The following is a 57,671-nucleotide window of genomic DNA, read 5'->3' on the forward strand; positions in this document are numbered from 1 at the left end:
GCGCAGCGCTGACCAAACTTTCAACGACTTCATCAACTGGGCCATTGCCATCATCAAGCTCCCACCAGGTACCAATCACCAAGCCGGTGGTTTTTTCAACACCTGGCAAGGCCAAAAAATCAGCAAAGCGGTCGCTCCATGCTACCTTGCTATCGTAATCATCTTCGTAGCTCAGCCCAACCCGATGCACCACGCCGCTTGGTTGCAGCGTACCAGGGTGATCCCAATCGGCAATGTTCGATGGCGCAAGCTCCGCCATCCATGGCAATTGAGCCATTCTTGTGCTCCTTACTCGCTGACGGCGATATAGCGATATTCTTCGTCACCATCTTCGTCGGCGGTTTCTTGGCCGCTAACATCACTTTTAAGTTCAATCGTGGCCCAGCAATCGCGCATGCCATCGCTCATGTAGTGGTGATGCAAATCGAGAAATTCGAGCTTGCGAATGGCTTCGCTGGTAAACAGCACTTCTGCGCCAGCATCGCTCAGATTGCCCAGCGAAAGATCGAGCACTTTGATTCGGTCCAGAATTGGGGCTTTGGCCACTGCTTGGGCCAGCGCATCGGCATATTCACAATCGCGCAAACCCAAATTGATTAAGCTGGGAAAACGCTCGCCACTCAAAATCGGTTGCAGATCATCAACGGTCGAATTGCCACCATATTCATCGTTGCCGAGCCACAATTCCAAATGCTCAAGCGCTGGTAGATTAGCAGCAGCCACATCGCGCACCACTTGCACCGGCAAACCACCAGTCTGAATCACCAACCCTTTGAGCTGTTGATGTTGAATCGCGCCAAAGCTCAAGTTCGAGCCGCCACGAATTGCCAAATATTCAAGCTGTGGGTAGGCTGCCAAAATCGCTGCATAATCGCCCTGGATAATCCACGAAATTTCCCATTCTTCGTAGGTAAAATCGCCGACGAACAAGGCTTTGAGCAACGGCAAGCGTTCGCGGGCATTAACGATGCCTTCTAAAACAAGCTCAATATCGTTATCCTCGGGCGAGTCGTGCCACCAACGCCCAATCACCAAGCCCGTGGTTTGGGCTGGCTCATCGGTCGCCAACCACGCATTAAAATAATCTTGCCAGGTTGGGGCTGGCCCTTTTGCGCGATAGTCGTATTCCAAGTGCAGGCGCACAGGGTGGCCAATCGGCTCAAGGTTTTTTCGTCCGTCCCAATTAGTGATCGTCGAATCACCAAAGTAGCCCATCCATTCAACAATCATGCAAACCTCACAAACAACCAGCGTAGGCCGATTGAAGCCTACCAGTAGGATACCTGACGATGCGACAAAGACTGTCACACGCTATGCAAGCACTTATTCAGTAACCGCCGCATAGCGATATTCTTGGCCCTCGTGTTCTTCGGCGCTTTGTTGCTTGCTCGCATCGCACCATAACCCAATTGTATCCCAGCATTCAAACAGTTGATGCTTTATGATCTGCACAGCAGCTTAGGCAAGATAGCCGCTGATGGCGATTGGGTAGGCTTCTTCGTCGTCGTCTGGGACAAATTGTTGATAACTTACTTCGACCGCAAGCTCAATCGATGCCCAACAATCGAGCATTGCATCGCTCATGTAGTGGTGGTGCAGCACTAACGTATCAAGTTTGCGAATCGCTGGACTCGCGAATAAGGCTTCGGCTCCAACATCGCTCAAATTGCCCAGCGCAAGATCAAGCATCTTAATCCGCTCAAGAATGGGGGCATTGGCAAGGGCTTGGGCCAGCAGATCAGCATAATCACAATTGCGCAAGGCCAAGGTTGTTAACTGTGGCAAGCCTACGCCATGCAAAATTGGCTGCAAATCGGCAATCGTCGAATCGCCACCATGCTCAGCGCAGCCCAGCCACAGCTCCAAATGCTCAAGCGCTGGTAAATCGGCGGTAGCAAGCTCGCGCACCACTTGGGCTGATAAACCATTAGATTGAATCACCAAGGTTTTGAGCTGCTGATGCTGAAGCGAACCAAAGCTCAAACCAGGGCCACCGCGAATAACCAGCGATTCAAGCCGTGGATAGGCTGCTAAAACTGGTCCATAATTGCCTTGCCTAATCCACGAAAGGTCGAATTTCTTATCAGTAACTTCGCCAATAAACAGCGCTCTAAGCAATGGCATCCGTTCGCTGACGGTAGCAAGTTGGGCTAAAACATAATTAGCACTCATATGCTCAACTGGATCATTCCAAGTCCACCAGCGATCAAGCACAAGGCCCGTGACGCTGGCTGGCTCATCGCTCAATAGCCAATCATTGAAAAAAATCTCCCATGGCTCTGGGTCATCATCTTCGACATAAAAGCGCATCAGATTATCATTTGGCTTGAAGTGTTGCCAGCCAGTTGAATTGTGGACGGCCAATTCACCATAGTAATTTTTCCATTCAAAGATCATCCCAACCTCGCAAATATGAATGGCAGGCCGTGATTGACCTGCCATTAGCATATGTAGGTATGTGTCAACCGCTGTCATAGCAGTTGAATAAGCATCAGCTGGGCGAGAATAATTTTGATGATCAATGCCAATGGATAGACCGCTGCATAGCCTTGATTTGGCAGTTCGTTATTGCTTTGTTGTACGGCAAAACTGAGCAAGGCGGGCTGGGTCTGAAAACCAGCCAACATCCCCGTCAAAATGCCCATTGGAATTTTCAAGACTTTATAGCCAATCGTCAGAATCAGCATCGCGATTGTAAAGGTAATTGCAGCACCAACCCCAAATAGTAGCAAACCATTGCTGCTGAATAAGAATTTGACAAAATCATAGCCAGCGCGCGTGCCGACCCCAGCCAAAAACATCACAATCCCAATTTGGCGCAACGTCAGGTTGGTGCTATAGGGCATGTTCCAAACCAACGGGCCAGTCCGATCAAGCGCTCCCAAAATTAAGGAAACGACCAACGGCCCACCAGCAAAGCCAAGTTTGATGCTCACGCCGCCAGGCAATGGCAAGACCAACGAACCAATCACCAAGCCCATCACCAAGCCCAAGGTGAAGGTCAAAATATCAACTTCGCTCAAGGCGCGATATGAATCGCCAAAGAAACGACTCACTTGGGGAATGTCGGCACGGCGGGCAATCACCCGCACCCGATCGCCAAGCTCCAAGCGGGTATCTGCGGTTGGCAACATTTCCACGTCGCCACGGCGAATGCGAGTAATCGTTGCGCCCAGCACTTGCGGCAAATTCAGTTGCTCCAGCCGAATCCCCACAATTTTGGAGTTGGAGACAAACATGCGCCGATAATCAAGCTCGCGCCGATCGTTAGAAATATCTTCAGTTTCTTGGCCAAGCACCGCAATAACTTGCTCTAGAACATCGCTTGATCCAACAATGCTGACGTGATCGCCGAGCATAAATTGGGTTGCGCCAGTCGTCACCGCCACATGGCCATCGCGGCGATAGCGCCCAAAGACCATCGACCAATGATACTTAGCAATCAAGGCTTGAACCGAAAGCTGGGTTGCTTCAGGATTCGTAATTTCAACCGTGCGGCTGGTAATATCGTGGTGATTGCCTTCTAAATCGTGGCGCGAAGTCAATTCTTTGGCATAATCGACCCGCCACAGGCGTTGCACCAACACAATTGCCAACATCATTGCCACTACGCCCATTGGGTAGGCAATCGAATAGCCAACCACCGGATCATTGATCACAGCAGCTAATTGTTGCTCAGGCAAGGCCGATTTCAAATATTCAATTGCCGCTGCCAAAGCTGGCGTATTGGTGATCGTGCCAGTAAATAGGCCAACAGTTAACGTTGGTTTAATGCTCAAGAACGAGTGGGCTAGAATTGCAAACCCATAAGCGACGACGATCATCCCGCCAATAAACAGATTATCGCGTAAGCCTTTGCTGCGCCACGAGCGAAAAAACTGATGCCCGCTGCTCAACCCGACGGTGTAAACAAACATCACCAAGCCAAATTGATACAACACTTCGGGCAATTTCAGCCGCTCATCAAGCGAGCCAATTGCCAAGCCCACAAACAAAACGGCGGCAACGCCGAGGCGCACACCGCCGAGATTCAATTGCCCCAAAGGATAGCCGATTGCTGCAACCACAAACAACAGCAATAGAGGATTCGACGCTAGCAAGTCCAACATAACATTCCTTTCGCAGCGTACAGCCAGCAGGCTGTTTCTCTCGATGCCATCTTAGCATAGCCGAGCTATCCACTGCGCAGGGTTGCAGCCTCGCCACGATTATTGTGAATTTCGTAACAAGAAATTAGACATATTTATTGATTCAATTGAACCAAGCTTATTCCCAGATATACGGATGGGTAATTAATTCAAGCCCATGGCCTGCTGGATCGAAAAAGTAGAAGCCACGGCCATTATTTTCGTAGTTAATTTCGTTGGCCAATTGCTGGCGAGGGTCGGCCCAAAAGGGAATATTGCGCGCTTTGAGCCGTTCTAAACTGGCATCAAACACCGCATCGCTGACCAAAAAGGCATAGTGTTGGCTCAAAATGGGAATCTTCGGCTCGCCAAAATGCAAAATCACATTATTTTCCATTTCGACAGCCATGAAAAAACCAGCAGGAACAGGTTCGGGGAGACCAAGGATCGAGGCGAGGAACGAGGCCGATTCGTACTTGTCGTTGGCGAAAATTAACAGGTGATTGAATTGAACTGACAATGGGGTACACATCCTTTCTGCCTCAACGAGGCTAGTCCAAGCAAGCTTGTACCGAACAATCATAAGCGTAGATTGATCAAAGTCAAGCAGATCATCGCAGTGGCTATTGGCTATAGATTAATCCACAAAGGATCGCAACCGCGAAGAGCGCGAAGCACACGAAGAGCCATTTTTCGCCACGAATTCCACGAATTTCACGAATTTCACGAAGAAGTATTTTAGAGCCACAGATTACACAGATTATTCAGCTTGTTGTTGCGGCCCATAGCCATGAGTCAATAGCTGCATCCATCATTTTTGACTTTTGACTTCATCCCTGATCCTTCATCCTTCGCTTCCTCTGCGCCACTGCGTTAAAGATTGAAACCGCGAAGAGCGCAAAGCACGCGAAGGTTTGAATTAGGTAAACACTTGAATATTTATAACTGGCATAAAACGATAAACCTGAACTTCGTGCTCTTCGTGTCCTTCGTGGTTAAACAACGCCCAACCCTCAACTCCTATGCTCTATGTTCTTTATCTGCTTGCCAGCGTATGTATAATCGTGCTAGCTTTTCTCACAATGGGAAAACCAACCAAGCGACATGAAAGGATCGTGTGTGCCAGAGGATTTTGTTGGGCAAGTTGCCCTGATAACCGGAGCTTCGCGCGGCATTGGAGCCGAAATTAGCCGCCAACTGGCCCAACGGGGAGCCGATATTGTCATTAATTATCGCAGCAAGGCTGCCCGGGCCGAAGCGGTTGCTGCCGAAATAACCGCCATAGGAAGGCAAGCGTTACTAGCCCAAGCCGATTTAACCCAAATCAACGACCTGATAACAACCCAGACCCAAATTCAACAAGCTTTTGGCAAGCTTGATATCTTGGTGCTAAACGCCAGTGGCGGTCTTGAAAAAGACAAACCAGCAACCTATGCCATGGATCTGAATCTGACCGCCCAAGTGCAAACCGTCGAAACAATGCTGCCATTGATGCCCGCTGGCAGTTGTATTGTGTTCGTCACCAGCCACTGGGCGCATTTTTATGGCGAACGGCCAATTATTGCTGGCTACGAACCTGTTGCCAGCAGCAAAAAAGCTGGCGAAATGGCATTGCGCGAACGCATCGCCGAATTTAGTCAACGCGGCATTCACTTCTATGTCGTGAGCGGCGATATGATTGAAGGCACGATTACGCCCAAATTGCTTGATCGGGTTCAGCCTGGCTTTTTAGCCGCCCGCAAAGAACACAGTCCTGAGCCAATTCCCACCATCGAGGAATTTGCCCAAGCCATCGTCGATGCCGCCGCCGATCGCAGCCAAGCCAACGGCCATACGGTGTTTGTGGGGCCGATTATTTAGCCAAATCAAAAAAGCCCAGCGATCCAAGTTTGAAACTTGGATCGCTGGGCTTTGATTTTTAACCTTACAAGCCCAATAGCTCCAGCGAAACATCCCACAACCGCTGGGCATTTTGGCGATCAAGTGCATAGCCAGCAACCCCAAGCAACGGGTTGTCGATGGGACGACGAGTAACCACAGGCTGCTCATTACAATCGGCAAAATAGCGCCCGCCAACCTCGGCCAGCAACGGCGAAATTGCGAGCAGCACCGAGGTTGCCGCGCCTTGCGCAACAGTTTTTTGAATTTCCGGCGCAACCCGCATTGTGCCACCAACATGGCGTTGCAAGTTGGTCAAAATTGCGCCTGGCATTAAGGTATTAACTCGAATGCCTTGGGCGGCCCAGCGCGTATCAGCCTCAACCGCAAATAAAACATTGGCGGTTTTAGCTTGGCCATAAGCGAGCCATGGATCGTAGGGACGAAAGGCAAAATGCAAATCATCAAAAATCACTGGCGAACGCATATGCGCGCTCGAGCTGACCGAAACCACGCGTGCACCACCAGCCGCTACTAAAGCAGGCTGCAAACCAAGGCTTAGCGCAAAATGGCCAAGATGATTAACCGCAAACTGCGATTCCCAACCTTCGTTGGTATATTGCTCAGGCGAAGCCATCACCCCAGCATTATTAACCAGCACATGCAACGGCCCTTGCCATTGAGCCACAAAGTAGGCAATCGAAGCCCGATCAGCTAAATCAAGCTGACTAACCAGAATCGCAGCATTGCCAGTGCTGGCCCGCAGTTCAGCAGCAACCGCTTCACCTGCAGCAGTGTCGCGCACGGCCAAAGTAACTTCGGCTCCAGTACTAGCCAAGGCACGCGCAGTTTCAACCCCAATGCCCGACGAAGCGCCCGTTACAAGCATGCGCTGACCACGGCAATCAATTCCGGTGGCAACTTCGGCGGCGGTGCTGGCAAAGCCAAATGGCGTGGTTATCAAACTCATCACAAGCATCCTTCACACTAAATCACTAGCTTAGTCTAAACCTTCGTGCGCGCTCTAAGTCAAGCCCTGATTTTTGGCAAAATTGCTACTTGCTTTAGAGCGCACTCTAGGCTATACCATAGATCGTAGCTGATTATTATTGTGCAGGAGCTGAATCATGGTGATGCAACAAGGAGTGCCCGAAAACCTAACCATTCAACAGATGGCCCAAGTTACGGGCCTGAGCGCCCATACCTTGCGCTATTACGAACGCGCTGGCTTGCTCGATCTGGTTGATCGCAATCAGCAAAATGGTTATCGCTACTATAACGAACGCCATATCAATTGGATTCACTTTATCAAATGCCTGCGCGCTACTGGTATGCCAATTCGCGATATTCGACGCTATACCGAGTTATTGCATCAAGGCGAGGATACCGTGCGCGACCGCCTGAATCTCTTGAAAGCTCATCGCCAGCGGGTTGAGCAACAATTGCTTGAGGTAAAAGAACACCTTGAAGCAGTTACCCGCAAAATTGGCTATTATGAAACGCTTGATTAACGCTGATTAAAAATTCAAGCAATTGCCCCAAAATCGGCACTTAACCTGATGTTTCTGGCTCAAGCTATGGTATGATCGCGCTAGATTGGTCGATCAAGGGTTTGGGTGTGTTGAAATTACGCCAAATAACCAGCGTTCTCGGAATTTTATGGCAGCCATTGCTCTGTTGGGCAATGGTGTTGCACCTTGGCGTTGGCTGCCCAGTTGGCTGCGTCGTCAACGGGGTTGCCCAAGAACAGTTTGGCCAGCACATTCCACGCAGCGATCAATCAAGCGCCTTGGATTGTCCAAGTCAGCGCGAATTGCTACCGAGCCAATCGCTCGAGCCAAGTACGCCCAGCAACATGGTTGTGCAGTTGGTGGCTTGGTTTCCAATGGTGTTGATTGTGCCTCGGCTCAAGCAAAGCCTTGCAAGCCAGCGCCGCCAATGGCGCATCCCTCGGCAAAAGGCTTGCTCGTATATTATGCTGCCGATCACGCCACCTCCTCGCTCAAGCATTTGAATCCAAATTTATTCGCGATTCAAGTGTTGTTAATGCTGTAAAGCTACAGCGTTTATTGAGGATGTGAACTATGTCAAGCTCAACTCGTTCTGGCAAAGGCCAGCGCCGCAATCAACCAACCCGTTCATTCAAAACATTTTATCTTGGCTTGGGCTTAATCGCTGTTTTGGGAATTGGCTTTGTGCTATTTCAAGCCCTGAGCAAGCCCGCCAGTATCAGCAACACCGGCCCAATGCCCAATCAGGCTGGCCTGAATGCTCCAGTTGGCAAAACTGACGATAATTACTGGTACAAAGGCAAGCCCGATGCACCAGTTAAAGTCGAAATCTACGCCGATTATGAATGCCCCGCCTGCCGTAGCTTGGAAGTTGAATTGGCGCAAGCTAATTTCGATGGCTTGTATGTGGAAACTGGCAAGGTACAAGTGATTTTCCGTGAGTTTCCGCTGAAAACCATCCATAAATCGGCGCAACTCACTGCGGAAATTGCCCGCTGCGCTGGCGATCAAAATTTGTTCTGGCCAATTCACAATGCCTTATTCGATAGCCAAACCCAATGGGCCAAAAGCCTTGGGCCAAAAACCCAAATTATGGCCGCTGTCGAACAGGCTGGCGCTGATCGCCAACAAATCGAAAGCTGCATCGAAGCAGGAACCTATACTAGTGTGATTAACGATGCCTATGCTGCAGCCGTTGAACGTCAATTGCAACAAACGCCAACCGTCTTTGTTGATGGCCAGCAAGTCAATTTCGAAACCGATTTTGCCAAAACCTTGATGGCAGCTGTCGATGCCAAATTGCCAGCCAGCAGCAATAATTAATCATACGCAACGCGAGCGATCCAGTTTTATGGATCGCTCGCGCCAGATTTAGGCTTGTTTGAAGAAACGAATCAGCTCGCGGGCATGCTCCAAAAATTGGCCATCAGTCGAAATTTGGGCCACAGCATGCTCAATCTCGCGGCTAATTTGGCGATGCGAAGCTTCGTTGCTAGTGCTCAAGCTTTGCAGCTCAACTTTTAATTGCTCAATTTGGCGCTCCAATTGCTTGGCATGTTTGACCTGCTGGCTAGCCCATGAATCGGCTTCTTCAAGGTCTAATTGCTCAATTTTAGATTCCAAACTTGCTACTTGATGTTTCAGCAACTGAATATCATCACGCGGAAAGCGCACTTCCTCGTGAATGGTTGCCAAGCGTTGGGCCACATATTCGTAGCCGCGCAACGCAGGGCGCAAACCAGTCAGCAAAATCGCTGCGCCCGCCGCTACATAGCCCACGCTGCTAATATTGCTGGCAGCAATCGTATACAACACGCCTGCCGAAACCAAATGCAACAGAATCGCCCCAACCAATGAGCGTTTGGCAATGCTGGCGGCATAGTGCTGTTGGCTGGCTTGAACGGTAATTCCCCGTTGCTGCGAAATTTCAGCATCAGCTATCACCGTGCGCGCATCAAAATAAATATTCCAAGGAATGATGGTAATCGCCAGCAGCCACCACACGCTGATAATTCCCACCAACCAATCGGTCACATCGCCAGCAGGAATATCAAACCAACGGGTCATGGCAAATAGCAGAATTAAAAGCCCCGTCAAGAGACTACTCATCAGCAAAAAACGGCTAAAACTTGGGCGGCGAGCAGCTATCATGGTCAGACCTCCAGCGCAGTAATCAAGGGTGCTAGCGCTAGTCTAGCAGGCTGCTCGCTGCTCGTAATGCATCATTCGATACACCTGAGGGCGTAGAGGGATCAGGCACGTTGAAACCGCGAAGAACGCGAAGCGCACGAAGGGGCAATGGATAAGGGGTCAGGGGCCAGAAATCATGAAAGGCTTATGTTTACACAGATTCTATTTCTCAGCTGAATATTCCGATAACCCATAGCCCATAGCCATACTTCCTCTGCGTCAGCTATTCGATCCACCAAGGACACGAAGCGCACCAAATGAGGCTATAGACTATTGGCTTTTGGCTATTGATGTTTAGTTTCCAACTAATTTCCCATAGCCCATAGCTGTACTAGTTCATTAGGTTAACCACGGCTTGATCCCCTCACCCCAACCCCTCTCCCACGTGGCGGGCGAGGGACTTTAAACGCGAGGTTCTCCCACAATTGCTTGGCGAAACATGGTCGGCTCCCCCTCGCCCGCGTTCAGTGGGAGAGGGGGTTGGGGGTGAGGGGACATGGTTGCCAACCCAATGAGCTAGTACACATAGCCTATAGCCATGATTCCTCTGCGCCGCTACGTTAAACTTCATCCTTCATAATTTCGTAGCTCTGCGCCGCTGCGTTACACTTCATCCTTCATCCTTCATCCTTCATAATTTCGTGGCTCTGCGCCGCTGCGTTACACTTGGCCGTTTTGACTTTTGACTTTTGGATTCATCCTTAGGCAGCAGGTTTTAGGCGATTTAAGGCCTCGAAAATGAGTGCCATCGCCAATGCTACCACAAACAAATATGTTCCCAGCACTTCAATGCCCATCCAATCGGCAAACAAGCCGAAGCTACTTGCAATCGAAGCCCCGCCCAAGGTTGCGGCGGCAATTTGGAAGCCAATTGTATTGGCCGAGTGGCGTGGCCCCATGCGCACTGGGGTTAAGGCAATGAATGATGGGAACATTGGGGCAAGTGCCAGACCAAGCAAGGCAATCCCAATCACGGTGAGCCAAGGTGCGAGATTCAGCCAGAACAAAACGACCCCTAAAATTGCCACCAGCATACTCAAACGCAACAAACTAACGACGCTCATGCGGCCAACAATCACGCCTGAAAGCAAACGGCCAATGGTTAAGCTGCCCCAATAAATGCTCACCCAAATGCCAGCGATGCCTGCTTCCATGCCCCGCGAGGTTGTTAGCAACGTATACAACCATTGGCCAGCACAAAATTCTAAGCCCGTATACAGAAAGAACAACAGAATATTCAGCCATGTGACTGGTAAGCGCAGGGTTTGCAGCATCGTTGCGCTTGCAACCGGTTCCACCACAGTTTCAGGTTGATTGGTTTGCCACTGTTTGCGGGTGATAGCAAAGGCACTAGCGAGCAACAATTGAGCAATGCCAACCACCACATAGCCAATTCGCCACGATTGATTTGCACTGATAATGCTACTCATAATGACTGGGCCGCTGGCCGCACCCAAACCAAACGAGGCATGCATCCAATTGAGCATGCGTGGATTGAAATTGTCGGCAGCATAGGTGTTCAGGCCAGCATCAATCGCGCCCGCACCCAAACCTGCTAAAATACCCAAACTAGCCATAAATAGCCATGCTGGGGCATAGCCATAGCCCAGCAGGCTCACCGCAGTTGCCAAACAACTGAGCACCAACAGCCAACCAACGCCAATTTTGGCCAAAACTCGCCCGCTGCTGAAGCTCGAAATCAAATAGCCAATTGTGCCGCTGGTAATTAACGCTCCCAGTGCATCAAGCGGCAACCCAAATTCCGCCCGAACCGATGGCCATGCAACTCCTGTTAGGCCGTCAGGCAAGCCTAAACTAATAAATGCTGCATAGGCCAAGCCAACTAAAAGCGTCGAATGCCGCCGAAGCGAAGGTACAGAATATGACACAATTCAACCCCTTGCCTTTCTGAAACGTTTTTTCTGTAACGATTCAGAAGTATAGCATGTATAATACAGCCTGACAATCAGTCCAAAGGAGCAGATCTGTGGCAAACGAGCACGAATCCGCCAAACCGCACCGCATCACAATTAGCACCGTTGCCGCTGCTTTAGGTGTCGCCGTCTCAACTGTTTCCAACGCCTACAATCGGCCCGACCAACTTTCAGCAGAACTGCGCGAACGGGTGCTCGCGGTGGCCGCCGAGCTTGGCTACCCCGGCCCGAATCCTGTGGCCCGCAGTTTACGCCAACAACGGGCTGGCGCGGTCGGAGTTTTGTTCGCTGAACGCTTGCCCTATGCCTTTCGCGACCCAGCAGCCTTGATGGTGCTCGAAGGCATCGCTAGCACGCTTGAGCAAGCCAAACTTGGTTTATTGCTTGTGCCAGGCCGCGACGATGATACAACCACCGTTCAACAGGCCTTGGTCGATGGCTTTATCGTCTATTCGATGATGGACACTGATCCCTTAGTTGAAGCAGCTCTGAAGCGGCGCTTGCCAACGGTGTTGCTTGACCAACCGCCACGGCCCGATGTACCATCAATTATTGTTGATGATGAGGCTGGCGCACGCATGGCAACCGAACATTTATTAAACCTCGGCCATCGCCATTTTGCAATCATCACCGACCGCTTAATCGAGACCCACGTTCGGCCATCACATGCACCGATCAACGTGCAGACGCATAGCGAAGCGACCTTTTTTGTCACCCAATTACGCTTGCAAGGCTATCGCCAGCCACTCGAACAAGCAGGCATTGCCTGGAGCGATGTGCCAATTTACGATTGCAATGATAATAACGAAGCCGATGGCGCAGCCGCAATTCAAATTTTGCTGGCCCACACGCCTCGACCTACTGCAATTCTGTGTTTGACCGATCGCTTGGCCTTGGGCGCAATCACTGGGGCGCAACAAGCTGGCTACAATGTGCCCCAACAGCTTTCAATTGTTGGCTTTGATGATATTCCGCAAGCAACCAGAATCACGCCAGCGCTTACAACTATTCGCCAAGATCACCGCCAAAAGGGCTTATCGGCTGGCCAAGCTTTAATTGAATTGCTCGCAGGCCAAAGCCCAACCAGCTATCAACGGCTGGCAGTCGAGCTTGTGGTGCGCGATTCAACGGCAGCAATTTAACCAAAAAGCCCTGCTCCTTCGTTTCAAGGAGCAGGGCAAAACTTGGAATAGCACTCATTATTCGAGTGGCAAGCCCGTCATTGGATCAAACAAACCACGGCGTGCTTCAGGATTTGCAGGGCGAGCTTCGGCTGGCTTTTTACCACCCTCTGAATAGCTGTCATTATTCAAGCCGCTGTAGGCGCGGTCAATAAATGGGCGAATCAAGTCGATTGGCAATGGGAAGACCAATGTCGAGTTCTTTTCCACTGCAATTTCGGTCAAGGTTTGCAAATAGCGCAATTGCAAGGTGACTGGCTCGCGTGAAATCACATCGGCAGCTTCTGCCAAGCGTTTTGAAGCTTGGAACTCACCATCGGCGTGAATGATTTTGGCACGTTTTTCACGTTCGGCTTCAGCTTGTTTTGCCATTGCCCGTTGCATTGATTGAGGCAATTCAACGTCTTTGACTTCAACAATATTGACTTTGATGCCCCAAGGCTCCGTTTGTTCGTCGATAATTTGTTGCAAACGATGGTTAATTTGCTCACGTTGTGAAAGCATTTCATCAAGCTCAAATTGACCAACAACTGAACGCAAGGTTGTTTGGGCAATTTGCATGGTCGCGCGAATGTAATCCATCACGTTAACCACCGCCTTGCCTGGATCAATCACCAAGAAGTACAGTACCGCATTAACCCGAATGGTCACGTTATCGCGGGTAATAACTTCTTGGGCCGGCACGTCCATCGTAATCACCCGGGTGTCGATGCGGAACATGCGCTCAAGCATGGGAATCACGAAGAACAACCCAGGCCCGCGCACGCCAACCAAGCGACCCAAACGAAAAATGACCCCTTTTTCATATTCAGGAATAATTTTGATTGCCGAAATCAAAAAGAAAAATAAGATCACGGCAATGAAAATCAAGGCAATACCGCCAAACTCACCCATTGTACTTACCTCCGCGCATTAGCGCCCACTATGCGCCACACGACGCACAATCAAGGTTAATCCTTCTAAACCAACAATTTCAGCCTGATCACCAACGGTCAAGGCATCGTCCGAACGGGCTTGCCACAAGGCTCCATCAACAAAAACCATGCCTTCAGGTGCAACCGCTGAGCGAACTTTAGCAATCGTGCCAATCAGGCGTTCGCCACCAGCGCCCCGCCCAACGAGCTTGCTGCGCCGGATAATCCAAAGGCTTAGCCCAATGATCACTGCCAAACCAACGCTCAGCCCAGTGATTAAGGCCCGTGAGACGATAATCCCTGGGGCTTCTGCTGGATCAACCAGCAACAACGCGCCAATCACGAATGAAGCCAAACCGCCAACTGTCAAAGCTCCGTGCGCTGTTGCAAAAATATCAACTGCAAACAGCACAAAAGCTAAGATCAGCAGCACAACCCCAACCGTATTCAGCGGCAACACGCTCAGGCCATACAAGCCCAAACAGATCGAAATAACGCCCAAAAAGCCACCTACACCTAAACCTGGGTTGGCCGCCTCGAAATAAATTCCTAGGCTACCCAAACTAATCAGCATCGTGGCAATGGTTGGGTCGCCCAAGAAATGCAAGAGGCGTTCGAGCCATGTCATTTCGATTGCTTGAAAGGCACTGGCTTGGGTTTGCAAGGTAACTTGCGTACCATTAGCCAAATTAACTTGGCGACCATTCAGTTGACGCAATAAATCAGCATCATCTTGGGCAATCAGGTTGATCACGCCCCGTTCGAGCGCTTCGCTGCTGCCAATCGAAACACTTTGGCGCACCGCTTGTTCAGCCCACTCAGGGTCGCGGCCATTCGATTTGGCCCAAGTGGTGATGCGCGCAACAGCATCGTTGGTAATTTTATCGCGCAGATCACCATCAATATCCGAGCCACTACCGTCGACTGGATGAGCCGCCCCAATGTTGGTGTTGGGCGACATTGCTGCAATGTGGGCAGCGTAGGTAATGAAAACTCCTGCCGAGCCTGCATTCGCTCCCTGCGGCGTAACATACACAATCACTGGCAGTTTGGCATTGAGCAAGGTCTCGCCAATTTGCCAGGTTGAAGATGTCAGGCCACCTGGAGTATTGAGCTTGATAACTAAGCCTTGGCAAGCTTGCCGCTCTGCTTGAATCACGCTCCGTTGTAGATAATCGGCAACCGCAGGGTTGATAATGCCGCTGACGGAAGCCATACACAGCGCATTATCCGCTGCTGCATAACTAAAGCTTGGCAGTGTTACCAAACTAAGCCAAACAATTAACGCTACTATTCGAAGCTGTCTCATCGTACCTCCCTTGGCGATGCCATACAGCCTATACGAGGCAACCTGCAAAATGATGCAATGGTTCTGGCTGTATTGTAGCAGGCTTCGCAAGGGCTGCGTCAAATGGCAAGATTAAAGAGATTAAACATTCTCATACAATCTTCATTTTAAACAGCGAACTCTAGATACCCGCAAAGCCGCAACCTGCGGTATACTTAGGGGGTTCTCACTGTGCTGGTTAGCCGTATCGTACACAATTCTATTCACTTATTAAGCTACATGCATCAATGAAAAAAGCTTTTTTGCTCTTTTGGGTGACGATGCTCTCAATTCTGGCCTGTGGGATAGCAATTTACTATCTTCCTGCCACCGAAGCAGTCACTCCCTCGAATTCACATCCTGAACGCACTGCTGCAACTCCTGCCGAGTTTGATGCGCCACCGACGCTTTCGATGCTGACCTCAAGCGAATGGGTTTTTCCTGATCGCGCCAAAATTGGCAGCGTTGAGATTGGTGGCCTCAACGAAGATCAAGCCCTAACTGCACTCCAAGCTGCCTATCCCAATGCCACGCTCAGCTTAACCAACCCAAACTTGCTTGAACCAATCGAACTGAGCATGCGCCAACTTGGCTATCAACATGATTTTAGCCAAGCACTGCTCGATGCCCGCGATCTGGCCGACAAGCAAATTCCAGTACGCTTGGCAATCAATAGCAGCTTCGATCAGCAATTGCTCGATCAAACATTTGCTAAAATTGAGCAAGCAATTGCAATCTCGCCAACGGTTGGCTACGATCGCGAACGCTCAGCGTTTGTGCTCACTCCAGGCTTAACCCTTGATCGCACCGCCCTGTTAGCCGAAATTAGCCAAACCTTGCAGCTCAGCCAAACCCTGTTGATTCCAACTCAAGTTGTAACCAATAATCTGCAAGCCAGCCCCGAACAGCTAACGGCGACGTTGGCTGAACGCGAAGCTGAATGGGATGGTGTGTTTGGTATTTCAGTCTACGATATTAAAAACGAGCAATGGTACGATTATCGCGGCGATACGGTCTTCTCAGGCATGAGCGTGCTGAAAATTCCGATTCTGTTGCAATCGTTCATGAGCCGCGAACGCTTCACTGACGATCAATATGCCATGATCGATCTGATGATTGGCGATAGCGATAATGATGCCTCCAACGATTTGCTGGCCATGATTGGCGATGGCGATGGCTTAGAAGGCGCAAAAATCCTCGACCAAACTTTGACGGATATTCTAGGATTAGAATATACAACCTTGGCAGCACCGTTTGAGTCGATCGATTATCTTTCGCTGGTGCAAGGCGTAGAAGTGCCGAAACGCGGCCAAGAAGGCGCACAGCCGTATACCAATGCCGACCCCTATGTGCGTTCGTCGCCACGCGAAATGGCCCAAGTGGTTTGGGCAATTGTCGAATGTAGCCAAGGCCATGGGGTGTTGCTCGCCATGGAAGATACGTTGCTCAACGTCGAACGCTGTAACGAAATTCTCGCCATTCTCAGCCGCAATCGCGATACCAACAAAATTGTGGCGGGCGTGCCTGAAGGTAGTTTTGTGGCCCACAAGAGCGGCTGGGTCGATGATGCGCGAGCAGATGCAGGCTACGTGCGCGACCCCAACGGCGATGAATATATTGTAAGTATGTGGATTTGGCAGGATACCGATTTTATTGAAACGCCGGTTTCCGACCCCTTACTCGCTGATATTTCGCGGATCATCTATACTGCACGCCATCCCCAAATTCGCTAGTCGTTGTTTGGAAAGGGTCATAGGGATGCTTGGAACAGAACCACTGTACATCGAACAGTTGAAGGTTGAAGCCGAACGCTTGCAGCGCCGTTTTGAGCAAGCAAGCGATGTCGATGAGTTTATTCGGGTCAGCCAAGAAGCCAGCCGTCGAATTGCGGTGCTGGCCCCAATTGCCAGCATCATTCAGCGCTATATGCTGATTTCGGAGTTGGCGCACCGCGAATACGAAGCCCAAAAGCCGCAAACTACCGAAGCGTAGCCGAGGCATACTGGTGCAGCAATAGCGGCTCACTCGCCTCCTCAACCAGCTGCAAAAAGAGTGGCACAAGCGCAGGGTCAAAATGGCTGCCTGCCAAACTTGCAATATGTTCGCGAATCCGTTCGACCGGCCAGCCCAAGCGGTATGGTCGGTCGGAACGCAAGGCATCCCACACATCAGCCAAGGCAAAAATTCGCGCCGCTAAGGGAATTTCGGTACCTTGTAATCCCCGCGGATAGCCACTGCCATCCCATTTTTCATGGTGACAATAGGGAATATCTAGCGCTGGCTGCAAATAATGAATTGGCCGCAGCAAATCATAGGCATAGGTTGGGTGTTTTTGCATCACCAGCCATTCTTCGTTGGTCAATGGGCCTGGCTTATGTAAAATCGCATCGGGAATGCCCATTTTGCCAATATCGTGCAGCAACGCGCCACGCCAAATTTGCACCAAATCGTCACCAGTAATCCCTAAAGCCTCGGCAATGCGCACGGTCATTTCGGTCACGCGCTTGCTATGACCTTCAGTTTCTTTATCGCGCAAGTCCAACGCCCGCGACCACGCCTCGATCCCAGCATTATAAGCATCGATAATTTCTTGATTCAAGCGCTCGACTTGGCGGCGTTCGTCTTGCAAACGGCGGTAGCGATTCAGGCGTGTTATCGTTTGCAAACGGGTTTTGATTTCAAGGCTATCAATCGGCTTGCTCAGAAAATCGTCGGCCCCCGCGCGCAAGCCCTGCAAGCGCGATTCGCGATCATCCAAGGCGGTTACCATCACCACCGGAATTTCGGCCAACAACGGATTGGCGCGAATTTGGCGACAAACTTCAAAGCCATCCATATCAGGCATCATTACGTCAAGTAGAATGGTATCTGGCAAAAGTTCCAAGGCTTTGGCAATTCCAGTGATGCCATTTTCGGCAAAAACCAGCTCATAGCCTTCGCCTTGCAAAACTGCATTCATACTTGCTCGCGCAACGGCGAGATCGTCAATGATCAAAATGGTAGCAGCAGAATTCACGATCAAGCCTCCTTTGATGGATTGCACAAACCATTGATTAATCGTTCAAGCTCGACTAAATTTAATGGTTTATATAAAACGGTGTCAGCATGCTCGGCAATATGTTGATGTTCAATAATTGCAAGCGCACTCAAGGCAATTATTGGCAGATCACGGTAGTGTTTATGGCGACGAATTGTGCTAATCATCTGAATCGCATCACCACCAGCCAATTGTAAATCGAGCACCAACAAATCGATTGCTTGATTGGCAATGGCCTCATAAACATCGTGTTGATTATAGACAAGCGTTACTTCCCAGCCAAATTCACTCAAAAAATCACGAATCAACAGGCTATTAGCTAAATTATCGGCAGCAAAGAGAATTTGCTTTGAACTATTAACTGGCAATTTCTGGACCATCTGATACGCTGAATCAATATATTGCAGCGTATTGAATAAACGCTGTTGATTCATTGGTTGATACATACAATGCCAATGCTCAGGAAGCGTCATATCGAGCTTGAAATCTTGATCACAAAATAAAATCACCGGATGATTATTTGTTTGCTGGCGGAATTGCTCAAAAATTTGCTGTGATAAGCCGATTTGGCGCAGATCGTAGAGAATTGCTTGGTTAGCAGCCTGCAAATATGGTTGCAAATCGAAATAGGGCTTGCAGAAACGAACATCCCAACCTAATTGCTCAGCGTAGGCCACCAATTGAATATTAAGCGTGCGATCTTCAGTCACAGCTAAGAGCATTGGCTGTTGAACTGGCTCAAGCGCAGATTGATCGATGCCATACCATGGCAAAATTAGGCGGAATTGACTGCCAACCCCAACCTCGCTTTGCAATTCAACGCGACCGCCATGTAAGTTGGCCATGTGATATACCAATGCTAAACCTAAGCCAGTTCCAGCATATTGGCGCGATAATTTGCTATCAAGCTGCGAAAAAGGCCGAAAAAGCTTAGGAATATCGTGAGTATTGATCCCAATTCCTGTATCCCAAACAGTTAATTCAACCTGACGTAATTGACTATTAAGCTTGACACTTAGCCCAATTCGGCCACCATTTGGCGTAAACTTCACTGCATTGCTCAATAAATTGACCAACATCTGCTTTAATCGGCGTGAATCTGCACAAATTAATGCATCTTCGGCACATGGCTCATACAATAATTCAAGCTGTTTGTTATGGGCTAATTTTTGCACCATCCGAATGCTTGCTTGGCAGATTTCGTCGATAATCATGGTTTGATAATTAATCGTCAGCTTGCCTGCTTCAATTTTAGAAAGATCAAGAATATCGTTGATCAGATCCAGCAAGTGGCGGCTATTTTCATCGATCTGGCTGAGGGCTTGGGCTTGCTCTTGGTTCAAAGCGCCATATTGCTCGTAGCGCAGGGCCTCGCTAAAGGCCAAAATACCGGTCAACGGGGTGCGCAATTCATGGCTCATGCTGGCCAGAAATTCATCTTTGAGCCGCGCTGCTTTGGCTAATTCGGCGTTGGCGATGCTTAATTCATCGGTTTGTTGCTGGAGCCGCTGCTCAATCCGCTTGCGCTCGGTAATATTGCGAATCACCATCACAACCTCATCACCGCCACTCGGCGCAATTCGTGCCTCAAACACATTGTTACCCTTGGGCAAGCTCAGTTCATACTCAACATTTTGGGTGCTATTGGTTTCAATCGCCCGTTGGGTAGCGCTCAAAATATTAACTATTTGAGGCTGAGGCAATTGATTGTTGGCATTTGCGCCGATCATCGCATCTTGGGGCAAAAAGAGATCGGATGGATCGTTGGTGTGATAATCCAAAATTTCGCCCTTGCCAGTAAAGCGAATCATTAAATCGGGCATGGCGGCGAGCAAAGCGCGATTTTTGGCTTCGCTCTGGCGCAGTTGCATTTCGGCTTGTTTACGTTGAAACAGCGTGCCCAATTGGGTTGCTATGACCGAAATCAAGCGGCTGGTGCGTTCGTTATCGGCACCTTTGCTACTACGGAAAAATTCAAGGATAGCCACAACTTGATCGTTGGCCAAAATTGGCACAACCACCGCCGATTGCAAGCCAACCTGCTGCGCCAATTCATAGCCACGCTGGCTGAGATTCCATTCGGCCCAATATTGCTGCTCAAGCAAATACTGCGCTGATTGTTTGGTTTGCCAGACGCGCCCAGCCATCCCAGCGCCTTGGGGCAATTCCAAGTTTTGCATATACTGATAAAAATGCTGAAAGCGCTCGTTGCTGCTCCAACGAATTGGCGCTAAGGCAAGATAGTCTTGATTAGCATTTGGAACCCAAGCCACGCTCAGATCCCAGCCAATCGCGGCGCAAATATTACGCAACACTACTTCGAGCGCGCTGTTGAAATCGGCGGCCTCGCTCACCGAGCGGGTTGTGCGATAGAGCAAATGAAATTCTTCTTCGGAGCGTTTGCGCGCGGCGATATTATTGCCAATCAGCAAAAAGCCCTCTAAAACATCTGCATTCAAGAGTGGCGTAATAGTTAATTCGACTGGAAAGCGCGAGCCTGAGCGATGTATCGCTTGCCATTCGTGTGGCTCGGAAATGCCGCGTCGGGCCTCGGCCAACAAAATATCCAAATCGGAGTAGAAGAAACCTTGATTACGATGTTGCTCCATTTCCCAGCGATAGGTCAAATCGGAGCGATCGAATAATTTGGTAGGGAAAGGGCGACCCAATAACTCGGATTCTTGATAGCCAAACTCAAATTCGGCAGCTTGATTGAAGCCGCGTACCACGCCGCCTGGATCGAGCGAAATAATAATGGAGGGTGCGTGTTGAATCATAGTGCGCTGAAATCGATACGATTGAGCTAACTCTTGGGTTCGTTCGATAACACGTTGTTCAAGCTGCTCATTCAATTGACGAATTTGTTGCTCTTGCAATTTGCGTTCGGTAATATCGCTGGCTACGCCAAGCAACTGGGCTACGCTCCCATCGGCATTGGTGGTAAAGGGGGTGATACGCAGGGCAAAATAGCGGTATGGGCCTTCAGGTGAGCGTAAACGACACTCAAAATCCAGAATTAATGGCTGACCATCGTTAGCTACTATACTACCTCGTAGAGCCTGATGGATGCTAGCCTGATCGTCAGGGTGGAAGAGAGACCGAATAGTACTAATATCTGTAGGATCAATATTAAAGCTTTTAAACCACTGGCGACTAACCTCATTGGTATAGATAATCGAGGCAGAATCGCGGTCGTAGATAAATAATTGCGATGGCAAGGTATCAGCAATTTTCTGGATAAAATGTTGATTATCTTGGGCCGCAGTTTCAGCTTTTTTCAAGGCACTGAGATCATCGGTAATGCCAACAAAGCCACACAGCACGCCATCCTCAATCACTGGCGAAATACGCAAGCGTAGCCAGATTAATTGATTCATGTTGGTATTCATGCGGACGGTTTGGTCAAACAAAACAGCGGGAATCGGCAGTTGCTTGACTAACAGCGCTAAATCGAGCCAAAAACTCGTGCTATTTGAGAGATCGGTTGGGTGCAAAAATTCCATCCAGGCATCGCCGAGCACCGCTTCGAGCTTAACTTCGAGCATCTGCAAGAGCGCGGTGTTGGCATAGACACATTGGCCCTCGGTATCGCAGAAGAACACGCCATAGGGCGCAGCTTCGTTGATTGCACGATAGCGGGCTTCGTTACTGCGCAACATCACTTCGGCCAAGCGACGGCTGCTACTATCGCGGCCCGAAATATTAACTCCCTGCACCACCCGTTGCGCATCGAGGATTGGCGCAAAATGAAATTCGTAATAGCGGGTTGCGCCAGCATATTGATGCACAAATTCTTGGGCAAATGCTTCGCCCTGCAAGGCGCGGCGATAGGCATCATTCCACGGTTTGGCAATTGCTTTGGGCAGTTGCAACATGCTGATCGGCTGGCCTAACTCAATGTGTTGGTCGTACCATTGATGCAAATATTCATGAAACGTGCGATTACTCATAATCAAATGATAATTGGTATCAATCGACCAAATCAGGCTCTCGGTATGATCAATCAAGGCTTGGAGTTTGGCAGTATGGCCACGGACGTGCTGCAATTCGGCCTCTAGCAGGCGCACTTGCTGGGTTAATTGCAACTCCAGCAACGATTCATTGGCATAACAGGTCATAACAGCAATTTCCTCAACACGCTCTTGAAGCATTTTACATACGCCAAGCAAAGCAAGCGTGCATTTCTGTCGCTAGAGTACGGTTGAGAACCAACGGAGAACCTTACGAATTGATAGCCATGAAAACGATTTCAGTCCTATTTAGGCTAGTGCTCACAGGGTAGGATCACGCTCAAAAGGGGGGAGTTTAGCGACCAAGTGCGGGGTATGGCTCAAACACGCCAAGAGCAAAATTCACTGGCGTGCTGAGCGCTGCGAGCATCACAAACGCTACGAATCAAAATCTTATGGTAAGTTCTGCTTCACCAAATCGTAGATTGCAGGCTCAAGCTGAGGACGAGCATTCGCAAGCAACCAACGCTCAAATGCCCGCTCAGGGTCGGATAGATAGGTGATTGTGCTTGCCTGTCGAATGGTGATAGCCTCGTTGAACACCGTCACATTCAGGGGTTCGCCAGTGCCGCGCAACTCCAAGGACATTCCAGCAAAGCCAAGGCCCGGTGGTTCATCAAGCGTTGAAGGATTGAGCCTAGTTGCAGTTTGGATCACCTGCTGAATATGGGTGACAGCATCGGCATCAAGGAGCCATTGAGGATTCGGCATGCCCGAAAAAATTGCAATCTGACCACTACCAGCGGTAATTGCGCTTAAATCGCCAAAAGGGGTAGCAGTTGGAGAAATGGGGGTTTGTTCTGCACAACTTAATAAGAGCAGCATCAAACAGCAGCTAAATAGTAATCGCAAAACCATCATTCTTCCTCACGGCTAGGTTCATTGAGCAGAGCTTAGCACAAAAAATAAGCCAGCGATTAAAAAAACCGCTCGCAATAAACAATTGCGAGCGGTTCAAATTAGACGCTGAGGGCTTGTTTGTAAAAGCCACGCATGGTTGGTGGCAGCATCGAGGCAATTTGATGCATGGTTGTGTCCAAGGCGATTTGGCGGCCTTCGTGGCCTTTAATTTTGCGATCAACGACGATTGGCGCAGCATAACGCACAATCACGGTCGAACGTCGCCATGGCCAGCCCATGGTTTTGGTGCCAATCACAGCGGCTGGTACAATCGGTACATTTGCCAATTGCGCCATCGCAATAATGCCATGTTTGCCTTCAAGCAACTCACCAGAGCGCGAGCGTGTGCCTTCGGGCAAGATGATTAATGGTTGGCCTGATTGCAACACCGCTTTGCAACGCGCCAAGGCCTCGCGATCAGCCTCGCCACGACGCACGGGAATCCCGCCAACCGCGCTGGCAATACGCCCCAAAATCGGCAATTCAAACAACTCTTGCTTGCCGAGCGCACCAATCAGATGGCCAGGCGACCCCAACGATAAGGCCACAGGGTCCCAGTTGCTCACATGATTTGAGGCCAAAATGTAGCCCCCAGTTGTGGGCAAATGCTCTTGGCCTTCAACCACCAAGCGCGCCCGCATCCCCAACAGCACACGACAAATAAACCTAACAATGTGATAGACGAATGGCACCATGGCGCAAACCTTCTAGCAGCTATGGCAAAGCGCGAAGTCGTAGGTTATCAAAATAGACATCAGCACCATTATTGCCAGCCAATACAAAGCCATACGCTCCACCAGGGAACGCAGGCAAAATAACTTCTCCAAGATAGGTATCGTTCCAATAGAGATGGGTTACAGCGCCACGTTGGGCAATAACCAAGCGCCCAGGCCCCAAGCCCGCGCCCGAAGCCAGCAAATTGGTTTGACCAGCAAAACGCTGCTGAAAAGCCCACGTTCCATCGGATGCAATCAGAAAGCGATAGTAATTATTCCCATCAACAAAACCCATCATCAAGCCGCCGCTACCGCTCACCGCCTCAACATCGGCAGCCAAAACCACATTTTGGGCAGGCAAGGCTGGGCCAAACGACCAAACCGAGCCAACACCGGGAACCATGGTCATATGATAACGGCCATTGATAAACTCAAAATTCCAGTTGCCACCATTGCCAACAGGCCATGTCCCACCATCCAAATTATCGGTCACCAGCACTGGCCCACTCAGATCGTCGGGCAAGGCCGCAGGCGTGTTGCTTGGCACAGCGCTTGGCTCTGTGGTTGGGCTTGGCTCGCTGGTTGGTTCAATAGTTGGCTCAATCGTTGGTTCGATGCTCGGCTCGACAGTGGGTTCGATCGTCGCTGCAAGCGTTGGCTCAATGCTCGGCGTAACGATCACGCCTTCATCACTAGTCGCAGTGGGATTAATTGCCACGTCGCCTTCAACCGTGAGAGTTGGCAATTCGGCCACAATCGGCGCGGTTGCTGTGGCATTGAGGTTGTTGGCTCCGTTATTTGAACCACCAAAAAACCAGACAGCCCCAACCAAGGCCGCAACCCCAACACTGCCACCAATAATTGCCACAGCTTTTTTGTTGATTGGGCGCTTGGCTTTGGCTGGCTGATTGCGTTTTAAGGCAAATTCAGCCCGATAGAGCAAATCGGCGCTATCGCGATAAAACGGATCAGCATTTTGAATTTGGCGAAAAACATTCGCAGCACCAGCAAAATCATTGGCAGCCAACAAACCACGGCCATGCTCATACAACTGAGCCAAACGCTCAGGGTTGCTGGTTGGCTCAGGCGTTGCTGCTGCACTCGGGGTTGCACGCCGAACAGGCTTATCTTTTTGGGTCAAACTATAGGCTTCGGTAATCGCTGAAGCTCGTTTGCGGGCATACTCTTGTTCGTTGGCGCTCGCGCTGTTCCAACGATCAGGGTGATATTTGGCAATTTCTTGGCGATACGCCCGTTTGATTTCCTCTGGCGTGGCAGTTCGCGCCACTCCAAGCAGTTCATAGGAGTCAAGCTGTTCAAAATCGTACACGAGCACTATCCTCAGTTCGCTGGTGGTTCTCGGCGATTATACCACGCCGATCAAGATCATTGTGAAAATTTGGGCAATGAAGCTAAATCAGTGTTACAGTTTAAGCGCAATCGCCCAAACTCCCTCCGCACTAGCATAGCACATTCGGTGCCGATTAAGTAGGAACATATGCCAAAAATATTAATTAATCTTGACCATGTTACAAAATCGTTTCAAGAGGCTGGCCAAGAACGTTTAGTGCTGCGCGATATTAACGCCCAGATTCAGCAGGGCGAAGTTATTGCCTTGCTTGGGCGTTCTGGCTCGGGCAAATCAACCTTATTGAATATTTTAAGCGGAATTGATGCGCCAAGCTCTGGCAAGATTACGATCAATGAGATCGAGCTCGGCAAGCTTAACGAGCATCAACGCACGCTGTTTCGGCGGCAACACATTGGTTTTGTGTTTCAATTTTTCAATTTGATTCCAACCCTCAGCGTCGAGGAAAATGTGCTGCTGCCGCTTGAATTGGCCGGACGACTAACCGAAGCTCAACGCGAACGCGCCTATGAATTATTGCGCCGCGTACATCTCTTTGATCGTCGCCATGTCTACCCCGACAAGCTTTCTGGCGGCGAACAACAACGGATTGCGATTGCCCGCGCCTTGGCCCACGACCCGCTCTTGATTCTCGCCGATGAACCAACCGGCAATTTGGATGCCACAACCGGCGAAGAAGTGCTGAATTTGCTTGATGAAATGAGCCGTCAAGCTGGTAAAACCCTGTTGATGGTCACTCACTCGCTGGAAGTTGCCCGCCGCGCCGATCGGGTGTTGAGCATGGTCGATGGCCAGTTGGTTGAACATTCGTTGGCCGAGGTTGCGCTATGAAATTGCTCTATCGCAGTAGTTTGCGCTATTTACTGCGCCACCCCGCCCAAGTGTTGCTGGCAATTTTAGGTGTTGCGTTGGGCGTTGCGGTCGTCATCGCCATCGATTTGGCCAATGGTAGCGCCCAACGCGCCTTTATGCTTTCGACCGAGAGCGTCACCGGCAAAACCACCGATCAAATTCTGGCCGGACAAAATGGCTTGCCAAGCGATTTATACGCCAAATTGCGCACTGATCTGCGGCTGAAGGCCGTAGCGCCCGTGGTTGATCGCACGATTAGCCTGCCCAACCAACCTGGGCGCTCATTTCGCTTATTTGGGATTGATCCATTTGCTGAGATGCCATTTCGTCCGTATCTAGCAACTTTATTCAATAATCAAACCGATCTGCAAGCGCTCTTGACTGAGCCAAATACTGGTCTAATTTCGACCCAAACCGCCCAAACCTTGGCCTTGACCGTCGGCCAAACGCTCGAAACCCGCATCGACGGCCAACGCCGCAACATCACGATTATTGGCTTGATTACTGGCAATGATCAATTGAGCCAAGAAGCGCTGGCCGATTTGATTCTGGTCGATATTTCGACGGCGCAAGAATTGGTTGGTCAGCCCGATCGCATTAGCCGGATCGATTTGATTTTGCCTGAGGAACAGCGCACAGCAATTTTGGAGCAGATTAAGCCGTTGTTGCCTGCTGATGCGACCCTGAGCACGCCCGCCGCGCGCAGCGAAACCTTGCAGCAGATGACGCGGGCTTTTGAACTCAATTTACAAGCGCTGAGTTTATTGGCATTAATCGTTGGCGTTTTCCTGATTTACAACACCATGACCTTTTCGGTCGTGCAACGGCGTGGCTTGTTTGGCATTTTGCGCTCGTTGGGCGTAACGCGGCGCGAGCTATTTAACCAAATTTTGCTTGAGGCCGCCGCCATTGGCCTCATCGGCGCAGTGCTCGGCGTGTTGTTGGGAATTGTGCTTGGGCGTGGCTTGGTGCGCTTGGTCACTCAAACGATCAACGATCTCTATTTCAGCGTCAATGTACAAAATATTAGCATCGACCCAATGCAATTGCTCAAAGGCTTTGGGCTAGGCTTGGGCGCGACGTTAATTGCAGCCAGTATTCCAGCACTCGAAGCCATGTTCTCGCCGCCGCGCACCGTGCTGCGTCGCTCATCAATCGAAGAACGCATTAAGCAGATTGTGCCACGTTTGACTTTGGCAGGCTTGGGCTTAGCAGGCTTGGGAGTTGGCTTGCTGCAATTGCCATCGCGCAGCTTATTCCTCAGTTTTACAGCCATGTTTGGCATCATTATTGGCTGTGCCTTGTTTACGCCATTTGTAACTTTGCAGATGATGAAATTGCTGCAAATTCCCCTCAACCGCATGTTTGGCCTTCTTGGCAAGATGGCCGCCCGCGATGTGGTGGCTGCGCTCAGCCGCACTGGCGTGGCGATTGCCGCCTTGATGGTCGCAGTTTCGGTAACGGTTGGAGCTGGCACGATGATTGGCTCGTTTCGCACGACGGTTGTGCGCTGGCTAGATCAATCGTTACAAGCAGATGTCTTTGTTTCTGCGCCCAGCCTGAGTGCCAATCGCGCTGATACGCCGATTGATTTGGGCTTGGTTGAGCAAATTAGCCAATTGCCAAATATTGCCTCGCTGACGACATTGCTGAATTTGAGGGTGGAAAGCGAGCTTGGGCCGGTTCAATTAACCGTTGCCAATTATCAAGATCCTGAATTGAGCAAACGCGCCTTGAGCTTTATCACTGATCCTGAGCGGGCATGGCAAGGCTTTGCCGAACAAGGCCAAGTCTGGGTTTCCGAGCCATTTAGTTATCGTTATGGGCGTGGGCTTGGCGATAGCATTACCTTACAGACTCAGCGTGGCCCGCAGCAATTTACTATCGCCGGAGTCTATTACGATTACGCCTCGGATCAAGGCTATATTTCGATGAATCGGCGTGATTTTGCCAAATATTGGGATGTTGATACCGTGCATTCGATTACGATTTGGCTGGCTGAGAATGCAGAGAGTGCCACCACGATTGGTCAAATTCAGGCCTTGGCTGCGCCAATTCAAGATTTGAAAGTGCAATCGAACCAAGTTTTGCGCCAAAGCACCCTCGAAATTTTCGACCGAACCTTTGCAATTACCGCCGTTTTGCAGCTATTAGCCACAATTGTTGCCTTCATCGGCATTTTAAGTGCCTTAATGGCCTTACAATTAGAACGAAGCCGCGAACTTGGAGTTTTACGCGCCAATGGGATGACCCCGCGCCAATTGTGGTTGAGTGTGCTCAGCCAAACTGGTTTGATGGGGTTGACTGCTGGACTTTTGGCGTTGCCAGTTGGCTTAATTTTGGCAGTCGTCTTGGTCTATGTGATCAACAAACGATCATTTGGCTGGACAATGCAACTCATCCTTGATCCTCAGCTATTGCTGCAAGCCTTGCTTGTTGCAGTGGTTGCGGCGCTCTTGGCAGGGTTGTACCCAGCCTGGAAGATGGGCCGCACCTCGCCAGCCTTAGCCTTGCGAGAAGAATAGTCGTCGAGCATCATCATGCTCAAAAGGAGGCCAATGAGCACAGAAAGTATTTTTGTCATTGCAGGAAGTTTGGTGCTAATTAGCATCGTGGTCAGCACCGTTTCCGATCGCTGGGGTATTCCAGCCTTGGTGCTGTTTATGGGAATCGGCATGCTCGCTGGCTCTGATGGCCTTGGTGATATTTATTTTGATAATGTAAAAATTGCCCAAGTTGTCGGGATTGTGGCGCTGATTTATATTTTGTTCTCTGGCGGGCTTGAAACCCACTGGAATAGAATTAAGCCAATTATCGGGCCTGGTTTATTGCTGGCCAATATTGGGGTGATGATTAGCGCCAGTATGGTGGCGGCGGTTGCGGTTTGGCTCTTCGATCTGCCACCATTAGTCGGTTTGCTGCTGGGAGCGATTATCTCATCGACCGATGCTGCTGCTGTGTTTAATGTCTTGCGAACGCGTGGCGTGCGTCTGCCCGAGCCAGTTGAATCGTTGATTGAGCTTGAATCGGGCAGCAACGACCCAATCGCCGTGTTTTTGACGATCGGCTTGACCAGTTTCCTGACCAGTAGCGATCATTCGGTTGGCGCATTGGCGATTGAATTCGTAATGGAAATGGTCTTGGGAGTGATTATCGGCGGACTAGGCGGCTTTCTGATCACATGGTTGATCAATCGGCTACCCCTGCAAGATGGCCTCTACCCAGTCTTGACCTTGACCATGACGATTATGGTTTATGGCGCGGCAGTGTTGATCCATGGCAACGGCTTTTTGGCCGTCTATGTAGCAGGCTTGGTGGTCGGCAATCGGCCAATTATCCACCGCCGTAGCTTAATTCGCTTTCATGAAGGGATTGCATGGCTGATGCAAATTGCCATGTTCTTGACCTTAGGCCTGCTGGTGTTTCCGTCGCAACTGCCACCATTGATTGGCAGCGGCCTGTTATTGGCGCTGTTCTTGATGTTTGTGGCCCGCCCGCTCAGCGTGATTATTGCCTTGGGTTTCACACGTTTTAACATTCGCGAACGCTTGATGATTGCCTGGGCTGGCTTGCGCGGCGCAGTGCCGATTGTGTTGGCAACCTTCCCCTTAATTGCGGGAATACCCGAAGCAAACAAATTGTTCCACATTATTTTCTTTGTGGTGCTGGCTTCGGTTACGGTGCAAGGCATGAGCATTGGTTGGGTGGCTGATAAACTGAAACTGCACTCGCATGAGATTCAAATTAACAGCAAGCCCTTGGATTTCATTCCTGAGATTAGCCCTGAAAGTACCGTGTACGAGGTGGTTGTGCCTGATGATGCGCGCTTAGCTGGGCGCAACATTATGGAATTGCAACTGCCGCGCGGCGCGTTAGTGGTGTTGATACGGCGGGGGCGTGAAACGATTGTGCCCAGTGGTAATACGCGGGTTCAAGCCAACGACACAATTCTGATGTTGGCCGACCAGCAAGCCTTGGAAGTGATTAACCAACGCTTGAACATTGCCAAACAGGCTGGCTAAACCAACGACCCCTTGCTCAAATCACTTGGGCAAGGGGTTTGCTTGATTATTGTTCGATGACCGTAATGGCTTCAGCAGGCGTTTTTTCGCCATACATCACCATCATCATGCCCGGGAAATAGCGATTCATCAGATGGACTGATGGATAAATCGTGTTGCGAATCCAAATAAAGGTTAATGTTTCATCTTCAAAATCAAGGCTGCTCTTGAAGCGCACTTCGCCGTCGTTAAAATCCAGCTCGAAGTTGCCGATATGCAAGCCATAATTGGCCCGTACTAAGTATTCAGCCACTAACGAGCGTTTATCTTCAGGCACTTTCATCGGCGCATAGGCATAAATCAACAATTGTTCTTGTTCAAGTTTAATTTGGGCCAAGCAGCGAATATCGACATTTGCGCCTTGGTAGTGCATGCGATAGGCAGGCCGATCGTCGACGCGCTGCGGATACCAGCCATCTTCTTCGAGAAAAAGCCCTAAAGTGCTGAAACCTCGCCAGCCAGCGGCCTGTTCATGTTCAGGATCAAGTTCAGGAGCGTATTCTGGTTCTTCCATGAGCCACCTCGCATTGAGCATAACACACAGCGTCGCTGTGCTACACCGGTTTCGTTGCTATTATACCTGAGCAGGTTGTGCATGTCATTGGTCTTTATGCTGCTAGTATCGCACACGGCTGTGTCAACACGTGTCGCATTGATCCACGAAGGGCACGAAGAGCACGAAGGGAATGGAACCGCGAAGAGCGCGAAGGGCACGAAGGCTCCGTTTTTTAGCCACAGATTGGCACAGATTATTGGGATTATGGTCCTGCTCCCCCATAGCCAATAGCCTACAGCCAATAGCCACGAGGGTTAGTTATAATACTCAGCAACTGCAATAAGCCGCAAGGGAGACGTATTTTGAGCAATATTTCCGACTTCAATCAGACCCTAGAAGAACTCATCCAAATCTGCTACGATCCACCATTGTATCCAGATATACCCCCGTTAAAGCTTAATGCGCCAACCAGCTTCGGATTCAGATTTTCACCAGAGCCTGGGAGTGTAGCGGAAAACGAGGTTTATGCATGGCAAAGCGGGGCTTCGTTGCATGGCTGGGGTTGGATAGAATATGGCAATAGCATCGCCGAAGCTGCGCAGAATTTGCTCCATATGCTTCGTAATCCGCCGCCGATTGATTTGGATTAAAGGAGCAGCCACAATGACTGACATATTTCCTGCCTTGGATACCAGCATCGAACAGTTGATTCCCTATTTTGAGCAACGACCACGCCATTACAATCAACGGGCTGAATTTGGTTTTTCATTCACCCCCAAAATCTATCTTACCGCTGATCGTGGGCAGTGGGAGGCAAGCGCCAGCTTTGCAGGCCAGAAGTGGGCTTGTTATGGCAATTCAATCGAAGAAGTTGCCCACCAACTTGTTTGTTTGATTCAAGAGCATGGCGGATAAGCCCTGCTGCTTAAAGAATTAAACCGCGAAGATTGATCCACGAAGGGCACGAAGAGCACGAAGGGAATGGAACCGCGAAGGGCACGAAGGACACGAAGGCTCCTTTTTTAGCCACAAATTGGCACAGATTGATTCAGATTTGATTTTTTAGCCACGAATTGCACGAATTGCACGAATAAATGTTCGTTAGCCAAAAGCCTAGAGCCAATAGCCTATAGCCCTCATTCCTCTGCGTTAAAATACTAGGCTTTTTTTAGACTATTGGCTTTTGATTTTTGATTTCTGCCTTTTAACTTGATCCTGCGGCTAATTATTCGCGCCGTTTTCGCAGCCTTCTTTGATGACGGCAATTTCATCGGGCACTTCGACAGCCTCGACTGCACCGCTGATGAATGGATCGAAGAAGCCATGAATAATCGCTTTGGCGGCCTCAATTTCGTTGGCGCGTTGTACATCGCGGCGCAATTGGTTGCTCGCATACAGGCCAATGCTAAATTGACCAATCAATTGCTTGAGTTTGCCCAGCGCTTGGCGCTCAACCATGGTTTCTGCACACATATCGACATAGCGCACCAGCAAATCACGCTTATCGCTCGGCGTTGGCACAAACATCGCTTGACCAGCACGCAATTGGGCAATTTGGCGAAAAATCCATGGATTAGCCATGGCAGCCCGCCCAATCATCACCGCCGCAACTCCGGTTTGCTCCAACCGAGCCAAGGCTTCTGCTGGCGTGCGCACATCGCCCGAACCAATCACTGGAATCGAAACCGCCTGCACAACCTCAGCAACCCGTGACCAATCAGCATCGCCGCTGTAGCCTTGCACTTTGGTGCGCGGGTGCAGAGTAATCGCGGCACAGCCAGCATCCTCGGCAATTTTAGCCGTATCAATATAATTCAGCGTTTGCTCATCCCAACCAGCGCGAAATTTGAGCGTAAAGGGAATTTTGATTGCGGCATGAACTGCTTTGAGCATTTGCTGCATTTTGGGCAAATCTTTGAGCAAGGCCGAGCCATGGCCGCCGCCAGTAACTTTCGGCGAAGGACAACCACAATTTATGTCAATTACATCGGGGCCAAGCTCTTCGACAAAGCGCGCCGCAGTAGCCACCAAATCGGGGTCATTACCCGAAAGCTGAATTGAGATTGGCCGTTCTTCGGGCAGATAATCGAGCAAGCGATGGCGTTTCATAGCCTTGGGCGAAACGCTGGCAGCGTTGGTCATTTCGGAAACAACCAAGCCACAGCCACCCAACGACAAGACCAACCGCCGAAAAACCGAATCGGTCACGCCCGCCATTGGGGCGAGCACCATGTTTGGAAAAATGCGCATTGAGCCAAGTTGAAATGATTCGGGCAATACTTGAGTCAGAGTATCAGTCATAAGCTGCATCCATGTGATTTGGTTAATATGACAACAACGCCAGCATCAACTGACGCTGGCATTGAAAAAGCCGTTTTTTGTATTATACGCCTATTCGCTGGCCGCTGGATCAGCCAATTCGCGGATAACGCGACAGGGATTGCCCGCCGCAAATACATTGGCTGGAATATCTTTGGTTACTACGCTGCCAGCGCCAATTGTGGTGTTATCGCCAATTGTCACGCCTGGGCAGATAATTGAACCGCCGCCAATCCAAACATTCTTGCCAATCGTTACTGGAAAGCCCAATTCTGGGCCTTTAATGCGTTCGCTGGCCAGCAACGGGTGGCTGGCTGCATAAATTTGCACCGCCGGCCCACACATCGTATTGTCGCCAATCGTGATGTAGTTACAATCGAGAATCACGCAGTTGGCATTGAAATAAACATTATTGCCTAAGCGAATGTGTGCCCCGTAATCGCAGAAAAATGGTGGCTCAACCCAAACATGCTCGCCAATTTCGCCGAACCACTCCTTCAATAAGGCCCGTGATTGCTCAGGATTACTCGGCTCGATGGCGTGAAACTGGCGGCTTAAATGTCGACTGCGCAACGAGAGCGCTTGAAGCTCAGGATCAGCCGCAACATATAATTCGCCAGCCAGCATTTTCTCACGTTCAGTTTTGCTCATTATTTTACATCCTTAATAATTATAGTGCTTGAATACTAGCATACTGAAACGTTTTTGAAAATAATTCAGCCCTACGAATGATTAGGCCATTGCCAAAACGCTATCGAAGCCAATTCGTTTGCCAATTGCGCGGGCCAAGCTTGGGCTAAATGCGGCGCGCATGACTAACTGGCTCAAGCACACACCCAAGCGGGTGCGTGGCACAAAGGTCAGGGCAACGCGGCGAGCGCCAGCCTGTTTGCGCTCGACAAACGGGCGCATGCGTTGCTCGTAGGCCTGAAAAGCCGCTTGATGATCGGCAGTTTTGGCCAATTCCTCGGCGAGCACGTAGGCTCCGCCCATGGCTGTGGCTGCGCCTTGGCCCGAAATTAATGTTAAGCAATGAGCAGCATCGGCAACCAACGCCACTCGCCCTTGCGACCAGCGCGGCATGCGAATTTGGCTGATTACATCGCAATAAAAAGCACTTTCATGGTTAATTGAATCGATCAATTGGGGAATAATCCAGCCAGCATTGCGATATGCAGCTTGCAGCATTGATTTGCGTTGATCGGGCGCTGGCAAGCTGGTTTGCGGACTACGATAGGCCAACATCATTAAAAAACCACCCTGCCGATCGGGATAGATTGTTGCTTGGCGTTGTGGCTCAACCAGCATTGTGGCATTCGCGCCATAATCGGCCAACTTTGGAATTTTGAAGGTGGCAAAGGTATAGCCCAGCGGCTGGGCAAACTGGCTTTCAGGGCCAAACACTAGCTGGCGCGTTTGCGAATGAATGCCATCTGCACCGATCACCAAATCAAATTGCTGCCTGCTCCCATCGTTAAAACCCACGTCAACATACTCAGCATGCTGCTGCAAATCGACAATCGTGGTGGCATAGCGCACAGGAAGATCAGGCGGCAAGGCAGCGGCCAAAACTGCCTCCAATTCGGGGCGCATCAGGTGCAACATTGGGTGGGGCAAGGCTTCGCGCAAGGCCGCCAACGGCTGCTGCACCACAGTTTGGCCACGGCTATTTTTGATGATCATTGATTCGACTTGAATTTGGCGCTTTGCCAATTCAGCCAAAATGCCCATGCGCTGCGCCACATCCCAGCCGCTGCCGCTAAAATCGATACCATAGCCTTCGTCACGGCATTGCGCAGCTTGTTCGATAATAGTTGGGTGCTCGCCATGCTGCTTGAGCCAATAGCCCAGCGTTAAGCCAGCAATCCCGCCGCCAACAATCAATATGTGTCGTCCATGACGCTGCTGCATAATCCAATCCTTATCAAAATAACCGACTGACTAGTTAGTATGTTATCGAGTATAAACTGGTTTTGGGTGCTGTCAAGCGCTTAATTCAGTTTTTAACAAAAGTTGATGGTGGTTTTTACTAGCTGATTAGGCGATAATGAGCCGAGCTTTCCCTGAATAATCGAGGTTATAAGGAGTTTGGTTGATTCACGGCTCATTGCTGGCAGACTTTTAGCAGTGGCAATGGGTCGTTGGCGGAGTTATTTTGGCTGTCACAGCAACAAGCTCGCTAGCCTAAATCCTTGGCAATGCGCTGCTGGAGGGCATCCATGCCTAATTGGCCATAGATTTGATAAGCTTGCAGAAATGCGCGGCGGGCATGATCGAACTGTTGCTGGCGTTGCCAATCTTCGGCCAAAGCCACTTGAATTGCGGCAACTTCTGCCTGCGAACCACTGCTTTCGGCCATGTGCAAGGCTTGTTCAAAGCAGGCTTGGGCGGTCGTAGGCAGGTTTGGGGGCAAAAGGATTGGTTCATTCAATTGGCTGAGCGCGCTGCCCAAAACCCGCAAGGCGGCGCATAATTCGAGGCTTTGCTGGCGCTCGCGCGCAGCATGATGCGCTTGGAGAATATGCCGAATCGCCTCATCAGGATAGCCCAAACCAAGCGCAGCCTCGGCCCGAAAACGATGGGTTTCGGCAATGCCATACCATGTGGTTGCCCGTGCTAAATCAAAGGCTTCGTTTAAGGTTGCAATCGCGGTTTCATAGGTGCCAAGCCCAACCAGCGCCCCGCCCAAATTGCTCAAATACATGATTAAAGATTCGGGATTACGCAACTCGCGGCCAATCGCCAAAGCTTGTTGATATAACTCGACTGCGTGTTGGAAATCGCCACGATGGCGGGCAGCCTCGCCCATAACATTCAACATGCGGCCTTCAGCTTCGCGCTGGCCAAGCTGGCGGTGCAAGGCCAAACCTTCTTCAAACAACACTTCGGCGCTGCTAAATTGGCCCTGCAACACATTCATATAGCCATGGGTTTTGAGCGCCAAGGCCAAGCTATGCAGATCGCCAGCATTACGGGCAATTGTGACTGCCGATCCGCTGGTTTGCCAAGCCTCGTGGAGTTGGCCTTGAAAGCTGGCAATCCAGCTCATACGCTGGAGAATGTTGCAATGAGCACGCTGATCGTTGGCTTGTTTGGCATATTGCAAGGCCGCTTGAATGCTTTGCATAGCAGTATCATGCAAACCTTGGCTACTTTGCACATCGGCAATTTCATACCAAACTCGGGCCAACGCAGCCAATTGGTTTTGGGGTTGGGCATGGCTTAATAAGCGCTGGTAGATTGCTTCGGCATCGTTCCAACGCCCAATTTGCCTATAAATTTCGCCCATCGCAAAGAAAATATCCAAGCTTTCGTGGGGTTCGAGCAAGGGCAAGCAGCGCTCGTAGTAGCTCAACGCCACATCGGTGGCATAACGGGCCGCCGCAGCATCACCAGCCTTGCGAAAGTAGTTGCGCTGTTTATCGAGATTGTTGCTCATGCCATAATGATGGGCCAACAAATCGGCTGCGCCTTCGACTCCATAGGTTTCGACCAAATAATCGCCAACCTGCTCGTGGAGTGCGGCGCGCGTTGCCAACGGCAGGCTTTGGTAGGCAACTTCTTGGGTTACCACATGTTTAAACAGGTATTCAAGCTCTGGTTCAGCCCGATCAAGCGGCGTAAGATCCATGCGGCTCAGCGTGTTGAGTTGCTGTTTCACTTGCTCGGCACTGCCAAGTTGGGGATATGCGCCCCACAGCCAATTGGCCTTGAACAAACGCCCAATCACGCTTGCCACTTTGAGCGTATGTTTGGTCGTCTCCTCAAGCTGATCCATGCGGCTGATAATCAGGCGGTGCAAGCTATCGGGCAAATCGAGCTGGGCCATGGCTTTGGGGTCGCTCAAATTGGGCTGACGTTCAACCACCAAGTTGATCAATTCTTCAATATAAAATGGGTTGCCTTGGGCACGTTCGGTCAATTTGCCAACCAATTGCTCGGAAGGCACGTGGCGATTGCCCAAAAGTTGTTTGATTTTCAGCCGCACCAATTCGGCAGTTTCGTCGAAGGTAAATTCTTGCAGTTCAATTTCGGTCCAATGGTCAAGCTGGCGTAACTCGTGCCACATGGTTTGATCACGCTCGGCTGATGGACGATAGGCCAGCACAATCAGCACTGGCACATCGCGAATGGCCTTGGTAATCCGAGCCAATAAATCATTCGAGAGCGAATCGATCCAATGACAATCTTCGAGCACCAGCAAAAGTGGCGTTTCGTTGGCTCGATAGCGCAAACAATCCACCAGCAACGATTCAAGCAACATTTTGCGCGACTTAATATCCAGCAATTTGGTCAATGATTGATCAGGAATTGGCAAGCGCAGTGCACTCGCCAGCAGCGGCATCCAATCGAGCAAATCTTGATCGATTAATGCTAATTGCGCCCGCAACTGCAACATCTGCAAATCAAGCGGCCACTCAGGGTCGACGTTGAAAAACGAGCGCCACAAATTATGCCAAAGCAAATAGCTAATTGTTGTGCCATACGAAAGGCATTCGCCGCTATAAACCGCCACCCGTTGCGCCCGGGCAATCCGCCGAATTTCGGCTACGAGCCGCGATTTGCCCATGCCAGCCTCGCCAGTGATGCCCAAAACCTGGCCTTGGCCTTGCTTGATTTTGCTCAGCAATTCGCCAACAAACTGTAATTCTTGGCTACGGCCAACCATTGGTAAGGCATAGGTTGGCTCTTGGCCGCGAATTGCGGTTTGGCGCAAATCGGTTAATTCGTGGAGTTCGACCAATTCGCTGCGACCTTTGACCCGCACTGCTGGCAATGGCGCGGTTAGAAAAGTGGAGCTAAGCATAGCTTGGGTGGCTTCGGTAAGTAAAATTTGGCCTTGGCTTGCTTGCTGCATCAAACGGGCTGCCAAATTAACCGTATCGCCAATGACCGTGTATTCTTGGCGACGCTCCGAGCCAATCAAGCCACAAAACACAAAGCCTGTGTTGATGCCGATTCTGGCCTCGAATTCAGGCAATGCGCGCAGTTCTAGAGCACAATGCGCAGCCCGATCGCTATCGTTTTCGTGGGCAACCGGCGCACCAAACAAGACCAAAAAGCGACTGCCTTTATCGCCAACTTCAACTTTATTCAGATAGCCAGCATAGCGCTCGACGATGCGCAACACCTCGCGAAAGTAGTGGTTGAGACGCTCGGCAGCAAACGGATCACGATCATAATCGGGGGCATCGAAATTAACAAACAACAAGCTAACCGAGCGCCGTTCGTTGATAAACGCTGTGCGACCTTCACGCACTTGTTGGGCAATTGTGGGGTGAAGATAGGCATCAAATTGAGCAGGCGGATGCGGTGTAATTGGTTCGGGCCAACGAATTGGCTGCGCGCGCACCGCCTGTTCTAGCCTAAGCACGCGGCTAAAGCGCTGATTAATTGGCTCGACGGTGAATAAATTACAATCTAGTGAGTCGCAATCGACCACCACATCGCCAGAGCGGGCCTGATTTTCGGCCTCGGCGGAGCGCAACAAGGCCGAGCCACCAACCACCGAAACACAGCGCTTGCTGGGATCGCCGACCGTGGTATAGAGCACATGGCCAGCGCCAATGCCAATTTTGAGGGTTAAACGCCAGCTGGTTGCTTGAATCTCAATTGCACCCAATTGCTGCATTAAATGTTGCATTTCGAGTGCACAGCGCACAACGCGGGCGGCTACGCGCTGTGCACGCTGGGGTTGGTTGATCGGAAACAAGGCAGTAATTGCATCGCCGCCAAAATTGCTAATCATGCCCCCAAAGCGCTCAATCACATCGATCAGTGGCGCAAAACAACGATTTAACCAACGGGTCAGAGTTTCAGTGCCATGCTGATCATGGTGGCCAAGCGCTTCGCTCAGCGGCGTAAAGCCAGCAATATCAGCAAAAAGCACGACTGCTTGCCCATGTTTGGTAGTTTGGGTGGCAGCGGAGGCACGTTGGTCGAGCAATCGGGGAACAATATACGGCGGCAAATAAGCAAACCAGCGTGCTTGCATAGAGCAACTCCTACGCCCAGTTAAATCATCGCGCTTATTACGCTCGCTGCTAGTATAGCCCGTACTATAGTCCTATGCAAATCCCCTGACCATGGTTTAGACCTGTGCAATCAAACTTGGGTCATCGTTGCTAGGCGAGTTGAGCCTGGTTGAAACAGGATAGACGCTCATTTTTTCGCCAGCGAATGGCGTGAGCAGTGGCAGCAAATCAGCAACATCGATCTCAGGATTGAGCCAATCGCGCTCGGTTTCGGGCGCAAGAATAACCGGCATGCGGTTGTGCACTGCGGCAGCCATGGCATTGGCCGAGGTGGTAATCACGCTAAATGTTGCCAAAGGCGTTTCGCCGCCATGCCATTCTTCCCACAAACCGGCCATGGCAAATGGTTGGCCATCGTCGAGCACAAAGCGCATTGGTTGTTTGCCCTTCGCGGTTGCCTGCCATTCATAATAGCCATCGGCGAGCACTAAGCAACGCCGTTTGCGCAATGGCTCGCGAAAGCTGGGCTTTTCGAGCAAGGTTTCGGCGCGGGCATTAATCATTTTATTGCCAATACTGGGATCTTTGGCCCAATGTGGCACTAAGCCCCAACGCAACCATTGCACGCTCAGCGGATCGCGGTTGAGGATAACAGGCAAATTCTGGCTTGGCGCTGCATTATAATGCGCTTGCCAATCGCCCGCCACTTGCACCCCAAAACGCATTGCAACCTGTTGACCATCGGCAGTGATCGAATAGCGTCCACACATTGGTTTTACTCCTTGGTAATCACCCAAAAGCTACTATCGGTTACCCAAGCTTAACTATACCGTTAAAAATTCTAAAAGTAAACACACATGTTCGCTTTTAAAGCAATAAAAAGCTTTATGCTACAATAGTCGCTTGCAAGCCCATGCGTGGAGGGCTGCACTTAACCCTATCTGCGAACAATGGGAGTTCTCAACGTGAAAAGCATCACGGTGGCCTTACCCGCCTATAACGAAGCTGAAAACATTCCAGCCATGGTTGAGGAAGTTGTCAATACCCTCGAAAGCCTTGGCCGTACATATGAAGTGATTGTGGTTAACGATGGCAGCCGCGATAACACTGCGGCAGTTGTGCGTGAATTAGAAGCCCGCTATCCCCATGTACGCTTGGTCGATCATGAGGTCAACCAAGGTTATGGGGCAGCGGTTTGGACAGGCCTCACCAGCGCCAAAACCGATTTAGTCTTTTTTACCGATGCTGATCGCCAATTTGACCTTGGCGAGTTGCCCAAATTGTTGGCCAAAATTGATCAAGCAGATTTGGTGGTTGGCTATCGCTCGCCACGGCGCGACCCACTGATGCGGCGCTTAAATGGCTGGGGCTGGAGCCGTTTAGTCACGTTGTTGTTTGGCTACACCGCCCGCGATATTGATTGTGCCTTTAAATTGATGCAACGCCATGTGGTCGATACGCTCAAAGATCAAGTACAATCACGCGGCGCAACATTTAGCGCCGAGTTTCTGGTGCGCGCTAAACGAGCAGGCTTTCGCTTTGAAGAAGTGGCGATTAATGGCCATCGACCACGGGTAGCTGGCAACCCAACTGGCGCTAAACTTTCGGTTATTTTGCGCGCTTTCCGCGAATTGATTGCGGTGCGCAGCCAATTAGCCCAACAAGAACAAACTAAAACCAAACACATTTAAGCGCTAAACAGCAAACCCCCGCTTATTTTTTGCAATGAGCGGGGGTTTTTGCGTTACGCCAAAGCTTACAGTGCCTCAAGCACAGTTAGCATGCGATCGATCTCAGCGCGAGTGTTGTAGTGGGCCAAGCCAACCCGCACCATGCCACCTTGATCAAGCAACTTCAAGCGTTCAACAGCACGCAAGGCATAATAATGACCGTCCCAAACACAAATGCCTTCGTTGCCGAGCGTTTGGGCAATCGCCTGCGGCGTAAACCCAGCCAGGCGAAAAGCCACAGTTGGCACGCGCAAATGGCCACGTTCTGGTTGCACAATCCCATACAATTGCACCCCTTTGAGGGTTTGCAGGCCTTGAATCAGATATTGCCCAAGGCTCTGTTCAGCTTCAGCAATTGCATACATTGCCGCCAGCAACACCGCCCGTTGGCCAAAAATATCGCCCAATTGGGTATCGTAGCGCTCCATATAGCCCACGCCCAAGCCACCAAGGTATTCCAGCGCGCCATTAATACCTGCTTGGCCTTCGAAATTCTGGGTGCCAGTTTCCCAACGACTGGGAAGTATTTCGGGCGCTGGCCGCACTTTATAGGCAAAAAGGCGCTCCAAGTGTTCGCGTTTGGCCCAGAGTACGCCAACATGCGGGCCAAAAAATTTATAGGCCGAACATGCCACAAAATCAGCATCCAAGGCTTTAACATCGCATGGAAGATGTGGCACACTTTGCACAGCATCGACAAAGCATAACGCGCCAACCGCATGAGCTTGCTGCACAATGGTTTGCACATCGTTGATTGTGCCAAAAGCATTCGAAGCCCAGCCGACTGCTACCAATTTGGTGCGCGGCGAGAGATAGCGCTCGAAATCGCTCATCAGCAACGTACAATCATCAGGGTTAAAATCAACAAAATGCACGGTTACGCCACGCTCTTCAGCGGCCAACAGCCAGGGCGTAACATTGGCATCGTGGTCGAGCGTGGTCAGAATAATTTCATCGCCAGCCTGCCATTCGCGAGCTAACGAACGGCTCAGCGCAAAGGTCAGCGATGTCATGTTGGCCCCGAGCACAATCTCATCAGGCTCACCACCGAGCAAGGCCGCTAGCCCAGCGTGACATTCATCAATGACGGCATCAGTGCGCTGGCTGGTCAGAAACGCGCCATGGGTATTGGCAACTGAGCGCCGCAAATAATCGGTCATCTGACCAATAACCTGTTGCGGCACTTGAGTTCCACCAGGATTATCAAAAAAAACTAAGGGTTTCCCCGCGTGAGTTTGGCTTAATGAAGGAAAGTGACTGCGAAATGGAGCGAGATCGACCGTCATGGCAACTCCTTGGAACTAGACTAGGCTGGTTGGACGCTTCCTAGTTGGTACAATAAACCTATGATACAAGATCTAGATAATGCTGATTTATCAGCACAAGCTTTCAGTATTTCACCCCGTTTAATCCTCATTTTAGGCCTTAAAATGCCTAATCGAGACTTGCAAAAAGCCCTCATTATCGGTATACTCAGGAGGGATTCTCATTTTAAATTAATCCATAAGGAGGAGGTATGCTCCCACGTTCGACCGTGCGGCGCAGCATGGGTTTAATCATCGTCATGATGCTTTTAACTCTGATTGTTGCCCGACCTCACGCCTCTAATGCTGCCGATCCGCCAACCTACTATCCTGAAACCGGTCACTATCTTAGTGGTGGTTTCCGCGATTACTGGGCTGCCAATGGTGGCTTGCAAATTTTTGGTTACCCAATTACTGAAGAATATCGCGATGCACGCGGCAAAACCATTCAATGGTTTGAACGGGCACGCTTTGAAATAGCCAGTGATGGCTCGATTGAGTTGGGGCTTTTGGGCCGTGAAGCAACCGTTAATCGGGTGTTTCCGCAAATTCCACCACAGCCAAACGATGCAAACCATCGCTACTTCCCTGAAACCAGCCACATGATTATGTGGGGTTTTAAAACCATTTGGGAAACCAAAGGTGGTTTAGGCGTATTCGGCTACCCAATCAGCGAAGAAATGGATGAAATTCTTGCATCCGATAACAAATGGCATACGGTTCAATATTTTGAACGCGCGCGATTTGAGTTCTGGCCTGAGTATCCTGCTGGGCAACGGGTGGTTGTGAGCGATTTAGGTCGCCGCTTGGCACCACGTGAACTGACCGCACCATTGCCACCAGGTAGCCCGCCAGGGTCGCCACCACCAAGCAACCCAGGCAACAAAGATGCAACGGTCAACCCAAGCTCAGGCCCACAAGGCACAGTCTTTGTCTACAATGGCTTTGGCTTTATTCCAGGCGAAGAAGTTGCGCTCTGGGCAACCACTCCGAGTGGTCAAGTTATGCCAGCTAACGGCACGACCAATGCTGATGCTGATGGCTCATTAACGTCATCACAAATTTACTTTGGTAGCGATCGTAGCACCGATCTTGGCAAATGGGCGATTACTGCTCAAGGCTTAAGCAGCGGTCATGCGAGCGTTGGCTATTTTGAAGTTACCCCAGCACCAGAGCAACCACTACCAGCAGACTACAACGCGCGGGTTGATCCTCGCGAAGGTCGCCAAGATACGGTTTACAATTTCTATGCTTCAGGCTTTGTGCCAGGCGAATTAGTAGCTGTTGGTGTGTTAAACGAAAATAGTGATTTGGTAACTGAAGTCCTTGGGGTATATGCTGATGGCAATGGCTCAATCGATTATGCCAATGTTTACTTTGCACCCAACAATAATTTGCCACCAGGCATTTATGAAATCTATTCGACCAGCGAAAGTGGTCGCGAGGCCTATGCCTTCTTGCGCATGCGCAGCAATAGCGTAACCAGTTTATCAACCGCAAGCATGCGTGAAGCTGGAAAATCAGCGCTTAGCTTCAGCCGTGGCGATGGCCAAGCCAGCGAAGGCCCGCTTGATTTCTTCAAGAAGTAAGCGTTGGCTTGAGGCTTGATTAAAAGAGATGAGCAACTGCTCATCTCTTTTTTTGTCGCTACAGGCCCCAGGATGCTATAATGCTCCTACGGTTCGACCGTACAAATGCAGGGGCTTTTGAATCGAAAGGATCAATCAATGGCTCATCGGGTTACCTTGATTCGTGGTGACGGAACAGGACCAGAACTTGCCGAAGCAACACGCCGGGTCTTAGAAGCTACAGGCGTGGCTTTTGATTGGGATATTCAGGATGCAGGGGTCGATGTGATGGAGCAACTAGGCACTCCATTGCCCGATTCTGTGCTCGAATCAATTCGTTCAACCAAAGTAGCGTTAAAAGCGCCGATTACCACCCCCGTTGGCACTGGTTTTCGCTCAGTCAATGTGGCGATTCGCAAAGAACTCGACCTTTATGCCTGTGTGCGGCCATGCCGTTCCTACCCCGGCGTGCGCTCACGCTTCGAAAACATCGATTTGGTGGTTGTGCGCGAAAATACCGAAGATCTCTATGCAGGGATTGAGTTTGAGCGTGGCACGGAAGAAGTTGCCGAATTGCGCAATTGGTTGTTGCAAAAACGCCCAAATGCCTTGATCAAAGAGCCAGGCGGGATTTCGATTAAGCCAATGTCAGTGCCAGGCTCAGAGCGCATTGTGCGCTTTGCCTTCGACTATGCACGCAGCAACAATCGCAAAAAAGTGACCGCAGTCCACAAAGCCAATATTATGAAGTTCAGCGATGGGCTGTTCTTGGAAGTGGCCCGCGAAGTTGCCAAAGATTATCCTGATATCGAGTTCGACGATCGGATTGTCGATAATATGTGTATGCAGTTGGTGCAAAAGCCAGAACTTTACGATGTGCTGGTGTTGCCAAACCTGTATGGCGATATTTTGAGCGATTTGTGCGCTGGTATGGTTGGCGGTTTAGGCGTTGCGCCTGGCGGCAACATCGGCGAACATGGTGCGGTCTTTGAAGCCACCCACGGCTCAGCACCAAAATACAAAAACCTCAACAAAGTCAATCCAACGGCCTTGATTCTCTCTGGCGAGTTGATGTTGCGCCACTTGGGCGAAACTGAAGCCGCCGATCGGCTCAATGCTGCGGTAGCATCGATCATTGCCGAAGGTAAAGATGTTACCTACGACTTGAAAGATGATCGCAATGACCCAACCGCCGTTGGGACTGCCGAAATGGCCGATGCAATTATCGCAAAATTACAAGCCTAAGTGAGCTTTGGCTGGCGATTATGCCCTGCATGATCGCCAGCTACCCACAGCTTAACAATCAAGAACCCTCATTTAATTGGGCTTCATGGTACACTGCATCTCAGCCAATGTGAATGAACAATGGTAGGTAGCTGTGGCATGGTGTGATCCACTGTTTGGCATTCTCGAACCCATATGACACAATCAACATGGCCATCAACATCAGAATTACCTGCAATTCCCAAGGTGCGAATCTTGGGCGAGATCGGACGGGGCTTGCATAGCACCGTCTATCGCTGTGTGCGCGATGGCCAAACCTATGCCCTAAAAATTCCCCGCCTAAATGGAACCCAATCGCCAACCATGGCCGCTGCTGCATTTCGCCGCGAGGCCAGTGCCTTAGCGCTTGTGCGGCATCCCAGCTTGCCCGAAGTGATCGAGGTTGATCACTATAACGAGATGCCGTATATCATTATGGAGTTGGTGCAAGGCCAAACTCTGCTCGATTTGGTGGAGCTTGGGCCATTGCCCGAAAGCATGGTCATTCGCTTGGCCAAAGATTTGGCCAGTGCCTTGGCCGCCGTTCATCGCCAAGGTATCACCCATCGCGATATTCAGCCACGCAATATGTTGATTCAGCCCTCAGGCGAGGTTAAATTAATTGATTTTGGTTTTGCGATTCACAACAGCCTCGACCCTGAACAAATTCATGTTTTAGGCACGCTGCGCTATAGCTCGCCCGAACAAACCGGCTACCTCAAACGCACGGTCGATGCGCGCTCGGATTTGTATGCCTTGGGCGCTGTGCTGTTTGAATGCTTGGTTGGCGTGCCGCCCTTCAATTCCTCAAATATTGCCGATTTGATGCGCCAACATGCCTTGGTGCCAGCACCTGATGTGCGTTCGTTGGCAGGCCATGTCTCGGCTGCTTTGGCCGAAATTATTGCCCGCTTATTGGCCAAAGATCCTGATGATCGCTACCAAACAGCAGAGGGTTTGCTCTCGGATATTAATCAACTTGATAGCTTAAATTTGATGCTGGCTGCTGGGCGGCCAATTCGGCTGGGCGCAGACGATCTTTGGACTGGCGTGCTATACGATAACGATTTGATTGGCCGCGATGCAGAATTGACAGTGCTACGCCAAGGCTGGAATAGCGCCCGCCAAGGCCATGGCAGCGTGATTGTCATCAAAGGTGCGATGGGTTTGGGAAAAAGCCAATTAGGCCGTGAGATTTTGCATCGTGCCCGCTCGCTGGGCGGCCTGACCTTTGGCTCAACCTGCGTCAAAGATTCGGCCTTGCCCTATAGCGCGTTGCGCAGCCCGTTTGAGCAATATTTACACTATTTGGAATTAATGCCCGAAAGCCAGCGCCGCCATGCAGAGGAGCAACTGCGCCAATTAGTTCAAGGCTACCAAGAATTAATGGTGCGCACATTTCCCGATTTGCAGCCAATTTTGCCCCCAACCAAGCAGCCAGAAATTGCAGTTGATTATGAACGCTTTAATGCGATTCTGGCTGATTTGCTGCTCTGGATGACGCGCGTACATCCTGCTGCAGTCTGGTTTATCGACGATTTACAAGCCATTGACGATGCTAGTTTTAATGTGGTGCGCAGAGTTATTGGGCGGATTCAACAAGTTCCATTGTGTGTGATTATTTCCTTGAATGCTAGCCTCGACGGCCAACAGATTTATGAACGACTAACCAGCAACCAACCAATTCCGATTCAGCTGATCGAGCTTCAGCCATTGAGCGATGTGGCAGCGACTCAATTTATTACAAGCTATTTGGGCGGCTATAGCGTCGATCAGCAGATTATTAACGAGATTGTGGCTCGCAGCGTTGGCAGCCCATTTGCCTTGCGCGAATACATCCAAACCTTGTTGGATACTGGGATGTTGCGCCTGGTCAATAATTGTTGGATGATTGATGATCAAAGCCTGACCAAACTAGCCTTGCCCTCGCATGTGGTGCGCTTGGTGCTTGGCAGAATCGACGAGCTTAGCCCCAAAGTGCGAGACATCCTCGAACTAGCAGCGGTGCTTGGCTTTCAATTTCGGCGCAATAGCCTGCTTGAACTATGGCACGGCGAAGCCAGCGAGGTTGACGAAGCCTTGACCATTGGTGGCCGCAGCCATCTGATCGAGCGCAGCGCTTCGGGCCATTATCATTTTGCCCATCAAAACATCTATCAGGTATTTTTGGAAGGTATTGCGCCTGAGCAACAACAACAATTGCACGCCCAAATTGCCAAAAATCTTGATCACGAGCAGCTTGAGCCTGAGGCCATGTACCAATTGGCCTATCATTATGCCCGCGCCAAAAGCCACGATCCAGCATTTTTGGCCCGTGGCTTTACCATTTTGAGCAATGCAGGCCAAGTCGCGCTCGAAAAATATGCCTACGATGAGGCCTATCATTTTTTTGAACAGGCGTATCAGATTGCCCAAGGTCAAGCACTGATCTTTCAACCACAACAACATGCTCAATTTGCCCAACTTTGCCTACGCTTAGGCCAAAACCAAACCGCCTTGCTCCACCTGCAAGCAGCCCTTGAAGAAACCAATGATTCCGATCAGCGCGCACGATTGCTGGTCGCGATTGCCCATATTTATGCTTGGCAACAACAGCCGCGTGAGATCTGGCGCTATTTTGATCAGGCCTTTCAAGCCTTGGGCGAACCAGCCTTAGAGCGCACATTGACTGGCTTGGTTGGCGATATTGGGCGCTCGCTTGGCCGTTTGCTTGGCAGCAGCTGCACATGGATTCGCCCAAGCTCAGAACTGCAACAGCAACGCATCATCATTTTGCTGGAAATTTACGATACGGTGGGCATGTATGCCTATCTCAATAGCCAAATGTTGTTGCTGGTGAGCTTGTTTTTGCGTTCGTTGGTGTGGGCGCGACGTGGGCGCAGCCGCCCGGCCCGCGTGCGAGCTTTGAGCAATTATGCAAGTATGTGGGCGATGACTGGCCAAAATCGGCTCGCCAAACGCGCCTTGAGCAAGGCCAAAACGATTGCCAACACGCCCAGCCTTGATCCTGTCTTGCAAGCGCGGGTGGGTTTGTACGAAGGCTTTATTAGCCATATTCTTGGTGCTGAAGTGCAGGCTGAACGCCTATTGCGTTCAACATTACGTCAATATGCCACTACAATTGATTCGCTTTCCTATGGCCATGCGGTGGCTGATAGCGTGCTCTTGCTCTTTTTGCGCGGCCACGTGCTTGAAGCATGGCAATTGGTGCAAGAAACCTTTGAGCGCTTCGAGCAACATAATCATCATAATGAACAAACTTGGTTTTTAAAATTATGGGCTGCGCCGCTGCTGATTAGCCTTGGCTTTACCGCCGAAGCCCAACGCTACCCCGTGCCCGAAATCAAAGCCCGCCAGCAATGGTTGTTGGCGTGGCAAAATTTGGCCGATGCTTCGCAGATGATTGTCAACCTAGAGCAAGGCGATCCTGGCCAACAAAACGATCAATTATTGCGCCATTTTAATCGCCAACGCCGTAATAACCCGCGCTTTATGCCCTTCCATTCGCGTTATGTCTATATGCTTCAGGGCTATATTCGGATTGCCCAATTTTTACAGCAACGCAAGCGGTTTGCCTTGCGTCGCCTACGAATTGCCGCTCGCCAAGCCTTAGTTGTGGCGACAACGCCAATTTTGCGTGGCCATGCCTTGGTGATTGTCGCAGCAGCGCATGGCTTCGACGGACACTTTGCCCAAGCATTAACCCTTCTAGGCCAAGCAGAACAATTAGCCCATTTGCACGATGCACCGTGGATTTTATACGAGGCCCATCGAATTCGCGCGCATCTGTTTGGCATGCAGCAGCAAATGGCCGCCGCCAAACGCGAAGCCAGCCGCGCCTATACAATCGCCTTTGATCATCAATGGGTCTTGCGGATGCGCCATGTGGCCCAAAGCTTCCAACTTGATGACCCAGAACGCCTGAATTCAACGACCAGCATTATTAGCGAAGAGGGTCTGCGCCCTGATGATAGTCGTATGCAACGGCTCTTGGATGCGCTGCTTTCGGTGAGTTTGGCCTGGGCCCAAAGCTATGATCTCGATGAACAAGCGCAAACCGCGCTTGATTCGGTGATTCGGATTTTGGGCGCTGAGCGAGCGTTTCTCTTTTTGCTCGAAAATGATGAATTACAACTACGAGCGGCGCGTGATGCAGCCAGCAATCAGCTGAGCGAGGGTTTGCAAGGCTATAGCCGAACGGTGCTTGAACGCGTGCGGATTACCAAAAAACCGGTCATTGTCAGCGGAGCCGATGATGCCTTAATTATCAGCAGCGAGAGCGTTACGGCCCACAATTTACGCAGCGTTTTGGCAGCACCGCTGATGCTCGATGGCCAGTTTTTGGGCGTGGTCTACCTTGATAATCGGCTAGCATGGGGCTTTTTCTCGCAAGAAGATGAGATTATTTTGCGCGCCGTAACCACCCATATTGCGCTTGGCTTGGAGAAATCGCGCACAACCCAGCTTGAAATGCATATCAGGGCTGAACGCGAGCAACGCCGCTTGGCTGAACATTTGCGCCAACTTTCAACCGTGTTAAATGCAACGCTCGATTTGGCCGATGTTTTGAAATTTGTCTTGAATCAGCTTAATTCATTGTTGCCCTACTATGGCGCGTGCATTGCCCTCTGCGATGATGTCTATCTCAAATTTGAGCACGTGGAAAGCCCAAGCCCAACCCTCTGGATGCGCGGCACAAAAATCATAAGCAGCGATGATGCCTTGTTCACAGCGTTGGCGACGACTCGTCAGCCGTTGATTGTTAACGATATAGTCAAAGATTCGCGCTTCAACGGCTATGGCGAGCATCCAGCGCGCTCGTGGTTGGGCTTGCCATTGCTAGCGCGTGGCGAAATTATTGGCTTTATGGCGATCGATCGTGATGAGCCAAACGCCATTTCCGAGCACGAAGCTGAGTTAGGAATGACCTTTGCCTCGCAGGCAGCAGTGGCGATTGCCAATGCCCAATTATTTGGCCAAGTCCAACGACTGGCGATTACCGATTCGCTGACCCAAGTCAATAATCGCCGCCATTTCTTTGAGTTGGCCGAACGCCAATGGGTGCTGACGAGCAGCAGCGATCATCCGCTGGCAGCGATGATGCTCGATGTTGATCATTTCAAACGGGTCAACGACACGTATGGCCATTCGGTTGGTGATTTGGTCTTGCGCACGGTGGCCGATCTTTGCCGGGCCAACTTGCGACCGACCGATCTGCTTGGGCGCTATGGCGGCGAAGAATTTGCGATTTTGCTGCCAGATACTGATGTCTCAGCAGCATTAACCATCGCCGAGCGTTTACGCTTAGCAATTGGTCGCCATCAGATTCAGCATGAACAAGCCAGCATTCGCTTAACCGTCAGCATTGGCGTGACTGGGTTGAGCAAAGATGATACCTCAGTGGCCAGCCTGCTGGATCGGGCAGATCGTGGGCTGTACATTGCCAAAGAAACCGGACGCGATCGGGTTATGATGGCCTAGGGCTGTGCTACAATAGCTCAAGTTTGGTGCATTTGGAGGGCCTGATATGGTGCGTGATATGCTGCGCAACTTGCGGCGCGTGCGCTTAGTTGAAGTTCAGCTGCTCATAACCGTGCTGCTATTGTTTGCCGCTGGCTACATGATGGTGTTTGCCACAGGCCAACGCCGTTTAGAGGCCGATGTTGGCTCGTTGCAATCGTTGTTTAGCGTGCTATGGCCATCGTCGTTGCCGCTGCTACTGTATTTGGTGGTCAGCGCTGGGCTTTCGTATCGCAATCCCAATGCCGACCAAATTTTGCTGCCCTTAGTGGCAGTGCTTTCTGGCTTGGGCTTGCTGTTTACGGCACGGGTTGCGCCAACCCTCGATAAAGATATTTATGGCGATGTTGCAGCCAAACAATCGGCGTTTGTAACGATTGGGGTCATTTTGCTGGTGCTTATGGTCTTTGTCGATTGGGATCGCTGGATCTTTATTCGGCTATTTCGCACCGGCATGATGGAATGGCTCAAAAATCACCGCTGGACGTGGATGCTACTCGGCGTTGGCCTAATGGTCTTGACCTTTATCATCGGCGTTGATCCCAACAATAGCGGCGTGAAAGTTTGGTTTCGCTTGCCTGGCGGCTTTTTGTTTCAGCCCGCCGAGCTACTAAAAATTATCTTGGTAGTGTTTTTGGCCTCGTATCTGATCGAACACCGCGAGGTAGTTAATCATGGCTATCGATTGGGGCGCATAACCCTGCCGCCATTGCCCTATCTGGTGCCGATGGGTGGCATTTGGGCCTTGTGTATGGCCTTGATTGTCAAGCAAAGCGACTTGGGCGCTGCCTTGTTGCTGTTCGGCATCTTCATTGCGATGTTGTATGTGGCAACGGGCAATGGCTGGTATGTTGGGGCAAGTTTTGGCGCATTCGCAATTGGCTCGTATGTTATGTATCAATACATTGGCAAAGTCCAAGAGCGGGTGGCGATTTGGCTTGATCCTTGGTCAGATGCTGCGCGTTTGGGCTATCAGATTGTGCAATCCCAATATGCACTTTCGGCGGGCGGGGTTACTGGCAGCGGGCTGGGCTTGGGCGCGCCCTATTATGTGCCAGCGGTGCATACCGACTTTGCCTATACTGGAATCGCCGAAGAGTTAGGCCTGATGGGGACAATTGGCATCTTGATTGTGTATGTGCTGATGATTTATCGTGGCTATCACATTGCCTTATCCATTCCAGGTCGTTTTCGCGGCTTTGAACAATTGCTGGCGGTTGGCCTGACCACAATTTTGGCAGTCCAAGCATTAATCATTATTGGTGGGAACTTGCGCGTTATTCCCTTGACTGGGATTACCCTACCGTTTATCTCCTATGGTGGTTCATCGGTTGTGATGAACTTTGTGATTGTTGGCTTGCTTTTGCGCATTTCCACAACAACTCAGAAGCAAACCTAAGCGAGGCCAGCGTGAATTGGGTTGTAATTGGCATTGGAGCAGCGATTGCAGCATGTCTGCTCGCAATTATTGGTTTTTTTGGGGGCTTGCGCTGGTGGCAACGCTTGCGGCCAGTTTGGCAACTCTGCTTAATGCTGGTGATTCCGAGCATGATGCTGGGCTTAACCCTATTGGTTGCGTGGGTTTTCCCATGGTCAATCGAAGAACTTGGGAGCTTGGTGATTGGCGTTACACTCGGCAGCGGGCTGGTTCTCATTACAACATCGTATTTGGCAATGCAAATTTGGTGGGCCTTCCAGCCCGATGAGCCAGCCGCCGCGTCTGAGCCTGATGAGCACGCATAATCAGCAGCCGGCTCAAGCCTTAAACTGGCCATTGATCATCAAACTGTTGATCTCGTTGCACGTTGGAGTTGGCGATTTTTTGTTGCCCTTGTATGTGCAAGCCTTGGGTGGTTCGCCACAAGTTATTGGCAATTTGGTTGGCTTGGGCGCAGCATTTGGCGTTTTAGCCCGACTGAGCTTGAGTTGGCTCGCCGATCGTGGGATCATTCGGCTGTTGTTGCGGATCAGTTTGGTGGCTTTGGCCAGTGGCTTTGCAATTTGGAGTTTTGCGCCGAGCAGCACATGGCTATTACCTGGCCAAGCACTTTTGGCGATGGGTCGGGCAGGCTCGACCATCTGTTTAAGCTTGCTGATTGCCCAATTAACCAGCCCTGGCCAACGCGGTTCGGGCTATGGCAGGCTGACTATGGCCAGCTCGATTGCCACAATTATCGGCTCAATTATTGCCGGCATTGGCTTTATTGGTTGGGATTTGGAGACGCGCCAGCAATTACAACAATTCAGCTGGCTCAATTCCATCGTAAGCCAATTGCCCAACCCAATTCCGCGCACAGCGCTGTTTCATGGGCTGTATAGCGTCTTTAGCAGCAGCGTGGTTTTGGCGGGAATCTTCAGTTTACGCTCATGGCCCCATACGCTTGCGGCAAAACGCGGTACAATAGAAACACCATGGCGCAATGTGTTAGGTCAGCCAAGCATTCGCAACCTTTTGCTAGCCCAAAGCTGCATTAGCGCGGCGTATAGTGCCTCGATTCCAATGACCGTGCCGTTATTGACTCATCGTTTTGGGGCAAGCGTGGCAGCAGTCGCTGTAGCCTATATTGTGCCAGGCATTATTTATGCACTTTTTCCTGCACGCTTTGGGCGCGTTGCTGATCGAATTGGCTATCGGCGGGCTGCGACGCTTGGGCTTGGAGTAAGTATGCTGGTTTACCTAGCACTTCCCATCAGCCCACAACTAGCGATAACCGCCATTTTATGGGCTTGTGAAGCCTTAGCATGGAGCTGCTATGTTCCCGCTTTGGAAGCCTTACTCGCTGAAAGTGTGATCCCACAGCAACGTGGAACGGCCTTGGCAATTTATGGGATTGCAGGAGCCTTAACCGCGACCGTGGCGGCACCCTTAGGCGCAAGCTTATTTAGCCGTTGGCCAGCAGCACCCTTTTTATTCTCGGCCCTTTGCCTCGGTATGGCAGCCATGATTGCTGCACGTACCCCACCAACCAATGCCGATTATGCTACGATTAAACAACACAATTGAAGAACCCACCATGCCCGCAGTAAAGCCATTTCCCCAGACTGGGCTTGTTCGTTGGACAAGCAAGTTGGGAGTGGACTTAGCGATTCGCCATATCACGCCTGACGATGCCAAATTGTTAGTCGAATTGTATGGGCGTTTATCGCCGCGCACCCTCGAACTGCGCTTTGCCACAATTATGATCAATATTCCAATCGAGCGCGTGATTGAAGAATCGGCCCGCTTGGCGACCCTCAACCACGACCATGCAGATGCACTGATTGCCTTGCTCAATGAAGATGGCCACGAGCGGATTGTGGCTGTAGCCCGTTTAGCAGGTGCAGACCATATTCAAGCTGAATTTGCGCTCTTGGTGCGCGACGATTTTCAGGGCCATGGCGTGGGCAGTTTTATGCTCGATTTATTATTTCAAGTGGCGCTAGTTCGTGGCTTGCGCTATCTCAAAGCCTCGGTGCTTGCTGAAAATACCGCTATGCTGCGGCTGATTCGGCGCTCTGGCTTCCCCTATCATATGCACACCTCGCATGGCGAAAGCGACGTGACGATCTATCTTGATCCAACCATCAGCGAGGGAGAACTTAATCACCACTGACTCAAGTAGATTGTTAATTTATTTTTTGGCCTATGTCCGTATAATCTGTATGTTTGAAATCTGCTGTCCCTGCCGCTGGTAGTGGGCTAGGAGTAGTGCGTTGAATGAGTTTGATTCAGTCGTCGAGGCAATTGATGCAGGCTGGGAACTTGACGATATTTTGCAGTTAATCATTACGAATAGTCAATTATTGCTCGATTTGCAGCATAGTTATATTGTGTTATACGAGGCTGAGCAACTTTGGCTCAAAGCCAATAGTAACAATTTGCCAACCCGCGTTTTGGCCCCAACCAGTGCCGAAGCCCGGGTTGTTGCCATGGGTCGGGCCGTAGCTTTAGAGCCAATTCAGGCCTTGCCGCTGTGGCGTACGCTTGAATTTGCCTTCAAACCAGAGGCTCGTGGCTGGATTAGCGCGCCAATTCGCTTAAACGGGCATACAGTTGGCGCATTGGCGGCTTTTACCGAGCCAACGCCTAACGAGCCATTACGTGAATCGTTGCGCTTTATGACTGTTTTGGCCGATTTGGCGGCCCTTGCCTTAGAACGGGGCCAGTTTTGGCTGCGCCATCAACGGCGCTCACAATTTATTGCCTTGTTGCGCACAATTTCGGGCATTAGCCAGCAACCATCGCTGGGCGATTTGGCGCATACGATCGCCGAGCAATTGTGTGAAATTGGCAATGCAGATTTGGCCTTGATCTCTATTCCAAGCCCTGAAACCGAAGAATTTGTGACCTTGGGCATGAGCGAAACCCCCTTGGCGCTGCAAGTTCGCGAGCAAGGGCTGGATCATATTCCCTTAGCCAGTAATGCCTTGCTGCACGAGTGCTATCAGAGTGGCCAAGTTCAACGCCTAGCGCTAACTGATGAGAATTGGCCTGAACTCGCCCAACTTGGCGTGCAACATGTGCTGATTGTACCAATTCACGATACCCACGAGCGGCTGGGCGTGATTGTGCTCGCCAGCCTTGAAGATTCACAATTTGACGATGATGCCCTAAGTTTTCTCAACTTTATCGGAGTACGCCTCGGCTATGCCTTAAAAAACGAGAACCTGCTCGAAGAGGTTGTGCATGCCGAACGCCGCCGCATCAGCGAGGATGAGCGCAGCAACTTTATTGCTTCGGTGGCCCATGATCTCAAAAATGCCTTAACGACAGTGATTGGCACAACCCAACTGGCTATGCGCAAGCTCCGTCGTGGCGACCAAAGCTATAGCGAAAAGGCCTTCAATACAATTGCTACCAAATCCCAGCAAGCGCTGCAATTGATTGAAGATATGGTTGATGTGAGTCGCTTGGAGCAAGGCACCTTTCGGCTGTTTATGCAAAACGTCGATCTGGTGCAATTGGCCGCCGATGAGCTTGAAGCAGCCCAAGCCTTATCGCAAAACCATAGCATTAGCCTGCAAAGCAACCTTGATCACTATGAGCTAGCCGCCGATCAACAGCGTTTACGCCAAGTGCTGACCAATTTATTAATCAATGCGATTCGGTATTCGCCAAATGGTGGGGCGATTACGCTGCGCATTATGCCAGCTGATCAAGCGCCATTGCCCACCAATGCCAGCATTAGCAGCGAAAGCGAGCTAGAACAAGCAGTTGTGCTCAGCGTCAGCGATCATGGCATGGGCATTCCGAGCCATGAACTGGGCTATATTTTCGAGCGCTTTTATCGTGGCCAAGGCTCGACGGTCGCCAGTGGCTCAGGTTTGGGCTTGTACATTAGCGCAGCCATTATGGCTCAACATGGCGGCAAAATGTGGGTCGAATCGCAATTGCACCATGGCACAACCTTCTATTGCTCGCTTCCAGCAGCCCGGGTGCAATAACAAGGGTTGATGGTTCAGCCGCCAGGGTTCAGGAATGAGTTAATCTCAATAGTTGCGGAGTTTTGGCAAAATCCGAGTATCATAAGGTACGGGCAGCAATTTAGTGGGAGCAAACCCATGGTTATGCAAAAATTCCGGGCAGCGGCGGCCAACAATCGTTCAACCCTGTGTATTGGGCTTGACCCCGATTTGGCCCGCTTGCCGGAACACCTGACCCGTGACGCAGCCGGAATTGTCCAATTCAATCAGGCAATTATCGAAGCAACCAGCGATCTTGTGTGTGCCTATAAACCAAATATTGCCTTCTACGAGGCCTTGGGCAGCGCAGGCTGGCAAGCATTAAAGCAAACAATCGCCAGCATTCCAAGCCATTTGCCAATTATTCTCGATGCTAAGCGCGGCGATATTGGTTCGACGGCGCAAGCCTATGCCAGCGCCGCCTTCGATGAACTAGGGGTTGATGCGATCACGCTTAGTCCGTATATGGGCTATGATTCATTGCAACCGTTTTTGGAACGTACCGATAAAACCTGTTTTATCTTATGTCGCACCTCGAACCCTGGCGGCGACGATGTGCAGAATTTGGCCTTGGCGAATGGCGAGCCATTGTTTTTGAAAATTGCCGAGCTGGTGGCTGAACGCTGGAATGGCAACCACAACTGTGGGCTAGTGGTTGGCGCAACCTATCCTAAGGAGATTGCCACGATTCATCAGCGCTACCCTGAATTGCCGTTGTTGGTGCCCGGCGTTGGCAGCCAAGGTGGCGATATTGGGGCAGTACTGGCGGCGGCTGGCGAGCAGGCTATTATCAACCTTTCGCGCTCAGTTTTGTATGCTAGCAGTACTAGTAGCTTCGGTGAGGCGGCCCGCGAGGTTGCCCAAAGCTTTTTAGGGCCTAAACAAGCCTTAAATCACCCGTAGTAGGGATGCCTTTTGGCTAGTGTACTGGCATTGTTCGTGATATAGTAACGCTCAATTCGTTCCTTAGTTGCTAGGAGGTACAACCGATGACGGTTGAAGCATACTGTGTCAAGTGTAAGCAAAAACGCACCGTTGACAATGCTGAAGTGATTCAGATGGAAAACGGGCGACGCGCAGCCAAGGGCAAATGCCCAGAATGTGGCACCAACTTGACGCGCTTTTTGCCCAGCGAAAAAAAGAAATAACCCACTTTCACAGATCGCTCTAGGGTAGGGCAGACTGTCCTACCCAATTTGGTTTTTTGGAGGAACGAAGCGTGGCTAAAGAGAGTAAAGATTCGATTGAGGTCATGGGCGATAACCGCAAAGCGCGCCATGATTATTTTATTCAAGATACCTATGAAGCAGGCATTGTCTTGCGCGGAACTGAGATTAAGTCGATTCGCCGAGGTCAAGTTCAATTGCGTGGCTCGTATGCGCGGGTGCAAAATGGCGAAATTTGGCTCTACGATGCGCATATTGCGCCCTATGCAGAAACTGGCGAGTTGTTTAATCATGAGCCAATGCGCCCACGCAAGCTGCTTTTGCACCGCCGCCAAATTTTGAAGCTGCACCAAACCTTGGCAACCAAAGGCTTAACCTTAGTGCCACTCAAAATTTATATGCGTGGCCGCTTGGCCAAAGTTGAGCTTGGGGTTGCTCAAGGTAAAAAACTCTACGATAAGCGTAATTCAATCGCCGATCGCGATGCAAAACGCCAAATCGATCGCGCCATGAAAAATCGTTACGAGTAGTTGATTAAAGTTCCCTCACCCCCTCGCCCACTGAAACGCGGGCGAGGGGCTGGGACGAGTAACTTGATTAAAGTTCCCTCACCCCCTGCCCCCTCTCCCACTGAACGCGGGCGAGGGGAGTAGGTTCTAGGTTTCAATTCAATTTCACTGAAACCAAGCCTCGTTTGCAGCAAGGTTCCTGCGATCACTGGATGCAGGCGAAGGGGATTCGTTGGAAATGATCAACGAATCAGTCGCAAACCACCGTAAAAGCCCCTCGCCCATCGGATGGGAGAGGGGTTGGGGTGAGGGGATCTTACGCATTTAACCGCTGCGGGAATGGATTAATCAATTAATTAGCTGCCAAACTTG

General features: G+C 50.6%; 48 protein-coding genes (2 of these 48 running past the window's edge). 24 read left to right on the plus strand and 24 right to left on the minus strand.

All coding sequences use genetic code 11. From position 1 onward, the window contains the following. The 6 genes from ACFMKP_RS14975 to ACFMKP_RS15000 form a co-directional block, all read right to left on the minus strand. Positions 1-277, minus strand: the 5' portion of a protein-coding gene (locus ACFMKP_RS14975) for an STM4015 family protein (protein ID WP_382292755.1). 656 nt of this gene lie to the left of the window's left edge; 277 of the gene's 933 nt are visible here — the first part of the coding sequence; the start codon lies at positions 275-277; its stop codon lies off the left edge, out of view. Between the two features lie 11 nt (positions 278-288). Next, on the minus strand, positions 289-1,230 hold the full coding sequence (locus tag ACFMKP_RS14980; protein ID WP_382292756.1) for an STM4015 family protein: 942 nt from the start codon (positions 1,228-1,230) through the stop codon (positions 289-291). 93 nt (positions 1,231-1,323) lie between these two features. After that, positions 1,324-1,452 carry a hypothetical protein gene (locus ACFMKP_RS14985; RefSeq protein ID WP_382292757.1) on the minus strand — a complete coding sequence of 43 codons (129 nt, stop codon included), beginning with the start codon at positions 1,450-1,452 and terminating at the stop codon, positions 1,324-1,326. A gap of 6 nt (positions 1,453-1,458) precedes the next feature. Next, entirely contained in the window at positions 1,459-2,397 is a 939-nt protein-coding gene (locus ACFMKP_RS14990; RefSeq protein WP_382292758.1) for an STM4015 family protein, read from the minus strand. 74 nt (positions 2,398-2,471) lie between these two features. Beyond that, positions 2,472-4,109 (minus strand): aspartate:alanine exchanger family transporter, encoded by a 1,638-nt coding sequence (locus ACFMKP_RS14995; RefSeq protein WP_382292759.1) that lies wholly within the window; start codon positions 4,107-4,109, stop codon positions 2,472-2,474. Positions 4,110-4,266: 157 nt separating this feature from the next. Further along, positions 4,267-4,647, minus strand: coding sequence for a VOC family protein (locus ACFMKP_RS15000; RefSeq protein WP_382292760.1), 381 nt, complete (start codon positions 4,645-4,647; stop codon positions 4,267-4,269). A gap of 599 nt (positions 4,648-5,246) precedes the next feature. Between ACFMKP_RS15000 and ACFMKP_RS15005 the strand changes: the two genes are divergently transcribed. After that, the gene (locus ACFMKP_RS15005) at positions 5,247-5,987 is read left to right on the plus strand and encodes an SDR family oxidoreductase (protein WP_382292761.1); all 741 of its coding nucleotides are present in this window, start codon (positions 5,247-5,249) and stop codon (positions 5,985-5,987) included. A gap of 64 nt (positions 5,988-6,051) precedes the next feature. Here ACFMKP_RS15005 and ACFMKP_RS15010 read toward each other — a convergent pair whose 3' ends face one another. Further along, positions 6,052-6,975, minus strand: a complete 924-nt coding sequence (locus ACFMKP_RS15010) for an SDR family NAD(P)-dependent oxidoreductase (protein ID WP_382292762.1) — start codon at positions 6,973-6,975, stop codon at positions 6,052-6,054. 157 nt (positions 6,976-7,132) lie between these two features. On the opposite strand from ACFMKP_RS15010, the gene ACFMKP_RS15015 reads away from it, so the two are divergent. The 3 genes from ACFMKP_RS15015 (at position 7,133) to ACFMKP_RS15025 (ending at position 8,839) form a co-directional block, all read left to right on the plus strand. Beyond that, positions 7,133-7,516 carry a MerR family transcriptional regulator gene (locus ACFMKP_RS15015; protein WP_382292763.1) on the plus strand — a complete coding sequence of 128 codons (384 nt, stop codon included), beginning with the start codon at positions 7,133-7,135 and terminating at the stop codon, positions 7,514-7,516. A gap of 71 nt (positions 7,517-7,587) precedes the next feature. Further along, positions 7,588-8,019: a hypothetical protein gene (locus ACFMKP_RS15020; protein ID WP_382292764.1), complete on the plus strand. Its 432-nt coding sequence runs from the start codon at positions 7,588-7,590 to the stop codon at positions 8,017-8,019. A 70-nt stretch (positions 8,020-8,089) separates the two neighbouring features. After that, the gene (locus tag ACFMKP_RS15025; protein ID WP_382292765.1) at positions 8,090-8,839 is read left to right on the plus strand and encodes a DsbA family protein; all 750 of its coding nucleotides are present in this window, start codon (positions 8,090-8,092) and stop codon (positions 8,837-8,839) included. Between the two features lie 48 nt (positions 8,840-8,887). On the opposite strand, the gene ACFMKP_RS15030 is transcribed toward ACFMKP_RS15025, so the two are convergent. Together ACFMKP_RS15030 and ACFMKP_RS15035 are read right to left on the minus strand one after the other, a co-directional pair. Beyond that, complete coding sequence (locus ACFMKP_RS15030; protein WP_382292766.1) at positions 8,888-9,667, minus strand: hypothetical protein; 780 nt, start codon at positions 9,665-9,667, stop codon at positions 8,888-8,890. 740 nt (positions 9,668-10,407) lie between these two features. Continuing rightward, positions 10,408-11,595 carry an MFS transporter gene (locus ACFMKP_RS15035; RefSeq protein ID WP_382292767.1) on the minus strand — a complete coding sequence of 396 codons (1,188 nt, stop codon included), beginning with the start codon at positions 11,593-11,595 and terminating at the stop codon, positions 10,408-10,410. 98 nt (positions 11,596-11,693) lie between these two features. Between ACFMKP_RS15035 and ACFMKP_RS15040 the strand changes: the two genes are divergently transcribed. Then, positions 11,694-12,782 (plus strand): LacI family DNA-binding transcriptional regulator, encoded by a 1,089-nt coding sequence (locus ACFMKP_RS15040; RefSeq protein WP_382292768.1) that lies wholly within the window; start codon positions 11,694-11,696, stop codon positions 12,780-12,782. 57 nt (positions 12,783-12,839) lie between these two features. On the opposite strand, the gene ACFMKP_RS15045 is transcribed toward ACFMKP_RS15040, so the two are convergent. Both ACFMKP_RS15045 and ACFMKP_RS15050 read right to left on the minus strand, forming a co-directional pair. Next, positions 12,840-13,715 (minus strand): slipin family protein, encoded by an 876-nt coding sequence (locus ACFMKP_RS15045; RefSeq protein ID WP_382292769.1) that lies wholly within the window; start codon positions 13,713-13,715, stop codon positions 12,840-12,842. Positions 13,716-13,733: 18 nt separating this feature from the next. Beyond that, on the minus strand, positions 13,734-15,044 hold the full coding sequence (locus ACFMKP_RS15050; protein ID WP_382292770.1) for a nodulation protein NfeD: 1,311 nt from the start codon (positions 15,042-15,044) through the stop codon (positions 13,734-13,736). 266 nt (positions 15,045-15,310) lie between these two features. On the opposite strand from ACFMKP_RS15050, the gene ACFMKP_RS15055 reads away from it, so the two are divergent. Together ACFMKP_RS15055 and ACFMKP_RS15060 are read left to right on the plus strand one after the other, a co-directional pair. Next, a complete protein-coding gene (locus ACFMKP_RS15055) occupies positions 15,311-16,795 on the plus strand; it encodes a serine hydrolase (RefSeq protein WP_382292771.1) in 1,485 nt (494 codons plus the stop codon). Positions 16,796-16,820: 25 nt separating this feature from the next. Then, positions 16,821-17,054: a hypothetical protein gene (locus tag ACFMKP_RS15060; RefSeq protein WP_054533149.1), complete on the plus strand. Its 234-nt coding sequence runs from the start codon at positions 16,821-16,823 to the stop codon at positions 17,052-17,054. On the opposite strand, the gene ACFMKP_RS15065 is transcribed toward ACFMKP_RS15060, so the two are convergent. The 5 genes from ACFMKP_RS15065 to ACFMKP_RS15085 all read right to left on the minus strand — a co-directional run bounded on the left by ACFMKP_RS15065 (position 17,041) and on the right by ACFMKP_RS15085 (position 25,055). Further along, positions 17,041-18,078: an HD domain-containing phosphohydrolase gene (locus ACFMKP_RS15065; protein WP_382292772.1), complete on the minus strand. Its 1,038-nt coding sequence runs from the start codon at positions 18,076-18,078 to the stop codon at positions 17,041-17,043. The genes ACFMKP_RS15060 and ACFMKP_RS15065 overlap by 14 nt on opposite strands. A gap of 2 nt (positions 18,079-18,080) precedes the next feature. Next, positions 18,081-22,217 (minus strand): PAS domain S-box protein, encoded by a 4,137-nt coding sequence (locus tag ACFMKP_RS15070; protein WP_382292773.1) that lies wholly within the window; start codon positions 22,215-22,217, stop codon positions 18,081-18,083. 285 nt (positions 22,218-22,502) lie between these two features. Continuing rightward, on the minus strand, positions 22,503-22,970 hold the full coding sequence (locus tag ACFMKP_RS15075) for a hypothetical protein (RefSeq protein ID WP_382292774.1): 468 nt from the start codon (positions 22,968-22,970) through the stop codon (positions 22,503-22,505). Positions 22,971-23,068: 98 nt separating this feature from the next. Further along, positions 23,069-23,704: a lysophospholipid acyltransferase family protein gene (locus tag ACFMKP_RS15080; protein WP_382292775.1), complete on the minus strand. Its 636-nt coding sequence runs from the start codon at positions 23,702-23,704 to the stop codon at positions 23,069-23,071. Positions 23,705-23,723: 19 nt separating this feature from the next. Continuing rightward, on the minus strand, positions 23,724-25,055 hold the full coding sequence (locus tag ACFMKP_RS15085; protein WP_382292776.1) for a DnaJ domain-containing protein: 1,332 nt from the start codon (positions 25,053-25,055) through the stop codon (positions 23,724-23,726). Positions 25,056-25,223: 168 nt separating this feature from the next. Here ACFMKP_RS15085 and ACFMKP_RS15090 point away from each other — a divergent pair, with 168 nt between their 5' ends. The 3 genes from ACFMKP_RS15090 to ACFMKP_RS15100 are packed head-to-tail and all read left to right on the plus strand — an operon-like array spanning position 25,224 to position 29,968. Beyond that, the gene (locus tag ACFMKP_RS15090) at positions 25,224-25,925 is read left to right on the plus strand and encodes an ABC transporter ATP-binding protein (RefSeq protein ID WP_382292777.1); all 702 of its coding nucleotides are present in this window, start codon (positions 25,224-25,226) and stop codon (positions 25,923-25,925) included. Further along, complete coding sequence (locus ACFMKP_RS15095; protein WP_382292778.1) at positions 25,922-28,471, plus strand: FtsX-like permease family protein; 2,550 nt, start codon at positions 25,922-25,924, stop codon at positions 28,469-28,471. The genes ACFMKP_RS15090 and ACFMKP_RS15095 overlap by 4 nt, the downstream gene beginning before the upstream one ends. A 33-nt stretch (positions 28,472-28,504) precedes the next feature. Next, positions 28,505-29,968 carry a potassium/proton antiporter gene (locus ACFMKP_RS15100; protein WP_382292779.1) on the plus strand — a complete coding sequence of 488 codons (1,464 nt, stop codon included), beginning with the start codon at positions 28,505-28,507 and terminating at the stop codon, positions 29,966-29,968. Between the two features lie 46 nt (positions 29,969-30,014). On the opposite strand, the gene ACFMKP_RS15105 is transcribed toward ACFMKP_RS15100, so the two are convergent. Beyond that, positions 30,015-30,521 (minus strand): YbjN domain-containing protein, encoded by a 507-nt coding sequence (locus ACFMKP_RS15105; RefSeq protein ID WP_382292780.1) that lies wholly within the window; start codon positions 30,519-30,521, stop codon positions 30,015-30,017. 344 nt (positions 30,522-30,865) lie between these two features. Between ACFMKP_RS15105 and ACFMKP_RS15110 the strand changes: the two genes are divergently transcribed. Together ACFMKP_RS15110 and ACFMKP_RS15115 are read left to right on the plus strand one after the other, a co-directional pair. Continuing rightward, positions 30,866-31,153, plus strand: coding sequence for a hypothetical protein (locus ACFMKP_RS15110; protein ID WP_382292781.1), 288 nt, complete (start codon positions 30,866-30,868; stop codon positions 31,151-31,153). A 13-nt stretch (positions 31,154-31,166) separates the two neighbouring features. Then, a complete protein-coding gene (locus ACFMKP_RS15115; protein ID WP_382292782.1) occupies positions 31,167-31,418 on the plus strand; it encodes a hypothetical protein in 252 nt (83 codons plus the stop codon). A 306-nt stretch (positions 31,419-31,724) separates the two neighbouring features. Here the strand turns inward: ACFMKP_RS15115 and dusB are convergent, their stop codons facing one another. From dusB to ACFMKP_RS15140, 5 genes are all read right to left on the minus strand, one after another. After that, on the minus strand, positions 31,725-32,804 hold the full coding sequence (gene dusB / locus ACFMKP_RS15120; protein ID WP_382292783.1) for a tRNA dihydrouridine synthase DusB: 1,080 nt from the start codon (positions 32,802-32,804) through the stop codon (positions 31,725-31,727). A 90-nt stretch (positions 32,805-32,894) separates the two neighbouring features. Then, on the minus strand, positions 32,895-33,473 hold the full coding sequence (locus ACFMKP_RS15125; protein ID WP_382292784.1) for a sugar O-acetyltransferase: 579 nt from the start codon (positions 33,471-33,473) through the stop codon (positions 32,895-32,897). An 81-nt stretch (positions 33,474-33,554) separates the two neighbouring features. Further along, entirely contained in the window at positions 33,555-34,733 is a 1,179-nt protein-coding gene (locus ACFMKP_RS15130; protein ID WP_382292785.1) for an FAD-dependent monooxygenase, read from the minus strand. A 268-nt stretch (positions 34,734-35,001) separates the two neighbouring features. Continuing rightward, positions 35,002-38,817: an adenylate/guanylate cyclase domain-containing protein gene (locus ACFMKP_RS15135; protein WP_382292786.1), complete on the minus strand. Its 3,816-nt coding sequence runs from the start codon at positions 38,815-38,817 to the stop codon at positions 35,002-35,004. Positions 38,818-38,913: 96 nt separating this feature from the next. Further along, positions 38,914-39,567 carry an SOS response-associated peptidase gene (locus tag ACFMKP_RS15140; RefSeq protein WP_382292787.1) on the minus strand — a complete coding sequence of 218 codons (654 nt, stop codon included), beginning with the start codon at positions 39,565-39,567 and terminating at the stop codon, positions 38,914-38,916. A 195-nt stretch (positions 39,568-39,762) separates the two neighbouring features. Here ACFMKP_RS15140 and ACFMKP_RS15145 point away from each other — a divergent pair, with 195 nt between their 5' ends. Further along, a complete protein-coding gene (locus tag ACFMKP_RS15145; protein WP_382292788.1) occupies positions 39,763-40,488 on the plus strand; it encodes a glycosyltransferase family 2 protein in 726 nt (241 codons plus the stop codon). A gap of 65 nt (positions 40,489-40,553) precedes the next feature. On the opposite strand, the gene ACFMKP_RS15150 is transcribed toward ACFMKP_RS15145, so the two are convergent. Further along, on the minus strand, positions 40,554-41,813 hold the full coding sequence (locus ACFMKP_RS15150; RefSeq protein WP_382292789.1) for a cysteine desulfurase-like protein: 1,260 nt from the start codon (positions 41,811-41,813) through the stop codon (positions 40,554-40,556). Positions 41,814-42,043: 230 nt separating this feature from the next. On the opposite strand from ACFMKP_RS15150, the gene ACFMKP_RS15155 reads away from it, so the two are divergent. From ACFMKP_RS15155 to smpB, 11 genes are all read left to right on the plus strand, one after another. Further along, positions 42,044-43,420: a hypothetical protein gene (locus ACFMKP_RS15155; protein ID WP_382292790.1), complete on the plus strand. Its 1,377-nt coding sequence runs from the start codon at positions 42,044-42,046 to the stop codon at positions 43,418-43,420. 138 nt (positions 43,421-43,558) lie between these two features. After that, positions 43,559-44,644 (plus strand): isocitrate/isopropylmalate dehydrogenase family protein, encoded by a 1,086-nt coding sequence (locus ACFMKP_RS15160; protein ID WP_204756030.1) that lies wholly within the window; start codon positions 43,559-43,561, stop codon positions 44,642-44,644. Between the two features lie 174 nt (positions 44,645-44,818). Further along, entirely contained in the window at positions 44,819-50,143 is a 5,325-nt protein-coding gene (locus tag ACFMKP_RS15165; protein ID WP_382292791.1) for a diguanylate cyclase, read from the plus strand. Between the two features lie 46 nt (positions 50,144-50,189). Next, positions 50,190-51,581, plus strand: coding sequence for an FtsW/RodA/SpoVE family cell cycle protein (locus tag ACFMKP_RS15170; protein WP_054533129.1), 1,392 nt, complete (start codon positions 50,190-50,192; stop codon positions 51,579-51,581). A gap of 11 nt (positions 51,582-51,592) precedes the next feature. Beyond that, positions 51,593-51,925 carry a hypothetical protein gene (locus tag ACFMKP_RS15175; RefSeq protein ID WP_382292792.1) on the plus strand — a complete coding sequence of 111 codons (333 nt, stop codon included), beginning with the start codon at positions 51,593-51,595 and terminating at the stop codon, positions 51,923-51,925. Then, entirely contained in the window at positions 51,912-53,186 is a 1,275-nt protein-coding gene (locus tag ACFMKP_RS15180) for an MFS transporter (protein WP_382292793.1), read from the plus strand. Before ACFMKP_RS15175 ends, ACFMKP_RS15180 begins: the two co-directional genes overlap by 14 nt. A gap of 70 nt (positions 53,187-53,256) precedes the next feature. Continuing rightward, positions 53,257-53,775 (plus strand): GNAT family N-acetyltransferase, encoded by a 519-nt coding sequence (locus tag ACFMKP_RS15185; RefSeq protein ID WP_204756034.1) that lies wholly within the window; start codon positions 53,257-53,259, stop codon positions 53,773-53,775. 100 nt (positions 53,776-53,875) lie between these two features. Beyond that, positions 53,876-55,606, plus strand: a complete 1,731-nt coding sequence (locus ACFMKP_RS15190; protein WP_382292794.1) for an ATP-binding protein — start codon at positions 53,876-53,878, stop codon at positions 55,604-55,606. A 117-nt stretch (positions 55,607-55,723) separates the two neighbouring features. Continuing rightward, positions 55,724-56,527, plus strand: a complete 804-nt coding sequence (pyrF, locus tag ACFMKP_RS15195) for an orotidine-5'-phosphate decarboxylase (RefSeq protein ID WP_382292795.1) — start codon at positions 55,724-55,726, stop codon at positions 56,525-56,527. Positions 56,528-56,613: 86 nt separating this feature from the next. Continuing rightward, complete coding sequence (locus tag ACFMKP_RS15200) at positions 56,614-56,772, plus strand: DUF5679 domain-containing protein (protein WP_041304264.1); 159 nt, start codon at positions 56,614-56,616, stop codon at positions 56,770-56,772. A gap of 71 nt (positions 56,773-56,843) precedes the next feature. Further along, a complete protein-coding gene (gene smpB / locus ACFMKP_RS15205) occupies positions 56,844-57,320 on the plus strand; it encodes an SsrA-binding protein SmpB (protein WP_110513650.1) in 477 nt (158 codons plus the stop codon). Between the two features lie 327 nt (positions 57,321-57,647). Here the strand turns inward: smpB and ACFMKP_RS15210 are convergent, their stop codons facing one another. Continuing rightward, positions 57,648-57,671: the 3' portion of an alpha-amylase family glycosyl hydrolase gene (locus ACFMKP_RS15210; protein WP_382292796.1), read on the minus strand. It continues 1,332 nt past the right edge of the window; the window shows 24 of its 1,356 coding nt (coding positions 1,333-1,356); the start codon falls outside the window, past its right edge; its stop codon occupies positions 57,648-57,650.

This window comes from Herpetosiphon sp. NSE202 (genome assembly GCF_042688385.1).
GTDB lineage: Bacteria > Chloroflexota > Chloroflexia > Chloroflexales > Herpetosiphonaceae > Herpetosiphon.

Bases quoted from the DNA above. Each gene is read 5' to 3' on its own strand.
- ACFMKP_RS15060 (WP_054533149.1), top strand. From the start codon at position 16,821: ATGCTTGGAACAGAACCACTGTACATCGAACAGTTGAAGGTTGAAGCC.
- ACFMKP_RS15100 (WP_382292779.1), top strand. From the start codon at position 28,505: ATGAGCACAGAAAGTATTTTTGTCATTGCAGGAAGTTTGGTGCTAATT.
- ACFMKP_RS14980 (WP_382292756.1), bottom strand. From the start codon at position 1,230: ATGATTGTTGAATGGATGGGCTACTTTGGTGATTCGACGATCACTAAT.
- ACFMKP_RS15090 (WP_382292777.1), top strand. From the start codon at position 25,224: ATGCCAAAAATATTAATTAATCTTGACCATGTTACAAAATCGTTTCAA.
- ACFMKP_RS15020 (WP_382292764.1), top strand. From the start codon at position 7,588: ATGATCGCGCTAGATTGGTCGATCAAGGGTTTGGGTGTGTTGAAATTA.
- ACFMKP_RS15025 (WP_382292765.1), top strand. From the start codon at position 8,090: ATGTCAAGCTCAACTCGTTCTGGCAAAGGCCAGCGCCGCAATCAACCA.
- ACFMKP_RS15155 (WP_382292790.1), top strand. From the start codon at position 42,044: ATGCTCCCACGTTCGACCGTGCGGCGCAGCATGGGTTTAATCATCGTC.
- ACFMKP_RS15165 (WP_382292791.1), top strand. From the start codon at position 44,819: ATGACACAATCAACATGGCCATCAACATCAGAATTACCTGCAATTCCC.
- ACFMKP_RS15200 (WP_041304264.1), top strand. From the start codon at position 56,614: ATGACGGTTGAAGCATACTGTGTCAAGTGTAAGCAAAAACGCACCGTT.
- ACFMKP_RS15125 (WP_382292784.1), bottom strand. From the start codon at position 33,473: ATGAGCAAAACTGAACGTGAGAAAATGCTGGCTGGCGAATTATATGTT.
- ACFMKP_RS15075 (WP_382292774.1), bottom strand. From the start codon at position 22,970: ATGATGGTTTTGCGATTACTATTTAGCTGCTGTTTGATGCTGCTCTTA.
- ACFMKP_RS15160 (WP_204756030.1), top strand. From the start codon at position 43,559: ATGGCTCATCGGGTTACCTTGATTCGTGGTGACGGAACAGGACCAGAA.
- ACFMKP_RS15010 (WP_382292762.1), bottom strand. From the start codon at position 6,975: ATGAGTTTGATAACCACGCCATTTGGCTTTGCCAGCACCGCCGCCGAA.
- ACFMKP_RS15140 (WP_382292787.1), bottom strand. From the start codon at position 39,567: ATGTGTGGACGCTATTCGATCACTGCCGATGGTCAACAGGTTGCAATG.
- ACFMKP_RS15170 (WP_054533129.1), top strand. From the start codon at position 50,190: ATGGTGCGTGATATGCTGCGCAACTTGCGGCGCGTGCGCTTAGTTGAA.
- ACFMKP_RS15115 (WP_382292782.1), top strand. From the start codon at position 31,167: ATGACTGACATATTTCCTGCCTTGGATACCAGCATCGAACAGTTGATT.
- ACFMKP_RS15130 (WP_382292785.1), bottom strand. From the start codon at position 34,733: ATGCAGCAGCGTCATGGACGACACATATTGATTGTTGGCGGCGGGATT.
- ACFMKP_RS14995 (WP_382292759.1), bottom strand. From the start codon at position 4,109: ATGTTGGACTTGCTAGCGTCGAATCCTCTATTGCTGTTGTTTGTGGTT.
- ACFMKP_RS15080 (WP_382292775.1), bottom strand. From the start codon at position 23,704: ATGGTGCCATTCGTCTATCACATTGTTAGGTTTATTTGTCGTGTGCTG.
- ACFMKP_RS15030 (WP_382292766.1), bottom strand. From the start codon at position 9,667: ATGATAGCTGCTCGCCGCCCAAGTTTTAGCCGTTTTTTGCTGATGAGT.
- ACFMKP_RS15050 (WP_382292770.1), bottom strand. From the start codon at position 15,044: ATGAGACAGCTTCGAATAGTAGCGTTAATTGTTTGGCTTAGTTTGGTA.
- ACFMKP_RS15055 (WP_382292771.1), top strand. From the start codon at position 15,311: ATGAAAAAAGCTTTTTTGCTCTTTTGGGTGACGATGCTCTCAATTCTG.
- ACFMKP_RS15105 (WP_382292780.1), bottom strand. From the start codon at position 30,521: ATGGAAGAACCAGAATACGCTCCTGAACTTGATCCTGAACATGAACAG.
- ACFMKP_RS15070 (WP_382292773.1), bottom strand. From the start codon at position 22,217: ATGACCTGTTATGCCAATGAATCGTTGCTGGAGTTGCAATTAACCCAG.
- ACFMKP_RS14990 (WP_382292758.1), bottom strand. From the start codon at position 2,397: ATGATCTTTGAATGGAAAAATTACTATGGTGAATTGGCCGTCCACAAT.
- pyrF (WP_382292795.1), top strand. From the start codon at position 55,724: ATGGTTATGCAAAAATTCCGGGCAGCGGCGGCCAACAATCGTTCAACC.
- ACFMKP_RS15135 (WP_382292786.1), bottom strand. From the start codon at position 38,817: ATGCAAGCACGCTGGTTTGCTTATTTGCCGCCGTATATTGTTCCCCGA.
- ACFMKP_RS15015 (WP_382292763.1), top strand. From the start codon at position 7,133: ATGGTGATGCAACAAGGAGTGCCCGAAAACCTAACCATTCAACAGATG.
- ACFMKP_RS15180 (WP_382292793.1), top strand. From the start codon at position 51,912: ATGAGCACGCATAATCAGCAGCCGGCTCAAGCCTTAAACTGGCCATTG.
- ACFMKP_RS15095 (WP_382292778.1), top strand. From the start codon at position 25,922: ATGAAATTGCTCTATCGCAGTAGTTTGCGCTATTTACTGCGCCACCCC.
- dusB (WP_382292783.1), bottom strand. From the start codon at position 32,804: ATGACTGATACTCTGACTCAAGTATTGCCCGAATCATTTCAACTTGGC.
- ACFMKP_RS15150 (WP_382292789.1), bottom strand. From the start codon at position 41,813: ATGACGGTCGATCTCGCTCCATTTCGCAGTCACTTTCCTTCATTAAGC.
- ACFMKP_RS15045 (WP_382292769.1), bottom strand. From the start codon at position 13,715: ATGGGTGAGTTTGGCGGTATTGCCTTGATTTTCATTGCCGTGATCTTA.